Consider the following 55579-nt stretch of genomic DNA (forward strand, 5'->3'; position numbering starts at 1 on the left):
CACGGGCATTAATATAACGTGGTGGCCATCACATTCCGTAGGAAGTGATACGTAAACTTTTCTCTACGTGCGCGCAGATGACGTATACCTACCAGAGGGGATGATGTCCAAGCGGTACTGGTCTGTGGGGGGAACTGCGATGAAAAGCTATCGACATATTCTGGTACTGATTCATGATGAGCGTGACGGGCTGCCGTTGCTGCGTCAAACGGTGGCGATGGTGCGCGGGCTGCCGATCGCCCTCACCGTCGGCCACCTTAACGCCGACTACGCCGAGCTGGAGTACGGCAGCGATGCGCTGGTCAAAGATCGCCAGGCGCAGGAGGTGATCGCCGCCAAGGCGATGCTGAGCCGGCTGGTGAGCGCCGTCGAGGCGCCGGTTGCGGTCAAGGAAATCGTCACCATCCGGCGCTTTAAGGACGTGAGCGATTTCATTCATCAGGCTGGCATCGATCTGGTGGTGGTCGGGCACCAAAACCGCCTGTTCGGCCTCTATTCCTCATATTCTCTGGAATTTGTGAACCGCCTCGATGTCGATGTATTGGTCAAGCACCTGGCCCGCGAGTAGCGAACGACAAAGCGGACTTTTCCCACGGTTTTGCCCTCCTAAAGGCGATAGCATAGGGGAAACCGGTGCAACCTGTTAAAAATTATTGGGAATATTCCGGTGCTAAACTTAACCAAAGCACAACGGGCGTTGGATAAATTAGATACAGCTTGATCTTGCCTGGGCTATCGGTAAGAATCTGCGGCCGTATTTTTACAGGAGCTTTACGATGTTTCTCAAACGGACTCTTTTGGCATGTTCTCTGGCGTTGATATTTCCTGCACTGCCTTCTTACGCTGAGGTTGGTACAGAAAGTGGCAATACCGCACAGGCTGAAAAACCGGGTCTATGGCAGCGTTTTACCGATAACGTGGCGGAGACCTGGAACAACTCGCCTAACCACGATCTCTATATCCCGGCCATCACCTGGCACAACCGTTGGACTTACGATGATGAACATATCGATAAGTACAACGAGCGCCCGTGGGGCGCCGGTTACGGCATCTCCCGCTACGACAGCGACGGTGACTGGCACGGCATCTACATCATGGCGTTCAAGGACTCCTTCAACAAATGGGAGCCGATCGGTGGTTACGCCTACGAGAAGATCTGGCGCCCGCTGGATGACAAGGATTTCCGCCTGGGGCTGGGCTTCACCGCCAGCGTCACCGCGCGCGACAACTGGAAATACATCCCTATTCCGGCGCCGCTGCCGCTGGCCTCTATCGGCTATCAGCGGCTGACGTTCCAGGCGACCTACATTCCCGGTACCTATAACAACGGCAACGTGTTCTTCGCCTGGCTGCGCTGGCAGTTCTAAACTTCCTGAATTCCGAAAAACGGCGCGGTGGCGAGATAAAAGGAACTTGTCGCCGTCGGCGGCGTCGGAAGGGTATCCCGGCGCGCTGCGCCGATCGCATGCCGTTATTACAGGAGTTTCACCACTATGATCACCAAACATCGTTTACTGTTGGCCTTGGCGCTGTCCGCGACCCTGGCCAGCGGCGCCACCCAGGCCGCCGGGCTGATGGATTCTCTCAGCAGCGCGGCGGGCGAACTGAGCAAGTCGGGCGGCGACAGCAGCGGCGGCATGTCGCTCTCCTCGCTGACCGGCCTGCTGAACGGCGGCGACAAGGCGCTGAGCTCCAGCAGCATGACCAATGCCGCCGGTATCCTGCAGTACTGCGTGAAAAACAACGTGCTGTCGGCTAACGGCGCCGAAGGGGTGAAAGATCAGCTGCTCAGCAAGCTGGGCATCACCAGCACCGAAAACGCCAAGAGCCAGGATTATCAGCAGGGTCTGGGCGGCTTGCTGCAGACCGGCGAAGGCAAGAGCCTGGATCTGAACAGCCTGGGCACCTCGCAGATCACCGAGAAGGTGAAGCAAAAAGCCTGCGATCTGGTGCTGAAGCAGGGCAAATCCTTTATTTCATGATGAGCGAACGGCGGAGTGCTCCGCCGTTCGTTTTTGCATAAGCTGGAAAAATGAAAAAAACGTTGATGCTTTCCCTGCTGGCAGGGATGACGATGTTGCAGGGGTGTTCCGTGAAATCCAACGAGGCGCCGCCACCGCCGCAGGTGAAACCGATCGGCATGGCGAACCCGGCCGACGTGTATTGCACCAAAATCGGCGGCAAGCTGAACGCCAAAGAGAATGCGGCAGGCCAGTATTCCACCTGTACCTTGCCGAATGGGCAGGAAATAGAAAGTTGGGAGCTGTTCCGCCGCGATCACCCGGTGAAAAAGTAATCCTCGCGGCGCCGGCTCTTTCTGCCCGGCGCCCGATCAGAATTGGCGATCGCCTATCGACTGCAGCTGCAGACTGCCGTTCTTCTGTAGCGTCAGCGGCATGCGCCAATCGCTCTGTTTATCCAGGTTGAACGGCCGGGAGCGGAACATGCAGCCGGTCTTGATGTTCTTGATTTTCATGACGTGTTCCGCGTCCGCATTGATTTTTACCTCGAAGCTGCCGGCGGGGGGAATAAAGACTTCCGCCAGCTGCTGCGGCGCCGCCGGCGTTTCCAGCTTGACCAGCACCGCGAAATTGTTGCCCTGATTATCCAGCGTCAGCCGATGCAGACCGGTCGCGGGCAGCCTCGTCGGCTGATGCAGATAACCGGCTGAGGCGGGCCACGGCTGTCCGGCATTGTCGTGCAGCGGCCCACCGCACTGTTCGCGCGCCTCGCGCAGCGGCATTTCGCGCTTTATTGCGCGGTTGTAATCGGTGGGGGCGGCGAGGCTGAGGCTGAACTCGTCACCATATTGGTGGGCGCGCAGATAGCGCTTGGCGCCGAGCACCGCGAGGGCGACCAGCATGAAGAACAAAAATATCCTCAGGCGATTTTTGAAAATCAGCCCGAACAGCTTCCCGGGGAGTTGAAACAGCCACCTTGCGATCGTCAATAACATCGTTTTCCCTTTACGCCCAAGCCGTTACGTCTGCGGTAACTTCGCTTGCCACAGTATAGCCAAAGCGTTGCCATCGGGCGGCATACGCCATGAAATTCCCGTTTTTTTACCCCAAACCTTCCTCTAGCAACAACAGCAGCAGGAAGCCGGCAAAGAACATCGCGGTGGCGAACGGTGTCTCTTTCCCGCCCTCATGCGCTTCGACCAGCAACTCCTCGGTCACCAGGTAGAGCAGGGCGATCAGGCCAAAGGCCAAAAAGGCGGTCAGCCAAAATGTGCCCAGCATGGCCACCGGCGCCCCCAGCAGGCCACCGATGGGCAGCAGCAGCGCCAGGCCGACTATCGCCGCCATGGCACGCAGCCGCCTGCCGAGAAAGTCTTTCAAATCGCCGACGATCGATAATCCGAGGAACAGCACTTCCAGCGTTAACGCCAGCGTCAACAGCAGGCCGGCTTTGGCGCCGGCCGCGAAGGCAATGCCCAGCACCAGCCCATCGATAAAGATATCGACGCCGACCGCGGCGATAAAACCGACCGGCCCCTGCGCTTTTTCACCCAGCCGCCGAACCAGCAGCATTAACAGCACCCCCGCAGCGCCGCCCAGCAACACCGCCACAGGCGACTGCTGCTTGAGATCGGGCAGGATTTCGGTGGCGGCGGCGGCGAAAACGATGCCGGCGGTAAAGTGATGGATGACGCGCATTGCGGCGTCACCGGGGCGGCGATAGAGCGCCACCGCTGCGCCGACGACGGTGGCTGCGGCGGGAAACAGCGTATAAAGCACGGCGGAGGTCATCGCGTCATAATCCCTTAATGGTGATGTCGCTTTGAGTCTAGACGAGTGCCACCGCTTAGGCGTGGCGAAAAAAGTGATTGTTCGATTATGTACGTTTGTGTACATTCATGATCACTTTAGCATCGCCGGATTGACATGATGTCCAAACTGTTACCGAATGAGCGCCATCAGGCCATTCTCGACACGCTTCGCCAACAGGGGCGGGTGCTGGCCCTGGAGATGGCGCAGCGGCTGAATACCACCGAAGCGACCATCCGCCGCGATCTGCGCCAGTTGGCGGCGCAGAACCTGTGCAAACGCATCTATGGCGGTGCGCTGGCGCCGACCCCGGCCGAAGGCCCCATGACGGCGCGCATTGCCCTCAGCGGCGATGAGAAGCTGGCGTTGGCGCAGACCGCGCTGGGGGTGATCGGCGAAGAACAGCTGATCTTCCTCGATGCCGGCAGCTCCCACCTGTATCTGGCAGAGCTGTTGCCACGCGATCGGCGTTTGACGGTGGTAACTAATGCGTTGAGCATCGCCGGCAAAATGCTGGAACGGCCGGGGATCCGCACCATCCTGATCGGCGGCGAACTGGATGCGCAGGTCGGCGGCTGCGTGGACGCCAAGGCGGCGGAAGAGATAGACGGGTTCCATTTCGATCTGGTGTTCACCGGCATCTGCGCATACGACCCGGCCGGTGGCTTTTCCGCATTGAGCTATCAGGACGCCACGTTCAAAAAGCGCTTGCTGACGCGCGCCGGCAGCGTGGCGGTGCTGTGCACCCGCGACAAACTCAATACCTATGCCCCTTACCCCTTCCTGCCCGCCGGGCGGGTAGATCATCTGGTGACGGCGCGCGGCGCGCACCCGCAGCTTGAGTTGCAGGTGGCGCAAGGCGGCGGCCAGATCTGGCACAGCGATTTATCGATCGGAGAATGATGATGAAAATAGCCCATGTTGCCCTGTGGACCCATGACATCGACGCGCAGCTGGCGTTCTGGCAGCGCTATTTCAACGGTGAAGCGGGGGAGGAGTATGTCAGCCGCAACCGGCCGGGGTTCGTTTCCCGCTTCGTCAGCTTGGCGGCCGGGCCGTCGCTGGAGATCATGTGCGTGCCGACGTTGCTGCCGGCGCAGGCGCAGGAGGAGCGGGTCGGTTGGGCGCACATCGCGCTGTCGCTGGGGGATGAGCGGCAGGTCGATCGGTTGGCGCAGCGCGCACAGCAGGAGGGCATTTTGCTGTCTGCGCCGCGCTGGACCGGCGACGGCTTCTACGAGGCCGTCATTCGCGATCCGGATGGCAACGCGATCGAAATCACCGCCTGATCACTCTTCTTCAATGCTGGCGAACTGCTCCCCCAGATAGTCGAGCAGCAGCCGCACTGCCGGCAGCAGGCCGCGGCGCGATGGGTAGACTGCGTGCACCACGCCGCCCTGTGGCTGCCAGCCCGGCAACAGTTGCACCAGCTCGCCGCGCAGCATGTCGTCGCGCATCATCATCGCCGGTAGCTGAACGATGCCGGCGCCGGCGATGGCGGCGGTACGCAGCATCAGCATGTCGTCGGTGACCAGCCGCGGCGTGTGTTCCCACTCCACCCGTTCACCCTGCGGGCCGGTCAGCCGCCATTGGTGCTGAGCACGCGCCGGGCCGAGATCGAGCGTCGGGTATTTACGCAGGTCTTCCGGCGTTTGCGCCGGCCCGAGGGTGCGCACCAGCGCCGGGCTGGCGGCGACGCACCAGGTGCGCTGCGCGAGGATCTTCAGCACCAGATCGCTGTCCTCCAGCGGCGGCGGCCGTACGCGGATCGCCAGATCCAACCCTTCCCCCACCACGTCCACCCGGCGGTTGGTGGCCTCCAGATGCACCGTCACCTTGGGGTAATCGGCCATAAAAGCTGCCACCATGCTGCCGACGCGGGTGTGCAAGATCGCCACCGGGCAGGACATGCGCACTGTGCCGCAGGGTTCGGCGCGGGTCTGCTCGATCGCTTGCTGCGCCGCTTCCGCTTCCACCAGCATCGCCTTGCAGTGCGCGTAATAGGTTTGGCCGAGCTCGGTCACCGAGAAGCGCCGCGTCGAGCGCTGGATAAGGCGCACGCCCAACCGCTCTTCCAGCAGCGCCACGCGGCGGCTGAGCTTGGATTTGGGAATGCCCAGCGCCCGGCCGGCGGGGGCGAATCCCTGGTGATCGACCACGCTGGCGAAGAAAAACAGGTCGTTCAGATCGGTCAGCATCGCATCCCTTATCGTTCTATCAGTAGAACGCTGAGTGTACATCTTGCCTACTACTGCAGCAAACCCCGGCGGATTAAACTTCTGACATCAACTTAAGGCCGTGAGGTCTGAAACGGGAGTTCAAGATGAAAAAAATCCTCGGTATTCACAACAGCCCGGAAGCACATTGGGTCGGTAACGGTTTCCTGGTGAATTCGCTGTTCTCTTATAACGATTTGGGGGCGGAAATGAGCCCGTTCTTGCTGCTGGATCACGCAGCGCCAACCAAATTCCGCTCCGCCTCCGGCACTCGTGGCGTGGGTCAGCACCCGCATCGCGGGTTTGAAACGGTGACCATCGTCTATCAGGGCGAAGTGGAACACCGCGACTCGACCGGCAGCGGTGGGGTGATTGGCCCCGGCGACGTCCAGTGGATGACCGCCGCCTCTGGCATTCTGCACGAAGAGTTCCATTCTCGGGACTTCTCGCGCAAGGGCGGCACCATGGAAATGGTGCAGCTGTGGGTTAACCTGCCGGCCAAGGACAAAATGGCCGAGCCGGGTTACCAGACGCTGCTGAACGCCGATATTCCTGTGGTTCCGCTGGCGGACGGCGCCGGGCAGGTGCGGGTGATTGCCGGTGACTTTGGCGGCCACGCCGGCCCGGCACGCACTTTCAGCCCGCTCAACGTGTGGGACATGAAGCTGAATGCCGGCCATACCACCACGCTGACGGTGAAAGAAGGCCATACGCTGGCGCTGGTGATGTTGCACGGTGCGATCCTGGTCAACGGCGAAGACGTGGTGCGCGAAACCCAAATGGTGCGTTTCGACCGGGCGGGGGATTCGATCACCATCGAAGCCAACAACGACGTCGCACTGCTGGTGCTGAGCGGCGAACCGATCGATGAGCCTATCGTCGGCTACGGCCCGTTCGTCATGAACAGCGACGCGGAAATCCAGCAGGCGTTCCGCGATTTCAACAGCGGCAAGTTCGGCAGCATGAACGCCGAAGCGAGCGCCGGTTGAACTTTGGCGCCTGGGGCGGGCCGTGTTCCCCGGCTCAGGCGCTACACTTAAACCTCAACGCCCCGCCGCAAGGCGGGGCGTTTCATCCGCAACATCAACCCCACAGGAGTAAAACCATGACTGCAAACTACAAGCGCCTCGACAAAGACCAGGCCGCCGTATTGCTGGTGGATCATCAGGCAGGGCTGCTTTCGCTGGTGCGTGATATCGATCCCGATCGGTTTAAAAACAACGTTCTGGCGCTGGGTGATTTAGCGAAATACTTCAACCTGCCGACCATTCTTACCACCAGTTTCGAAAACGGTCCCAACGGCCCGCTGGTGCCGGAACTGAAAGCCCAATTCCCCGATGCTCCCTTCATTCCTCGCCCTGGCCAGATCAACGCCTGGGACAACGACGACTTCGTCAAGGCGGTAAAAGCCACCGGCCGCAAGCAACTGATCATCGCCGGCGTAGTAACCGAAGTGTGCGTGGCATTCCCGGCGCTGTCGGCGCTCAATGAAGGTTTCGAGGTCTTTGTGGTGACCGACGCCTCCGGCACCTTCAATGAGTTGACGCGTCAGTCGGCCTGGAGCCGCATGGAGGCCGCCGGCGCGCAGTTGATGACCTGGTTCGGCGTCGCCTGCGAGCTGCACCGCGACTGGCGCAATGACATCGAAGGGCTGGGCGCGCTGTTCTCCAACCATATCCCGGACTACCGCAATCTGATGACCAGCTACAACACGCTGACGAACGGCAAGTAACGCGACGGCCCTTTACCCAACCTTTCGCCTTTCATCACGTTAGACGCGGGATGTAAGCAAAGCGCAGCGGGGCGAAAAGGTAGCGAAAAGCGGCTTTCTCATGGGCCGGGGGCGGGGTAGCGTAATCCCGAACCCGGCAAATGAGGCTAATTCAATGAAACAAGCAATCAAGATCCTGGCGCTGCCCTGCATGGGCATGGCGCTGTTATTCAGCGCGAGCGCGATGTCTGCCCCCGAGGCGCCTGCGGCCAAAGCGTTGCCGCCTGTGGCGGGTGAACCGATGCGCATGCCGCCTTTCCCGGGCGGGCACCCGCCCAAGCCGGGGTTCTGCCACGGCGGCGAGCTGTTCTGCGCCACCGCGGCCAGCGACAATCCGGTGGAAACCATCAACAAACTGACGGCGGTGATCCCGGCGGGCAGCGCCAAACATTACGAGGTACGCGTCGCGGTAGTGGCGGTGCCTGACGCACCGCCCGCGCCTTAACACGCCCTGTCATCCCGCTCTGGCCTGGGCGCGCTAGGCGCGTTAGGCTAAGGCGAGCGTTTTTCGGGAGGCGGGATGACCCCTTTATCACATCTGCCTTATCTCCAGCCCGGCGATCGCGCGCTGTTGTTCGACGGCGAATGTAATCTGTGTCACGGGCTGGTGAGGTATCTTATTCGCGCCGATCGGCAGCGGCGCATTCTGTTGGCGACGGTGCAATCCGCCGAAGGGCAGGCGATCCTGCAGGCGCTGGGATTGCCTACCGATCGTTTCGATTCCGTGGTCTATGTTGAGCAGGGGCGCTGTTGGCTACGTTCGGCGGCGTTGTTTCAGGCGCTGCGTCAAGTGGGATGGCCGTACCGCGTACTGGCGCTGGCGCGTTACCTGCCGCCGCGACTGGCGGACAAGGTCTATGATGCGGTCGCCGGCAATCGCTACCGGCTGTTTGGCCGCAACGACGGCACCGGCCTGCCGGGCACCGATCAGCCCGGGCGTTATCTGCCCCGGCGGCAGGAACCGCCGGCCTGAGCTTTACGCTTCTTTACCATCCAACCGCTTGAAATATCAACACTCCAGCTCCATATAATGGAACGTTCAGCCAACAAGGAGCGCGTATGGGAATCAGTGAAGAAGAGCACATCCGCCGTTTGACCCAGGAGAAGAACGACATGGGCAATACGGCGAAATGGGTGGCGATCGTTTCCGCCGTGTACTTTGCCTTGATGGTGTTTTACGGCCACCCGACCGGCGTGTTGGCGATGTCGGGCGCGGTGTTCATCGTGTCTACCACCACCTGGTTGAAAAAGCGTCAGAAGGTCAAATCTTACCGCATGGCGTTGGCCAAAATCAGCGACGATCAACCCTGATAGTCGCCGCGCTTTAGCGTATACACCAGGCTCGGCGCTGCGCCGGGCACGTCATCCAGCGTATCCACCCGCCGTAAACCGACCTTTTCCAATACTCGCCACGAGGCCTGATTCTCCGCACGTACAATGGCGGAAATCTCCTCCAGCGCCAATCCGACAAAACCGTATTGCAGCGAAGCCCGCGCCATCTCGGTGGCCAATCCCATGCCCCAGACGCGAGTATCGAAGCGATAGCCGAGGTTCACGGTGCGCTGCGCCCCGAGCGGTTTCCGGGACAATCCGCCAAAGCCGATAATCCAATCCGGCCGTTCGCGCAGAGCGATCGCCCAGGAACCGTAACCGTGTTGTTGCCACCCGGCAATCCTCTCGTGCAGCGCCGATGCGGCCTGCGCTTCGCTGGTGAGTGGGCCGGCGGGATTGAAACGCTGCGTTTGCGGATCGCCAAAGATGGCGTAGAAACGTGCGAGGTCCGCCATTACCGGTGGGCGCATCTGCAGGCGTTCGCTGAAGAAAGGGGTGGAAGGATTAAAGCTTGTCATCGTTTCTCTCCGCTGGATAAATGAACAGTGTTCACTGTAGACCAGATTGGCGAAACGGGAAATCCCCCTCTGCGGGTGAGAGGGGGAGAGGGCATTACAGGAAGGAGTCGTCGTCGTCGCTGTAATCGTCGTCGGCGTAGTCCGTGTCGTCCTGATAGTTGGCGTTCTGGAAGCCGTTGTCCTGGTTCAGGAAGCTGCCACCGTCGCCGTTGTTGAAGGTATCAAGGTTGTTGGAGGCGTCGAAATTGCGCATCGCGCTGTCGTCCAGCGGCGCCGGGGTTTCTTCGATAATATTCACGATTTCCTGCGGCTGCGAATGGCGGAACATGCCGGTCAGCATGTCGGCCAATACCACGCCGCCGGCGACGCCCGCCGCCGTTTGCAAGGCGCCGCCCAGGAAGCCGCCGGCACGTGAAGGCGCCGCCTGTTGCGGTTGGGCATAGGCCGGTTGCTGAGGCTGTTGCTGCGCGTTGTTCCAGGCCGCCGTATTTTGCTGCTGCGCCTGATACTGTTCGCGCGGGCTTGGCGTGCGGCTGCCGCCGCCAAACAGACCGGCCAGGAAACCGCCGCTGCTTTGCTGGCCGTGGGCAGTTTGCTGCAGCTGCGCGACCTGGGCTTCCAGATCTTTGACCCGCTGGTCCATCTGCTTGAGCGCTGCTTCCTGAATGATCATCGCCTGCGCCATGTAATAAGGGGCGGAAGGCTGCTCGCGAATATGCTGGTTGATTTGCTGCTCTGCCTGGAGATCCCGTGGGCCCGTCTTGGTCTCGGCTTCTTTCAGGCGGCCAAACAGACCATCGATAAGGCGTTGTTCTTCGGATTGCATAGGCGTACCTCGGGAGATAAATAACGTTGCTGGATGATGACTATCATCGGTAACAATCACCCTAGCGCGTTTACATGAACCAATAAATAAATGGCGGGTAAACCTGCCTATGAATTTGTTACCAATTGCGGCAGCGGGATCAGCATCACCAGCTTCAGACCGGCGTGCTCCGCCGGATGGAAGGTGAGTTGGCGATAGCGCAGTGCGCCTTGCTGAGGATGTTCGAACGCTCTTTCGCCGCCTTCGCGCGCCATCACGTCATGTTGCTTCCACCAGTGATTAAAGTCCGCGCTGTTGTGCGTCATGTTGCGCACGAAGGCGCGCATCTCTTCGGTATTTTGATGATGGCTGGTCTCGGCGCGAAACTCGGCCACCACGCGGCGAGCGCGTTCCTCCCAATCGCTGACCAGCGTTTTCGCCAACGGGTGGAAGAACATGAAGTGCAGCAGGTTGGGGCTGTTGGCCACATCCAGCCAGCCGCGGAACAGCGCCGCCGCCTGCGGGTTCCAGGCGACGACGTTCCAGGTCACGTCCAGCAGATAGCAGGGCACCGTCATCTGATGCACGCTTTGCAGCACCGCGTCGTTGGCGGTTTCGCGGTGCGCTTCCTGCTCGGGATCGGCGATGCGCGCCAGGGTAAACAGGTAGTGGCGTTCGGCCGGGCCGAGCCGCAGCGCTTTGGCGATGCGTGCCAGCGTATAGGGGGAAATAGACACCTCGCGGCCCTGTTCGATCCAGGTATACCAGGTGGCGCTGATGCCGCTGATTTGCGCCAGTTCTTCGCGGCGCAGGCCGCTGGTGCGGCGGCGCGAAGAGCTAGGCAGGCCGATCATTTCCGGCGTGATGCGTTCGCGGTGCGCGCGCAGAAATGCGCCGAGGGCTTTTGGCCCGGATAAGGCTTCTGATGACATAGCGTGGTACCTATTTATACCAGGATAACTGCTCATATTGTACCCGTATAGTAGCCTGATTATAGTAGCCGAAAAGCCTTCAGGCACAGGCGCAAGCCGGATAATAACAGGAGCAAACATGAGCAACAGCAACAGCCATAAAAACGCGGTAGACCGGCAGTTCGGCGAGCAGGCCAACGCCTACTTAACCAGCGCGGTACATGCGCAGGGCAAGGATTTGCAACGCCTCGCGCAGTTACTGGCGCCGCATGCCGACGCGCGTCTGCTCGATTTGGGCTGCGGCGCCGGGCATGCCAGCTTCACCGCGGCGGCCAGGGTGGCGCAGGTGGTGGCCTACGATCTGTCGGCGCAAATGCTGGCGGTGGTGAAGCAGGCGGCGGCGGAAAAAGGCCTGGGTAACATTCAGCTGCAGCAAGGCGTGGCGGAGTCTTTGCCGTTTGAGGACGCCAGCTTCGATCTGGTCATCAGCCGCTATTCGGCGCACCACTGGCACGATGTCGGCCAGGCGCTGCGTGAGGTCAGGCGGGTGCTCAAACCGGGCGGCAGCGCGATCTTTATGGACGTGGTCTCGCCGGGGCATCCGCTGCTGGATATCTACCTGCAAACCGTGGAAGTGCTGCGTGATACCTCGCATGTGCGCAACTATGCGCCAGGCGAGTGGCTGGCGTTATTGACCGAAGCCGGGCTGGTGGTGCGTGAGGTGACGTCGGATCGATTGATGCTGGAGTTCGACAGCTGGGTGGCGCGCATGCGCACCCCGGCGCATTTCGTCACCGCGATCCGCGCGCTGCAGCAAAGCGTGTCGCAAGAGGTGGCGGAGCATTTCGCGATTCAGCTGGATGGCTCCTTTACCAGCGATATCATGATGTTTGAAGTGACGAAGGGCTGAAAGCAACGGGGCAGCCGATGAAGGCTGCCCCGTGAAACGCGATCGACTGCGATACGCTTATTTTTTGTCTTCCAGCAGGCAGCGGTAGATCAGGCCGCCGATAATGCCGCCGACCAGCGGCACCAGCCAGAACACCCACAGCTGCTGCAGCGCCCAGGTGCCCTGGAAGATCGCTACGCCGGTGCTGCGCGCCGGGTTGACGGAGGTGTTGGTCACCGGGATGCTGATCAGGTGGATCAGCGTCAGCGTCAGGCCGATCGCCAGCGGGGCAAAGCCTGCCGGCGCGCGCTTGTCGGTTACGCCATGAATAACGATCAGGAAGAAGGCCGTCAGCACCAGCTCAATCACGATGGCTGATTGCAGAGAATAACCGCCCGGTGAGTGTTCGCCGTAACCGTTGGAGGCGAAACCGCCCGCGGTGGCGTCGAAACCGGCGTTGCCGCTGGCGATCAGATACAGCACCGCCGCTGCGGCGATACCGCCGATCACCTGTGCGATCACGTAAGGGATCACGTCTTTCGCCGCGAAACGGCCGCCGGCGAATAAGCCGACGGTGATCGCCGGGTTAAAGTGCCCGCCGGAAATATGGCCGACGGCATAGGCCATCGTCACCACGGTCAGACCGAAAGCGAGCGCGACGCCGAGGAAACCAATACCCAGTTGTGGGAATGCCGCTGCTAATACTGCGCTACCACAACCACCAAACACCAACCAAAATGTGCCAAAAAATTCAGCAAAAAGTCGCTTTGACATAGATTCCATCCTGCGGAATTGACTAACGGGCGTTAGCACTAAAAACTATAGAACAGCTTTTTCAGTTCATGCAGATATTCTATAGAATTTTCTTAATGCACCTTGAATAACGGCGGTATTAAATCCCTGGTATTTTATTTTGTCTATGAGAAAAACACCGTTTTTCGCCGTGTTGACGCGCGTTTGCCGATTTTTTTATCTTTGTTATCAGAATTTACCCTAAGCAAAATGACGGGTTATTTCCGGGCGGTTTTTTCCAGCGGTTTTCTCCATTCAATACGCTCAGGTTAATTGCTAATTTCTATTTGCCAGCCAACCTTATTGCCTGATGTGCATTTGACGAATTGCCTATTGTCATCTAAGTGTCATGCTAAATTAATATCGTCTTCTGCCTGACAACGCTTCATTTAACCTCGGGTAACAAATATGAAAATAAAATCGCTCTCCCTGCTGTTGGCTTCACTGTTTCCTGTATTGGCCCACGCTGCCGACATTGAGGTGGCGCGTTATGTGGTCGGCTTCCCCGGTGGGGAACGCGTCGCCTATCAGGGGGCGTTCGCCAAGCATTTCCCGCAGGGGTTGCCGGTGGGGATCGGCTCCGGGTTGATGTTCAACAAGAAGCAGGGCGACGATTTGGTGCTGACGACGCTGACCGATCGCGGCCCGAATGCCGATGCCCCGGCGGTAGGCAAGCAAGAGGCCAAGATTTTCGCCAATCCGCAATTCACGCCTCTGTTGATGGACATTCGTATCGGCGGCGGCAAGGCCGTGGCCGAGAATGCGCGGCCCTTGCATGACGAAAAAGGGCCGATTAGCGGGCTGCCGCTGCCGAGTGAGCTGATTGGTTCCACGAACGAAGTGGCGTTGAACGACGCGCTGCAACCGCTGTCCGGCGATCGCCGCGGGTTGGATACCGAAGGCATCATCGGTGACGGTAACGGCGGTTATTGGCTGTGCGATGAGTACGGCCCGTTTCTGATCCATGTCGACGGCAAAGGTAAAATCCTCGCCAAATATGGCCCAACGCCGCAGGCCGGCGAGCAGGCGGTGGCGAGCGGGTTACCGAACATCCTGAAGTGGCGCCAGCCTAACCGCGGTTTTGAGGGGCTGACCCGGATGCCGGATGGGCGCATTCTGGCGGCGGTGCAGAGCACGCTGGATGTCGACGGCAAAAGCAAAAACAAGGCGCAGTTTACCCGGCTGGTGAGCTTCGATCCGCGCAGTGGCAAAACCGCGATGTACGGCTATCCCATCGATATCGACAGCTATAAAAAAGCCAAAGACGCCAAAATTGGCGATGTCGTGGCGTTGGACAACCAGCGCATCCTGTTGATTGAACAGGGAACCGGTAAAGAAAAGACGATGATCAACAAGATCTATCTGGTGGATCTCGCGCAGGCCAGCGATCTGAGCGCGTTTGACGGCCAGGGTAAAGCGCTGGAGTTCGATGATGCGAAAGATCTGGCTAAACGCGGCGTGAAGCTGGCGCAGAAACGGGAAGTGGCAGATCTGCGTCAGTTGGGTTGGCGCCAGGAGAAAGCGGAAGGGTTGGCGCTGATCGACGATCGCACGCTGGCGGTGATCAATGACAACGATTTCGGCTTGCAGGCCAAGCTGGTGGATGCGTCGCCAAAGAGCAAGAAAATCGGTGACTATCAGCTGGAGAAAGGAGGGCGGTTGAGCCTCGAAGGCGACAAAACCGACGCCCGCATCGAATTGCGCCCTCTGGAGCAGCCGGAATCGCTGAGTGAGCTTTGGGTGCTCACCTTGCCGCAACCCTTGAAGTGACCGAGATAGGGGGGCGATAGCGCCCCCTTCAGACCGTTGACAAAGGAGGAAAAAACGTGGTTTTTCCTCCTTTGTGGCCATCAGCCGAAAATCAATAAATTGATTTTCCTTGTTTTTTATCCGCTGCTCTTTGCAAACCCGGCAATGGCATGAGGTTTGTCATCAATCTCACAGCGGGGGCGATAGCGCCCCCGTTTGTGTCAGGCTTCCGCATGCTGCTGCGGCGCTCTGCCGCGCGAGATGCTCTCCCACACCGCCACCATCACCATGATCAGCGTCGTCAGGCCATTGACCATCAGCAGATCGGTTAAATAGGCGATAGGGGCCAATACCGCCAGCGCCAGCAGCCCAACCAGGTGCGACAGCGGAAAACGGTGATACACCAGCCGTTTGTACAGCGCGTTGGCGAACAGGTAAATCGCCGGGCCGAGCAGCAGCACCGCCGCCGTGGCGTGTTGGATGCGGCCGTCGGGATGGGCGATCACCAGCTCGTTGGCCACGGCGCAGACGATGATCGCCCCCACCAGCGCGACGTGCACATAATGGAAATAAGCGCCCAGTTGGCCGGGGTTTTCCGCCTGGCTGATGGCGTGGCTGCCGGCTTTGCTGCTGGTGTCGAAGTAAACCCACCACATCGCCAGGCTGCCGAGAAAGGCCACCAGCGAGGCGATGAGCACCGGCAGACTCCAGCTTTCCATCTCGCTCAGGGTAGCGCCGGTGATCAGAATGGTTTCTCCCAGCGCCACGATCACGAACAGCTGGCAACGTTCTGCCAGATGGTGGCCTTCGATGGTCCATTCGCTGCTGCTGTCCGAGCGCCCCAGGACCGGTAAACGGAAGCCGAACATCGGCGAGACGTATTCGCACAAGACGGCGATCGCCCACAGCGCCAGGCGGGCATTGCCTTCTGCCAGCCCACCGACGATCCAGAAGACGGCGGAGATGCACAGCCAACCGAGAATGCGGCGAAAGTTTTGTTTTAACGGATGATCGGGCGCCAGCAGGCGTAGCACCGTGACGGAGCGGCCAACCTGAATGGCGACGTAGAACAGCGCGAAGATCAGACCGCGTTCGCCAAACGCCTGTGGCAGCGCGGCGGCGGCGAACAGCCCTAGCAGCATGATCGCGAACAGCAGCAGGCGGATCTGACGGGTATCGGGATTGAACCAGTTGGTGACCCAGGCGGTGTATTGCCAGGCCAGCCAGACGGCGAACCACAGCAGCAGGGTTTCCAGCGCGCCGGTCAGCGTCAGGTGATGCAACAGATAGTGGGAAAGTTGGGTCACGGCGAAAACGTAGATCAGATCGAACAGCAGTTCGGAGAATGAGACCGAAGCGCCCTGACCGTCACGCACGCGCAGCAGGTTTTGCGACATAAGCGTTCTTCCTTAAAAGGGTAAGCCACAAAATCAGCGTAGCTCAGCGCGCCTCGGCGGGTAAAAAATCTTAAATAGCGGCGGCGTGCGTTCTTTCTTTCGCCCTGTCTTTAATTGTTCATCAAATAGGGGTAAGGTGAACTCAATAAAGTCATTCCTGCCTGAAAATACACACTCGCACTCATATCCTCCTTATTCTCCTCACAATGATTGATGTTCTTTACGTTGCATGACGTCCGTTTTCATTGGCTAGCGGATAATTAACATCACTGACAACGAGCTAATAAACAAGAACACCTGGAGTCAATCATGAAACTTATCCCAAGCATCGCAGCCGTATTGATCGCCGCCGCTTCCTTCTCCACTTTCGCCGCGCCGCTGTCGTCGGTGAAACAGGTCAACAGCGAGCAGGCCGCCAATCTGCAAAGCATCGGCGTCGTGTCGGTTTCCGGCATTAGCGGCTCACCGCATGACGCCATCACCGCCCTGAAAGAAAAAGCCGCGGCGGACGGCGCCAGCCATTACCGCATTATCGGCCTGGACACCCCCGGGGACTCCAGTAACTGGCGCGGCAATGCGGAAATTTATCGCTAAGCGTTGATTGTTACTCTCTGGCCACGGCAACGTGGCCAATAAAATAAACGGTCGTAATAATTATCTGAACAGTCGGCGCATAAACGGCTTATTTTCAGGTCATTATTACGACCGTTTTTCTTTGTGCCGTCGTGGCTGAGGTCGCATTTTATTACAACTGTGTCTGCCGCTTTCGGAATCATGTTAATGATTACTTAAGAAATTCGGCTCACATTGGGGGCTTAACCCAAGGAGGCCTCAATGTTAAATGCGACCCGGCTGCAACTGATGAATCACTTCGCTTACTTGCAGCAATTTATGGCTTCACCGCGCACCGTCGGTACGCTGGCGCCTTCTTCCCCGTGGCTGTGCCAGGCGATGCTGAACCAGATTGAATGGACCCGTGCGCTGTCGATCGCGGAGCTGGGCGCGGCGGACGGCGTACTGACCAAACGCATCCTGGGGCGGATGCGCGCCGATGCGGCGCTGGAGGCTTTCGAAATTCAACCGCATTTCGTGCATCGGCTGCGGGGGATAGACGATCGGCGGCTGCAGGTGATGCCCCATTCGGCGACCCAAATGGCCACGGATTACGACGTGGTGTTTTCCTGCCTGCCGCTGCTGTCGATCCCGGTCAGGATCAGCGTGCGCATTCTTCAGCAGGCCCGGCAGCGGCTGCTGGCGCGCAACGGCACGCTGGTGTTGTTTCAATACAGCCACCTGTCGGAAAAATTGCTGTCCCGCTATTTTCACTGGAAGCGCCTGCGGGTGGTGCGCAACTTCCCGCCGGCGCTGGTGTATGTTTGTACGCCGCGTTAGCTACAGCGTTTTCGCCATTACTACCACTTCTTCGTCATGCTGCCGCCGGCGTTCCACGGGATGCCAACCCCAGCCGGCGTACAGCGCTTCCGATTTGTCGGTGATGAGATGCAAAACCGAGTGATGGCGTTGCCGCGCCGCCTCGACGATGGCCATCTCAAGACGGTGGGCGATGCCCTTGCGGCGGTGATCGGGATGCACGAAGACGCCGGCCAGCCATGGGGTGAGATCCTGGCGCTGATGATCGTCGCTGGGCCACAGGCTGGCCATGCCCACCGGACGATCGCCGTCGATCATCATCAGCGTCAGGTGATCGTCGCTTGGCCGGCTGCAGTGGGCGAAGCGCAACTGGGTGCGCTCCAGCGAACCGCCGCGCTGTGAGCCCCATTGGCCGAAGGCCCAGGCGGCGCACACATCGGCAAACTGCGGGCACTCCGACAGCGGAATGATGCGTTGAGTCATGGAGGTCTCCCGGTTTTTAGCTGTTTCCCCGTTCTATTTAACCGATTTCCCCGCCATTTTTTTAACTTTTTAAAGCCGTTATTTTAGCGGTTTCGCCGTGTTTGCCGCGCGCCCGGCGCCGTTTCCCGGATTTCTTTTGGCAATCGCGGCGTGGGATTGCAAGTGTTAATGAGAGTGATTATCATGCGCACATTATTTCCCCCGTTTCGGCTCAATCATGCGCAATTCCCTCATTTTACTGCTGCTTTCTCTGTGGTTCGGCGTGTTCTCCGCCCAGGCGAAGACGGTGACCGATATCACCGGCCGTCAGGTTGTGGTGCCGGACAATCCGCAGCGCATCGTGGTGGGGGAGAGCCGCATGCTGTATACGCTGGCGCTGCTGGAGCCGGGCAACCCGGCGCAGCGCATCGTCGGCTGGCCGGCGGATCTGGCGCGTTTCGATGCGCAAAGCTGGCAACGCTATACGCAGAAGTTCCCGCAGATCGCCGCGATCCCCATTATCAGCGGCAATAATTTCCGCCAGGTCAACATCGAAAGCCTGCTGCAGCTGAAGCCGGATCTGGTGATCCTGGCGCGCTACGCGCGTGAAGACGGTGACAACGATCTGCTGGTTTCCGCGCTGAACAAGGCCGGTGTGGCGGTGATCTACGTCGATCTGCGTATCGATCTGCTGAACAACACCGTGCCGAGTGTGCGGCTGCTGGGCGAAGTGCTCAATCGCCAGCAGCGCGCCGAGCAGTTCATCGCGTTTTATCAGCAGCATATGGCGGTGATTCAGCAACGCCTGGCGGGCTATCAGGGGGCGAAGCCCAAAGTGATGCTGCACCTGCATCTGGGGCGGCGCGATACCTGTTGCACCACCGCCGCACACGGCAACCTTGGCGATCTGCTGACCTTCGCCGGCGGCGACAACATCGCCAACGCCAGCGTCAAAGGGGTGTATGGCGAACTGAACCCGGAAACCATTCTGAGCGCCAATCCCGACGTATACCTCGCCACCGGCATGGCCGGCCCGCAAGGCAAACGGCTGTCCGATCTGAGCCTCGGGCCGCAGGTCAGCCCACAGGAGGCCGCCGACAGCTTCCGCCGGCTGATCGCCAAACAGCCGATGCTGACCAACCTGCAGGCGGTGAAAAACCACCGCGCCTGGAGCGTCTGGCACAACTTTTACCTCAGCCCGTACCACGTGGTGCTGGTCGAGGTATTCGCCAAAGCGTTTTACCCGGATCTGTTCGCCGACATCAATCCGCAGCAGACCTTCCAACAGCTGTATCAGCAGTTTTTGCCGTTACCTTTTTCAGGGACCTATTGGAGTCAGTTAGATAATGAATAACAACAAGCGCGGCTGGTGGTGCGCATTGCCTTTGGCGGCCTGCGCAACATTGCCGACGTGGGCGGCGGAAAAAGTCGCGTCGAAAGAAGAAAGCCTGACGGTGATTGGCCGCAAAGACGCCGACGGTGTGCAGAGCTATCAGCCGTTGACGAGCGTCACCGGCACCCGCAGCGAAGCCAACCTGCTGAATGTGCCGCAGGCGATCGACGTGGTGCCGCAGCAGGTGATTACCGATCAGGCGGTCAGCAGCCTGGACGAAGCGCTGTACAACGTCAGTGGCATTACCCAGGCCAACACGCTGGGCGGCACTCAGGACGCGGTCATGAAACGCGGCTTTGGCGATAACCGCGACGGCTCTATTCTGCGCGATGGCGTGCGCTCGGTGCAGGCGCGCAACTTTACGCCGACCACCGAGCGGGTGGAGGTGCTCAAGGGGCCGGCCTCGATGCTGTATGGCATGGGCGAGCCGGGCGGGATGATCAATATGATCACCAAAAAGCCCCAGCTGCAGCAACATACCCACGTGGAAGGCTGGGGCAGCAGCTTCAACGGCGGCGGCGGCCAGCTCGACGTTACCGGGCCGCTCGGCACGTCGGGATTCGCCTATCGCATGATCGTCGATCACGATGAAACCGACTACTGGCGCAACTTTGGCCGCAACCGCCAGACGGTGATCGCGCCCTCGCTGATGTGGTACGGCGAGAACACCACCGTGCGCTTGGCCTACGAGCATATGGAATATCTGGTGCCGTTCGATCGCGGCACCATTATCGATTCGCGCACCGGCAAACCGGTGAATACGCCGCGCGATCGCCGTTTCGACGAAGCCTATAATGCTACCCGCGGCGATCAGGACAGCATTACCCTGCAGATCGATCAAACGCTCAACGAGCGCTGGAAAAGCTCGCTGACCTACGCCTACAGCCGCAACAGCTACAGTGACAACCAGGCGCGCGCCACGGCGCTGAACCCGGTGACCGGCGTGTTGAGCCGCCAGGCCGACTCGACCGCCAACGCCGTCAGCCACGCCAACGCGGTGCAGCTGACGCTCAATGGCGACGTGGACTGGGGCAGCATCAACCACCAGATGCTGTTCGGCTTCGATTTTGAAGATAACCGTACCTACCGCGGCGACATGATCCGCGGTAAAAAGAACAGCGATTTCAATATCTATCATCCGGTATACGGCCTGATGCCGCCGTCGACCGCGGTCAGCGCCAAAGACAGCGACCAGCGGGAAAACCTCACCAGCTACGGTTGGTTTATGCAGGATTCTATCCAATTGACTGATAAATGGCTGGTGATGGGCGGGCTGCGTTACGACGCTTTCGACGTCTATGCCGGCAAGGGGCGGCCGTTCCAGACCAACACCGACAGCTCGGATGGCAAGCTGGTGCCGCGCGCCGGGGTGGTCTACAAGCTGACGCCTTACGTGTCGCTGTACAGCAGCTATACCGAGTCGTTCAAGCCGAACTCTTCCATCGCCACCCAAATTGATTCGCTGCCGCCGGAGCAGGGCAAGTCGTGGGAAGTCGGCGGCAAGCTGGCGTTGCCGAACGGCGTTACCGGCACGCTGGCGCTGTTCGACATCACCAAGCGTAACGTCATGGTCAATGAGCTGGTGGAGGGCGAAACCGTGACGCGCACCGCCGGGCGCGTGCGTTCGCAGGGCGTGGAGCTGGACGTGGCCGGCAATCTCACCGACTCGCTGAGCCTGATCGGTTCCTATGCGTATACCGACGCCCGCGTGGTGGACGATCCGGACAACAAGGGGAAAGAGATGACCAACGTGGCGCGCCATACCGCCTCGCTGTTCCTGACCCAGAACCTCGGCAGCCTGGGCCTGTACAGCGGAGATGAGGTGCGTATCGGCGCCGGCGCGCGCTACGTGGGCCGCCGCCCGGGTGACGCCGCCAACAGCTTCTACCTGGATAACTACACCGTTGCTGATGCGTTCGCCGCTTACACCATGCCGATCAACGGCTATCGGGTGAAATGGCAGCTGAACGTGAAGAACCTGTTCGATAAAACCTACTATCCGTCCAGCGGTGGCAATCTGCGCGTGGCGGTGGGAGAGCCGCGTGAGGTGGTGCTGCGCGGCAGTATCGATTTCTGAGCCACGGGCGGTGGAATTTGTTTAAATAACCGCCCCAACGTTAAGGAGAACTCATGAGCCTGCAGATCCGTTTGGCGCAGCAGCGAGATATCGCGCATCTGATGGCGGTTGAACGTTCGGCGGCGCAGCTGTTTCGCCAGCAGCCGGAATGGCGCTTTATCGCCGAAGGCGAGGTGATGGCCCCGAAACAGCACGCCGCGTTTATCGCCGAGCGCCGTGAATGGCTGGCGGAAAGCGACAACGGTGAGTGCGCCGGTTTTATCGCCGTGTTGGCTCAGGGGGAAGACTGGCATGTCGCCGAATTATCGGTCGCCGCTGCCTGGCAACGGCAGGGCGTCGGCCGCCGCCTGATCGGCGCGGTGGTGGAAGAAGCCAAACGGCAGGGCGTCACTCGCCTGACGCTCACCACCTTCATTGATGTGCCGTGGAATGCGCCCTACTACCGGCGGCTGGGATTCCGGCCGCTCGACGACGCGCGGCTCACGGTCGCCCTGCGGCGGCACCTGGATGAGGATCTGGCGCACGGCTTTGCCGTCGGCAGTCGCTGTGCCATGGAATTTACACTATCGTAAATATTGAAATACAGAGCGGGCAGGGTATGATGCAGCCACCACGCCATCGCACCCGCTCGGTATTTTGGTATGCAATGCACTCAAGTCACCGCATAAGGGACAACCCGTAATGACACAAACCCTGTTCATGATAGGCGCTCGCGGAGCCGGCAAGACCACGGTAGGCAGCGCATTGGCGCTGGCGTTGGGCTATCAGTTTGTCGATACCGATCTGTTTATGCAGCAAGCGGCGCAGATGAGCGTGGCGGAAATGGTCGAGCGCGAGGGCTGGCTGGGGTTTCGTCGCCGAGAGACCATCGCGTTGCAAGCTGTGACCAAGCCGTCAACTGTAGTTGCCACCGGCGGCGGGGCGATCCTGGCGGAGGAGAACCGTCAGTTTATGCGCCAGCATGGCACCGTTATCTACCTGCGCGCGCCGGCCAACGTGTTGGCGCAGCGGTTGGAAGAGTACCCGGAAGATGCGCAGCGCCCGACGCTCACCGGCAGGCCGATCGCCGAAGAGATGCTCGAGGTGCTGGCGGCGCGTGAAGCGCTGTATCAGGACGCCGCGCATTACGTGATGGACGGCGCCGCCGATCCGCAGCGGGTGGTGGAGCAAATCCTCGCGGTGCTGCCGCGTGAGACGGTGAAATAACCCTTTCTTCTCTTCGGGCGCTGGGCGCCCGTTTTCCTATTCCGTTTGCCGAGCGGCCGCAAAGTACGCCCCGGGCGTGACGCCGAAGCGGCGGCGAAAGGCGGCGATGTAGGCGCTGACGTTGTCGTAGCCACAGGTGTCGGCCACTTCGGCGACCGCTGCGCCGCGTGATAATCCCTCCAGTGAACGCAATACCCGCGCCTGCTGGCGCCACAGCGCGAAGCTGATGCCGGTTTCCTGCACAAAGCGGCGGCTCAGGGTGCGCGGGCTGAGCCCGGCCCAGTCGGCCCAGTCGCGCTGGCTGCGCAGGCTGGCGGGATCGTTCAGCAGCGCCCGGGCGATGTTCAGCAACCGGGCGTCCTGCGGCAGCGGCAATTGCAACGGCGCGCGGCTTGCCGCGTGCATTTCATCCAGCAGCACCTGCAGCAGCCGCCGTTGCGGCGCACTCAGTGGGCCGGCGGGGAACTGCGCGATACGCTCCACCAGGGCCTGCAACAGCGCAGAGGCCGTGAACAGCTGCGGCTGCGGCGGCATCTCCGGCACGCTTTCCCCCGGCAGATACAGACTCCAGCCCGCCACGTCGCCGCAGGCCAGCGCCTGATGGGCGCATCCCGGCGGCAGCCAGCCCAGCGTACCGCCGGTGATCGCCCATTGCCGGCCCGGGAGTTCCATTGCCAGCATGCCACGCGTCAAGAGATAGATCTGGCCGCCTTCGTGCCGGTGCCAGGGCGTCAGGTGCTTTTTTTCATGCTGAAGGCGTTGGCTGCGGATCTGCGTCATGTTGGCCGTTTAACGTTATTGAAAGTCTTGATGTGGTTATTATGCCATCGCCTGGCCGGGATAGGATCGCCGTTCACCCTATTTCGGAGAAACGTGATGACTCAAGTTACCCCACTGAACCTGGTGCTCGATACGCTGCAGCAGGTCGTCGCCAGCCCGGAGCATCGGCCGACGCAGCTCGCTGCCCGTTTCAGCGCAGACTACCGCCAGCAGGTGGATGGCAAGGTGCTGAACTTCGAGCAGTTTGAGCAACATATGGCGCTGCTGAAACGGCAAACCCGCCGCATGACGCTGAGCGTGATCGCGGCGGCGGAGCAGGGCGAGGCAGTGCTGACCCACCATCTGGTCGAGGTGGAAAAGCGCGACGGTACCCGCAGCCGCGTGCGGGTGCTGGCGCACTTCACCGTGCGTGAAGGCCGGATTTGCGCCTGCGACGAACTGACCGAGCTGTTGGCGGGCGCCCCCGGCGATCGCGATCTTGGCTCGCGCGTGCCGGAATGAGGGCGGCTGCTATACTTGCTACTGTGTGAAACACACGGGAGAACGGCATGCGCGAAAATGATCAACCTGCTTATCCACGGAGCGCCCGCGTCGTTGAGGTGTTTCGGGGCGACCCGAACCTGCATCTGCGCCGTTTTGAAGTGCGCACCGACGACATTGAGCCGAATACGCTGCTCAGTGAACATGAAACCGAGCAGGAAGCGCTCGACGCCAAGCACCGCTATGAAGACGAGGCGCTAGAGCTCTGACCTGCTGCACAGCGGAAACCGGCGCCAGGCCGGTTTCCTGTTTATCCCCCCGCGTTAGCATATATTTCCCAGAACAATATTGATAATGATAATCATTTATGTGATTTTTATCGCCCCTATTGGGTGTTTCACTTCTGGGAAAAGAGATGTCCAATTCCGAGTTGCAGGCGCTGTTTCTGCGCCATATGCGGCCGCTGCAAGCCTATTTGAACGCCAAACTGCGCGACCCTCAGTTGGCCGCGGATTTGGCGCAGGAAAGTTTTACCCGCCTTACCGAGCAATATCCGCAGGGTAACATTCTCGATATCGAAGCCTACCTGTACAAAACCGCCAAAAACCTGATGCTCGACCATCTGCGGCAGCAGCAGCGGCGGCAGACCGAAGCGGTCGAAGACGACATTCTGGCGCAGTATCCCTCCGGTGAACCGGCGCTTGAACAACGGGCGATCGATAGCCAATTGCTGCAGCTGTTGCAGCAGGCGCTAGCGGACATGCCGCCGCGCACGCAGCAAATTTTCCGCCTTAACCGGCTCGATGGCCTGACCCAGGCGCAGGTGGCGGCGCAGCTGGGCGTGTCGCTCAGTACGGTGGAAAAACACCTGGCCAGCGCGCTCGAGCGGCTGATGGCGCGGATGGAAGAACAATAATGGCAATTTTTTTACGGGTTTATCCGCGCTCAGACGTCTTAACCTATAACCAGAAAAAACAGAGGTCTATGCCATTATGAAACCGCTAACCGCACAGGCGCGACAGCAGGCGGCCGCCTGGGCCGTGAGTCTGGCCGAAGGGGCGCTGCCGGCCGATCGGCGGCGAGCGTTGGACGCCTGGCTGGCCGCCGATCCGCAGCATCCGGCGGCGCTGCGTCAGGCTCGCCTGCTGTGGACGACGCTTGGGCAACTGCCGCCTGAGCAGCGGCAGGCGTTACAACCGCAGGTGGCGGCGCTGAAAACGCCCTCTCGCCATCGATGGCCCCGCTGGGCGGTGGCAGCGGCGGTGGCGCTCGCCGTTTCGTTCGGCGTTTATCGCGGGCCGGATCTGTGGATCGGCCTGCAGGCCGATTATCAAACCGTTCGCGGTGAGGTGCGCGAAGTTGCTTTGCCGGACGGCAGCCGGGTGGCGCTGGACAGCGGCAGCGCGATCGCGCTGGCGTATTCCGCAGATGAGCGCAAGGTGCGGCTGCTGAGCGGCGCCGCCTATTTTATCGTCGCGCCGTTGGGCGGGGCGGAAAGCCGTCCGTTCAGGGTGGAAGCGAAAAACGGCGTCACCCAGGCGCTGGGCACCGAGTTCAGCGTGGCGTGCACTGAACAGGGCGTGGACGTCAGCGTGCATCAGCACAGCGTGCGGGTGACGCTTGAGCGCGGCGAGCGCTCGCTGGTGGTCGCGCAACGCCAGGCGGCGCATTACCGCAACGGGCAGCTGCAGCTGACGCGGCAAACGGCCGGTGATGACGCTTGGCGACGCGGCTGGCTGGTGATCGACCGCCAACCGCTGACGCAGGCGCTCGTGCAGCTCAATCGCTATCGCGAAACCCGCATCGTGGCGGTCAATCCCGCGCTAAGAGCGCGCACGGTGAGCGGCGTGTTCGCGCTCAATAAACTCGACGACGGCGTCGGCGCCATTCGTCAGGAACTCTCCGCCCGCCAACTGAATCTCCCCGGCATCACATTGCTTTACTGAGCGGCTAAAGGCGGGCCGGGATGCCCGCTTCGCCGCTATTTTCACTTTCTGTAAAAAATCTTTACGGGTTTTTGCCTCCCGGAACGTCCTTATGTTTAAACGAGATTGATTTCCATTATCACTTAGTTTGGCATTCTTTCGGGTGGAACACACACGCATGTTTATTCACAAGGGAACCACGCCGGCCGGCCGATTGGCCACGGCGGTACGCGCCGCGCTGGCGGCGATGATGTTGACTCAGCCGGCGGTAGCGCTCGCCGCCCAGGCTGATGCGAGCAGCGCGCAGGCCGCACAGCAAAAGAATTTCAACATTGCGGCGCAACCGCTGCAGAGCGCCATGTTGCGCTTCGCCGAGCAGGCCGATATGCAGGTATTTTTCGACGAGGTGAAGCTCGACGGCATGCAGGCGGCGGCGCTGAACGGCAGCATGAGCGTTGAACAGGGCCTGCGGCGCTTGATTGGCGACAATCCGGTGGCTTTCCGCCTGCAGCCGCAGGGGCAGATCGTATTGAGCCGGTTGCCAGCGGCAAACGGCGACGGTGGCGCGCTGGCGCTGGACAGCCTGACGGTGCTGGGCGCCGGCGGCATCAACGCCAACGATTGGGTTTACGACGAACCGCGCTCGGTCAGCGTCATCAGCCGCGAACAGATGGATAACCGCCCGGCGCGGCACGCGGCCGATATTCTGGAGCAGACTACGGGGGCCTATTCCAGCGTCAGCCAGCAAGATCCGGCGCTGTCGGTCAACATCCGCGGCATACAAGACTATGGCCGGGTGAACATGAACATCGACGGCATGCGGCAGAATTTTCAAAAGAGCGGCCATGGCCAGCGTAATGGCACCATGTACATCGATTCCGAACTGCTGTCCGGCGTGACCATCGACAAGGGCACCACCGGCGGCATGGGCAGCGCCGGCACGCTCGGCGGCATCGCCACCTTCAATACCGTCAGCGCGAGCGATTTCCTGGCGCCGGGCAAAGAGCTGGGCGGCAAGCTGCACGCCAGCACCGGCGATAACGGCACCCACTTCATCGGCAGCGGCATACTGGCATTGGGCAACGAAACCGGCGATATCCTGCTGGCCGCCAGCGAACGCCACCTCGGCGACTATTGGCCCGGCAACAAGGGCGATATCGGTAACATTCGTATCAATAATGACACCGGCAATTACGATCGCTACGCCGAGAGCATCAAGAACAACAAAATCCCCGACACAAATTACCGCATGCACTCGCGGCTGGCCAAGGTGGGCTGGAATCTGCCCGCCAATCAGCGCCTGCAGCTGAGCTATCTGCAGACCCAGACTGCGTCGCCGATCGCCGGCACGCTGACCAACCTGGGCACTCGCCCACCCTATGAACTGGGCTGGAAGCGCACCGGTTACAGTGACGTGATGGCGCGCAACGCGGCGTTTGATTACAGCCTGGCGCCGGAAGGCGTCGACTGGCTCGATTTTCAGGCCAAGCTGTATTACGTCGATACTCAGGACGACAGCGACACCTACAGCACCAGCTCGCTGCTGGACAACGGCTACGCGACGCGTACCCGGCTGCGTACCTATGGCGCGCAGGCGCAAAACACCTCGCGCTTCAGCCTGGCGCCGGGGCATGACTTCCGCGCCAACTACGGGCTGGAGTTTTATTACGACAAGGCGACCAGCGACTCTTCTCGTCAGGGCATGGAAGGGGTGACGCCGGCCGGCAACCGTTCGGTCGCCAGCCTGTTCGCCAACCTGACCTACGACTACGACGGCTGGCTGACGTTGGAGGGCGGGCTGCGTTACGACCGCTATCGCCTGCGCGGCCAGACCGGCCTGAGCTATCCGGATTTGGCCAAGGATGGGCAACGCTACACGATTGACAATCCTTGCAAAGCGCTGCGTCTGACCGGTTGTTCAACCACCACCCGCGAAGATTGGGCGGTTGACCGCGATCAGGGCAAGCTGTCGCCGACGCTGGCGGTGGCGGTGCGTCCCGGCGTGGAGTGGCTGGAGCTGTATTCCACCTACGGCAAATCCTGGCGGCCGCCGGCGATCACCGAAACGCTGACCAACGGCAGTGCGCACGGCTCCTCCACGCAATACCCCAACCCGTTTCTGCAGGCCGAGCGCTCGCGCGCCTGGGAAGTCGGGTTCAACGTGCAGCAGCCGGATCTGTGGTTTGAGGGCGATCGGCTGGTGGCCAAGGTGGCCTACTTCGACACCAAAGTGGATAACTACATCAACCTGGCGATAGACCGCAATAAACCGGGGCTGGTGCAGCCGAGCATCGGCAATGCCGCTTACGTCAACAACCTGTCGAAAACCCGCTTCCGCGGGCTGGAGTACCAGCTCAACTATGACGCCGGGGTGTTCTACGCCGACCTGACCTACACCCACATGATCGGCAAAAACGAGTTCTGCTCGAACAAGGCCTGGTTGGGAGGGCGTCTGCGCTATGGCGACGGATCGCGCCGCGGCAACTTCTATGTTGAACCGGATGCCGCGTCCAATGATGCCGTCACGTGCGACGGGGGTTCGCAGTTCGGCACGGCAGCCTATCTGCCGGGCGATCGCGGCTCGGTCACGCTGGGCGGCCGCGCTTTCGATCGCAAGCTGGACGCCGGGGTGACCGTGCGCTTCGCGCTGGGCTATCAGGACAGTTCGGTGCCGTCCAACTACCCGTACCTGGCCGACTGGCCGAAGTACACCCTGTTCGATCTGTATGCCAGCTACAAGCTGACCGACAGCCTGACGCTGCGCGGCTCGGTGGAGAACCTGACCAACCGCGCCTACGTCGTCAGCTACGGCGAGACGCTGGCCAACACGCTGGGGCGCGGCCGCACCGTGCAGGGCGGGGTGGAATATCGTTTTTAAGCAGTAAAAGGGCGTTGCTCATTCTTGAGCACAAGGGCGGCCTCGCAAGGGGCGCCATTCATCAATGGAGATAGAGAAATGGCATTTTCAGTCAACTATGACAGCAGCTTCGGCAGCTACAGCATCCATAACTATCTGAACGAGTGGGCGTCGTCATTTGGCGATATCAACCACACCAACGGTAACGTCACCGACTCCAACAGCGGCGGCTTCTATGGCGGCAGCCTGTCCGGCAGCCAATACGCCGTGACCAGCACCGCCAACAACGTTACCTCGTTCGTGGCGGGCGGCAACCTGACCTACACCTTGTTCAATGCCCCGGCGCACACCCTGTACGGCCAGCTGGATTCGCTGTCGTTCGGCGACGGCCTGAACGGCGGCGGCTCCACGCCGTACAACATCCAGGTGCCTGACGTCAGCTTCGGCGGCCTGAACCTCAGCAGCCTGCAGGCGCAGGGCCACGATGGCGTGGTGCACCAGGTAGTGTACGGCCTGATGTCCGGCGATACCGGCGCGCTGGAAACCGCGCTGAACGGCATCCTCGACGACTACGGCCTGAGCGTCAATTCCACCTTCGATCAGGTGGCGGCGGCGACGGCGGTGGGCGTGCAGCACGCCGACAGCCCGGAACTGCTGGCGGCCTGATCGCGGCCGTTTGCCCGCCGGCGCCGCGCGCCCCGGCGGGCGTTTTCTCGTTTTTAGCCGATGGAAAACGCCATGAAAAACGCCGTCAGGCGCGGAGAAGTGATGAGCGTGCTGGCCGCATACCGGCGCGGATTTTGGGGCATCGCGCTGTTTACCGCGGTGATCAATCTGCTGATGCTGGCCCCGGCGCTGTACATGCTGCAGGTCTACGATCGCGTGTTGCCGTCGGGCAACCGCATGACGCTGGCGATGCTGACCCTGATGGTGGTCGGCCTTTACCTGTTTATGGGGCTGCTGGAGTGGGTGCGCAGCCAGGTGGTGATCCGCCTCGGCGCCCAGATGGATATGCGCCTCAATCAGCGAGTCTACGACGCCGCCTTCGAAACCAATCTGAAAACCGGCAACCCGCTGGCAGGGCAGGCGCTGAACGATCTGACCAACCTGCGCCAATTTGCCACCGGCAATGCGCTGTTCGCCTTTTTCGATGCCCCCTGGTTCCCGGTTTATCTGCTGGTGGTGTTTCTGCTCCACCCCTGGCTTGGCGCGTTGGCCAGCGCCGGAATGATCGTGCTGGTGCTGCTGGCCTGGCTCAACCAGCGGGTGTCGCAGGCGCCGCTCGCGGAGGCCGGCCGGGTCGCGCTGAGCGCCACGCAGCAGGCCAACGGCAACCTGCGCAACGCCGAAGCCATTGCCGCCATGGGGATGCTGACCGACTTGCGCCTGCGCTGGCTGCGGCAGCATCAGCAGTTCCTGCTGTTGCAGAACCGCGCCAGCGAGAAAATCGCCGCCGTCACCGCCTGGTCGAAAACCGTGCGGCTGGCATTGCAGTCGCTGATGTTGGGCTGCGGCGCGCTGCTGGCGGTGAACGGCGACATTACGCCGGGCATGATGATCGCCGGATCGATCCTGATCGGCAGGGTGCTGGGGCCGATCGATCAGCTGATCGGCGCCTGGAAACAGTGGTCGTCGGCGCGCCAGTCCCTGCAACGGCTGGAGGTGATGTTGGCCGCTAATCCGCCGCGGGCGGCGAGCCTGCCGCTGCCGGCGCCCAACGGGACATTGACCGTGAATCAGCTGGCCGCCAGCGCGCCCGGCGGGAGCGCACCGGTATTGCACGGCGTCAGTTTTCGTCTGGAGGGCGGCGAGGTGCTGGGCGTCATTGGCGCATCCGGCTCCGGCAAAACGCTGCTGATGCGCCAACTGGTCGGCGCGCTGACGCCGCTCAGCGGCGACGTGAGGCTGGACGGTGCAGATATCCGGCAGTGGGATAAACAGCAGCTGGGGCCGCATATCGGCTACTTGCCGCAGGATATCCAGCTGTTCGCTGGCACCCTGACGGAAAACATCGCCCGCTTTGGCCAGGTTGACGCCGAGAAGGTGGTGGCCGCCGCCGCGCTGGCCGGCGTGCACCAATTGATCCTGCATTTACCCAAAGGGTATGAAACCGAGCTGGGCGAGGGCGGCAGCGGCCTGTCCGGCGGCCAGCGTCAGCGGGTGGCGCTAGCGCGCGCGCTGTATGGCTCTCCGGCGTTGGTGGTGTTGGACGAACCGAATGCCAACCTCGATCGTGAAGGGGAAGAGGCGCTGCAGCGGGCGATCGAAGCGTTGAAGGCGCGCGGTACCACCATCGTGTTGGTGACCCACAAACCGGCGATCCTGGCGACCACCGACAAATTGCTGGTGCTGGCCGCCGGCCAGGTGCAGCACTTCGGCCCCAGCGACGCCATCCTGAAGAAACTGCCTGGTTTTGCGCCTGCAGCCGTACCGGCCAACGTCGGCCGCAGCAGCGGCGGCTTCAACGTCAACTACGCCAACTTTGCCAAAACGGCCAGCGGTGAACGAAAAGTATGAGCAATCAGAGTGTGATCCCCGGCGATATCGACGCCCTTTCCCGACAGTTCGACGAAGGGCGCCATCTGCGGCTCGGCGGCTGGCTGGTGCTGTTGGGGTTTGGCGGCTTCCTGCTGTGGGGGCTGTTGGCGCCGCTGGACAAAGGCGTGCCGGTTTCCGGCAGCGTGGTGGTGGCCGGCAACCGTAAGGCGGTGCAGCACCCGAGCGGCGGCGTAGTGTCGCAAATTCAAGTGCATGAAGGCGACCGGGTTCGCGCCGGGCAGGTGCTGTTGCTGATGGATACCGTCGACAGCCGCACCCAGCGCGATGCGCTGCGCAGCCAGCAGTTGAGCAACGCCGCGCAGCGGGCGCGGCTGCAGGCCGAACGCGACGGCCTGCAGGCGATCGCTTTCCCGGCATTGCTGCAGGCGCGGCGGGAGGAGCCAGAGGTGATGTCGTTGATGCTGCTGCAGCAGCAGCTGTTCACCAGCCGCCGAGCGGCGCTGCAGAGTGAGCTGGCGGCGATCGCGGAGAGCATTGCCGGATCGCAGGCGATGCTGGAAGGGATCCGTCAGTCTTACGCCAGCAAGCAACGGCAAAAGGCCATGTTGCAGGAGCAACTGAGCGGTATGCGCAAGCTGGCTGCGCAGGGGTATGTGGCGCGCAATCGGCTGCTGGATCTGGAAGGGCAGTATGCGCAGATTGATGGCCAGGCGTCCGAGGACACCGGCAATATCGGCCGCCTGGGCCGCCAAATACTGGAGCTGAAGCTGCGGGCGATCCAGCGGCGGGAAGAGTATCAGAAAGAGGTCAGTAGCCAGCTGGCCGAGGTGCGGATGAAGCTGGACGAACTGGATAACCGCCTGGCCAAGGCGGAGGCCGATCTGGGTCATACGCAGGTGAAAGCGCCGGTGGCGGGCACCGTGGTGGGGCTGAGCGTGTTCACCGAAGGTGGCGTGATCGGCGCCGGTCAGCAACTGATGGAGATCGTGCCCAGCGATCGGGGGCTGCAGGTGGAGGCGCGTATCCCGGTCGAACTGATCGACAAGGTGCAGGTAGGGCTGCCGGTCGAACTGTTGTTCTCGGCGTTCAACCAAAGCACCACGCCGCGCGTCGAGGGCGAGGTGACGCTGGTCGGGGCCGATCGCCTGACCGACGAGAAAAGCGGCGCGCCCTATTACAGCGTGCGCGTCAAGGTCAGCGAAGAAGGGTTGCAACGTTTGAACGGGTTGGAAATCCGCCCGGGGATGCCGGTCGAAGGCTTCATCCGTACCGGCGAGCGTTCGATGATGAACTACCTGTTCAAACCGCTGACCGATCGCCTTCATCTGGCGCTGACGGAAGAGTGAGCATGTCGGTTTCGCCGCTGCCTTTCGCCGCACCCGGTGCCGTCATGCCCTGGCGCCGTTGCCTGGTGCTGGTGCTGGCACTGCACCTGCTGGTCGTGGCGCTGTTCTGGCCCTGGCGGGACCAGGCCGCGCCGGCGTGGGTGCCGCCGCCGGCGGTCATGGTGGTGATGGCCGCCGCACCGCAGGCCCCGGCTGAGGTAAAACAACCGCCGGGGCAAATGACGCCGCCACCTCAGGTTGAACCGCCGTCGCCGCCGGAACCCTTGCCGACGGTGAAGGTGCCTGAAGCCGTGCGGCCGAACATCGCCGTACCGCCGAAGCAGAAAAAACCGCCCAAGCCGGTGAAGACTCCCCCCCTGCCGCGCACACCGCCGCAGGAGAAAACGATCGCGCCGCCGAAGGTTCAGGAGCAAAGCGTCGGTGCGCCACCGCCGGGCCGGGCGGATAAAACGGCCGCGCCGCAAACTCGCCTGACGCCCTATGCTCAGGCGGGGGTGGACAACTGGCGCAGCCGCATCAGCGGCCGCCTGAATCGTTTTAAACGTTACCCCAAAGACGCATTGCGGCTAAAGCGCCAGGGCGTCGGGCAGGTGCGTTTCACGTTGGACAGGCAGGGCCATGTGCTGGCGGTGACGCTGGTCAGCAGCGCCGGGTTGCCGTCGCTGGATCGCGAAATCCAGGCGCTGGTCAAACGCGCTTCGCCGCTGCCCACGCCGCCGGCGGACGCCTACGTCAACGGCACGGTGGAATTGACGTTGCCGATCGATTTCAGTTTGCGCGGCGCGGGTTTCTGAGCCGCGGCAATATCTCCTCCTGAGAAAATCATTTTTCAGCAGCTTGTCCTGCTGTTCATTATTTTCAGAGCGTATCGTTATTTTATTCGACGCGGATAAGTCGGCGTTCTACGCAATATTTTCATTTGAAAAGCACGAATGCCTTTTATTTTTCGGCTGACAAAAAATAAACAGCTTGACGCTGCGGAGTTCGGGTTTTAGTTTTTAATTATAAAACAGGAACTGAGTTCCATATAGTGGAACAAGGCGGATCATGACAACGCTGGAAAATGCCGCTGCGGTATTAAAACTCTTTTCTCAACAACGTGTGATGCATGGCCAACCGGGTATTGCATTCAGCGACGTGGTTGAGCAATTGGTGCTGCCGAAAAGCACGGTATCGCGCCTGCTGCAGACCATGGAAAATCAGGGCATGCTGGAGCGCGATCCCGATAGCCGGCGTTATCACATCGGCGCGCTGTTGCTGGCGGCATCCAGCCACTATCTGTCGATGCCGCTGGTGGACAACCTGGCGGCCAGTATGGCGCAGCTATGCCGCCAGACAGCGTGTACCGGCTACCTTTCGATATTGGAAGGGCAGGAGATCATGGTGATGCGCATGTTCCCCGGCCGCCACTTTTTGCAGGTGGTCACCCCGGCGGGTTACCGTTCGCCGGCGGCGGAAACCTCGGTCGGCCGGGCGATACTGGCGCGTGAAAGCGACGAGCAGGTTCGGGCGCGTTACGCCGGCGGTTACCGGGCGACTTCGCCCAATGCGCCGCAAACGTTGGATGCGCTGTTGCAGACGTTGCAGCAGGTGAGGCGTCAGGGATGGTCGTTGGCGCGCAATGAAACCTTGAACAGCATCAGTTCGCTGGCGACCGCGCTGGTGAACAAGCACGGCAGCGAGACGGTGGGGTTGTGCCTGTCCTTTCCCTCGCAGGGCGAGGAGCAGCCGTTTGTACCGGAAGTCTTGGCCGAATTAACCGCAGTCAGCCGCCAACTGGCGGAAAAATATGGCGATGATTATTGGCAGCAGATCAAATAACGCGCCTGAGCTATCGTGTTGCATCATAATTAACGAGCGCCGACACCAGGGAACTCATTAATTATATTTCACCGTATTTTATTGGTAAGAAATAGACAGGCTGAATAAGAAAATAATCACGTTGTGACACCGGTAGTTCCAAATAATGGAACTGCCGCGGCGAGCTATCGTTTGGCGTTATTTCCGCCACGCAGCAGGAAATATTCAGGGAAACCAAGCATGAAATCAAATAATCCGCTAAAAGAGGCCGGCACGCTGTTGGTCATGGCGTTACTTTCGGTGGTGGGGGCGATCATCGGCGTTCAGCTGATCACCACGCTGGGCGTGACGCCCAACACCTCGATCATCGGTGCGCTGATTGCCATGCTGTTGGCACGCATTCCGCTGAAAATGTTCCAACGCTACCGCTCGGTGCACACTCAGAACCTGGCGCAGACGGTGATCTCCTCTGCCACCTTCGGCGCGGCCAATTGTCTGCTGATGCCGATTGCGGTGCCTTACGTGATGGGGCAACCGCAGCTTATTTTACCGATGTTCTGCGGCGTGGCGGCGGCGATGTTGCTTGACGCCTATCTGCTTTATCGCCTGTTCGATACCAAAGTGTTCCCTGCCGCCAATGCCTGGCCGCCCGGCGTCGCCGCCGCGGAAGCGATTAAAGCCGGCGATCGCGGCGGCAAGCAGGCCTGGCTTTTGGTGGTGGGCGTAGGGGTAGGTATCGCCGGATCAATGCTCAAGATCCCCATGGCGGCCTTCGGCACCGCCTTTATCGGCAATATCTGGGCGCTGAGCATGTTTGGCGTCGGGTTATTGTTGCGGGCTTACGCCGATCCGGTGGCCGATTTCGATATTAATGCCCATTTTATTCCGCATGGCGTGATGGTCGGCGCCGGCCTGGTGGCGCTGATCCAGGTTGCGCAGGTGATCCGCAGCCGCCGCGCCGATAGCGCCGGTTATACCCAACCGGACAGTGCGGTAAGCAAAGCGCTCGGCCTGGGCGCGGTCGGCTACATCGCCATCGCCGCGTTTTTGGCTCTGATCGGCGGGCTGTTCAGCGAGATGTCGCTGCCGATGTTGGCGCTGTTCGTGATATACGCGGCGTTCGCCGCTTTCGTTCATGAGCTGATCGTCGGTATCGCCGCCATGCACTCCGGCTGGTTTCCTGCGTTCGCGGTGGCGTTGATCACCCTGATCGTCGGTATCCTGATCGGTTTCCCACCGCTGGCGCTGTGCATCCTGACCGGTTTTACCGCCGCCACCGGGCCGGCCTTCGCCGACATGGGCTTTGATTTGAAAGCCGGCTTCATCCTGCGTGGCTACGGCGAGGATCTGCGGCAGGAGCTGCTGGGGCGCCGCATTCAGCTGTTTGCGGCGCTGATTGCCTTCCTCATCGCCATTCCGGTGGTTTACCTCTCTTATCACAGCTATTTCCTGCAGGACCTGATCCCGCCGGTCGCGCGCGTTTACGCGAAGACCATCGAGGCCGGTGCGCAGCCGGGTATCGCCTGGAGCCTTTTGATCTGGGCGATCCCCGGCGCCGTGGTACAGCTGATCGGCGGCCCTAAGCGCCAGCTCGGCGTGTTGCTGGCAACCGGTCTGCTGATCAATAACGCCTTGGCCGGGTGGGCGGTGCTGGTGGGTATCGCGCTGCGCGTGGCGATCCTGCGCCGTTGGGGCGATCGAGGCCGCACGCCGATGGAGATCATGGCGGCCGGGTTTATCGCCGGCGACGCGCTCTACAACTTCTTCAGCTCGATTTTTTCCAGCAAGGGCAAATAGCCCCTGCCGATGACATTGGTGAGGTAAAACGACCATGAGTTTGCAACAAACGCTGCAGGTTTTTGAATTGATTGATAGCGCATTCGTCAGCGGCCAGGACGTCGTCGATCTGTTTGCGCCTTACCCGGCGATCCGGGCCAGCACCTTGCGCGCCGACGGGCCGAAGGGCGGTACCGATTTCGTGCGCATCGAGATCCCCGGTAGCGCAGGACAATTCGCTGGCGGTGCGGCGCCGACGCTGGGCATTATCGGCCGCCTGGGCGGCATCGGCGCGCGGCCGACGCGTATCGGGCTGGTATCTGACGGCGACGGCGCGATCGCCGCCATTGCCGCCGCGCTGAAGCTGGCAGAGATGCAGCGTAAGGGCGACACGCTGCCGGGCGATGTGATCGTCACCACTCATATTTGCCCGAACGCGCCGACCCGGCCGCACGATCCGGTCGATTTTATGGATTCGCCGATCGATGACGTGACGATGAACGATAATGAAGTGGTGCCGGAGGCTGACGCCATCCTGTCGATCGATACCACCAAGGGCAATCGCATCATCAACCACAAAGGCTATGCGCTGTCGCCGACGGTGAAAGAGGGCTACATCCTGCGGGTGGCGGAAGATCTGCTGCGCATCATGGAGATGACCAGCGGCCGCCCGGCGGTGACCTTCCCGATCACCACGCAGGATATCACCCCTTATGGCAACGGCGTGCATCACCTCAACAGCATCCTGCAGCCCTCGACCGCTACTGCGGCGCCGGTGGTCGGCGTGGCGATTTGCAGCGAATCGGTGGTGCCGGGCTGCGGCACCGGCGCCAGCCACGAAACGGACATCGCGCTGGTGGTCAAATTCGCGGTGGAGGTCGCCAAAGAATTTGGCCGCGGCACTTGCCGGTTCTACGATGCTGCCGAATTCGGCCAGCTGCTGGCGCTGTACGGCAGTCTGAGCCACCTGCAAAAAAGGAGATAGACCCATGACGGCTTCATTCGCCACGCTGACCCTCGGTCAGGCGCCGCGCAGCGATATCATGCCGCTGCTGTCTGCTTATCTGCCGGCGGAGCGGGTGAGGCACGTCGGTTTGCTGGACGGCCTGGATGCCGGGCAGATCGCCGAGCGTTATGCGCCGCAACAGGGCGATAAGCTGCTGGTGTCGCGCCTGTTGGACGGCACGCAGGTGACGCTCTGTGCCGCTCGCGTTGAAAGCGGGTTGCAGCAGAAGATCCGCGAGTTGGAGGCGGCGGGGTGCCAGGTGATCCTGCTGCTGTGCACCGGCGAATTCGGCGAATTGCAGGCGGAACAGGCGCTGTTGCTGGAGCCGGATCGCATTATTCCGCCGTTGATCTCCGCGATCGTCGGCGCACACCGCGTCGGCATCGTGGTGCCGATGGCGGAACAGGTTGAGCAGCAGGCGCGTAAATGGCGGCAGCTGGCGACGCCGCCGAGCTATGCCGTCGCCAGCCCCTATCTGGCAGATGATGCCGCGCTGGAGCAGGCGGCTTGCGCACTGCTGCGGCAGGGGGCGGAGGTGGTGGTGCTAGACTGCATCGGTTATCACCAGCGTCACCGCGCCTTTTTGCAGGCGCGTCTGTCGGTGCCAGTGTTGTTGTCGAACGTACTGGTCGCCAAGCTGGCTGCAGAGTTAGTCGACTGATTCAAATAGCGAAAAGTTACCGCTCGACGCGCTCTCAGGCGCTTTGCGCCCGTGGATCTCCCCGGGGTTCAGCAGCCCTGACTGCCGGTGAGAAGCCCGGCAGCGTTTTACTCTGCGCCGCGATCGCATTTCGCGCGAAAAACCAGTGACAGATCAACCGCAATCCCCCAATATGGATTTTCCATCAAGATGATTACGCGGGTGCCAGTCTATGCTGAAAGTGAATGAGTATTTTGCCGGAAAAGTGAAGTCTATCGGTTTTGACAGTAGCAGCATCGGTCTTACCAGCGTGGGCGTGATGGAAGAGGGCGAATACACCTTCTCCACCGCGCAACCGGAAGAAATGACGGTGATCACCGGGGCGCTGAAAGTGCTGCTGCCAGGGGCGCCGGACTGGCAGGTGTTTACGCCGGGTGAGAAGTTCTTCGTGCCGGGGCACAGCGAGTTCAACCTGCAGGTGGCCGACGCGACCGCCTATCTGTGCCGCTATCTGAGCAAATAAACGTTGCTCGTTAGGGGAACGCAGGGCTCAGCGAAGGCTGGGCCCTGGTCGTTTCTGCGGCGGGATTAACGCTGGGCTTCGCCGCCGAGCGCTTCGATGGTGTTTTTGATCAACGCCGCCAGCTCGCTGGTCATCAGGATAAAGTCGGCGTCAAAGCGCTGGGCGAAGTCGTCGCGATCGATGTCGTCGTTCTGCTCGCGCAGCGTGTCGGCGAACTTCAGGCGCTTGAGCGAGCCGTCGTCCGACAGCATCAGCTGAATGCGCTCCTGCCAATCCACCGCCAGCTTGGTCACCAGCTTGCCGGCTTCGATATGCACCGCGATTTCGTCACTGATCAGATTCTGTTTCTTGCAGCGGATCACGCCGCCTTCTTCCAGAATCGCTTTCAATTCCGCTTCATCCTGAATGGCGAAGCCGGCCGGCATCTCGCCGGAACGCACCCATTCGGTCAGCGTCAGTTCGATCGGGCTTTCCATCGTCAGCGGCACCACCGGCAGCGAGCCGAGGCTCTTGCGCAGCAGCGCCAGCGTATCTTCGGCGCGTTTGGCACTGGCGGCATCGACCATGATCAGATCGTTGACGGTGTCGATCCACATGAAGGTCTGGTTGAAGCGGCTGAACGCGCGCGGCAGCAGGCTGTGCAGCACTTCGTCCTTCAGCGCGTCTTTCTCGGTTTTCTTCAGTTTGCGGTGTTGTTCCGCCTCCAGGCGCTCAATCTTGGCCTGCAGCTCTTGCTTGATGACCGGCGACGGCAGGATTTTCTCTTCCTTGCGCGCGCAGATGACGATCTGGCCGTTGACCGCGTGCGTCAGCGCATCGCTGTGCGAGCCCATCGGGGAGACCCAGCCAGTCTTCGCCATGTCCTGGCTACCGCACGGCGTGAAGGCGAACGCGCTGAGTTGTTTTTCCATTTCATCCGCGTTTAACGCCACTTCGCGGCTCAAACGGTAAACCATCAAATTCTTAAACCACAGCATAATGTTATCCCTGGCTGGGCGTGCGCTCGGCACGCTGATTCGTCAAAAGCAGGGCGGCATGATAACGAATTGACGCTGAAAAATCGCCCCATTCTCTCCGAATTGCGTTGCTTTACGCACCGAGAAAGGGCGGGGTGGAGGGTGGGAAACAGGTGATTCATCTGCGCGCTTACATTAGGCTGTGGCAACGCTACGTGGCATCGAGGAGAAAAATACGTGCGCATTGGCATCGACTTGGGTGGGACGAAAATTGAAGTGATTGCGTTGGCGGACGACGGGCGGGAGCTGTTTCGCCATCGCATCGCCACGCCGCGCCATGACTATGGGCAAACCCTGGCGGCGATCGCCGGGCTGGTGAAGCTGGCGGAAGATCATACCGGCGAATTGGGATCGGTCGGGATCGGCATTCCCGGCACGCTGTCGCCGTTTACCGGGCGGGTGAAGAACGCCAACTCGGTATGGCTCAACGGCCAACCGCTGGACAAGGATCTGTCGGCGCTGCTGGCGCGCGAGGTGCGTATCGCCAACGACGCCAACTGCCTGGCGGTGTCGGAAGCTACCGACGGCGCAGGCGCTGGCGCGAAAACGGTGTTCGCGGTCATTATCGGCACCGGCTGCGGCGCCGGCGTGGCGCTGAGCGGCCAGGCGCATTCTGGCGGCAATGGCATCGCCGGCGAGTGGGGCCACAACCCGCTGCCGTGGCAGGATGACGATGAGCTGCGTTACGCTCGCGACGTGCCGTGTTACTGCGGCAAGCCGGGCTGCATCGAAACCTTTATTTCCGGCACCGGTTTCGCTACCGACTATGCGCGCCTGAGCGGCAACGCGCTGCAAGGGCATGAGATCATGGCGCTGAGCGAGCGGGGCGATGCGCTGGCGGAGCAGGCGATCGTTCGCTACGAAATGCGGTTGGCGAAATCGCTGGCGCACGTGATCAACATGCTGGATCCGGACGTGGTGGTGCTCGGCGGCGGCATGAGCAACGTGGATCGCCTGTACCGCACGGTGCCGCAGCGGGTGAAAAGTTGGGTATTTGGCGGCGAGTGTGAAACGCCGATCCGCAAGGCGGTTCACGGCGACTCCAGCGGCGTACGCGGTGCGGCCTGGCTGTGGCCGCAACAGCAGCGCTAAACGTTGCAGCAAAGCGCGAGGCTGCTCGCGCTTTAAACCCTTCCCTGTACAAAAACTGGACGGCGTTTTATGATTTAGCTAACTTAGCTAAGGAGGACGCGTATGCCGATTCAGGCCAATATGCACGAAGCCAAATCCAATCTGAGCCAGTTGGCGGACAGAGCCGCGGAGGGAGAAACCGTGATTATTGCAAAAGCAGGGAAGCCGTACGTACAGCTGGTCGCCATCAAGGGGGAAGCGCGCCGCCCTGGCGCCGCCAAGGGCAAGTTCACCGTGCCGGCGGATTTCAACGCCGAGGATGCGGCCATTGCGGCGTTGTTTGAGGGCGATGCATGAAGCGCCTGTTGCTGGATACCCACGCGTTGCTGTGGTGGCTGATCGATGACGCCTGCCTGGGCGCGAACGCCAAAAGGCAGATCGCCGATCCGGGCAATGCGGTGTACGTCAGCGCGGCCAGCATTTGGGAGATCTCGATCAAGCAGGCGCTGGGCAAACTGGCGCTGCCGGAAGATATCTTTGCGATCATCGAGGCCGAAGATTTTCTGTCGCTGCCGATGGACGCCTTTCACTGCCAACAGGCCGGGCAGTTGCCGCCCTATCATCAGGATCCTTTCGATCGCATGCTGATCGCACAGGCGCAGGCCGAAGGGCTGACGCTGGTCTCCGCCGACGCGGTGTTTCCGCAGTACGGCGTGCGGGTAGCCGACGCTCGCCGTTAAGCCGGCTTTTCCTCGCTTTCGCTGCGCACCCGTTCGATATGAATGGTCAGAAACATCATCTCTTCCGTGGTGAGCTGATGCTGATAGTGCTTTTCGATGTGGCGGTTGATCTTACCGGCGCAGGCGAATGACTCGCGGTACTTCTCTTTCACCACCTGATAGAGCGAGTCGTCGTCGCTGTCGACGTAGTTTTTCCCCAGCAGGCGCTGGGCGAAGAATTTCAAATGGGTGACGAAACGGTGGTAGCTCAGGGATTCCTCGTTGTAATCAAAGCGGAAATGGTATTTGACCAGGTTGAGGATCTCTTGCATCACGCGGGTAATATGCAGCGTGTTGTGCATCTCGTCGTTAAGCTGGGCGTTGACCAGGTGTAGGGCGATAAATCCGGCTTCGTCCTCCGGCAACGCGGTGTCCAGCCGTTGGGCGATCAGGGCCAGCGCCTCCAGCCCGACGGCGAACTCGGCCGGATAGAGCTTTTTAATCTCCCACAGCAACGCATTTTTGATATCCAGCCCTTGCGCATGGCGCTGCAGGGCGAAGTGGATGTGATCGGTCAGCGTGATGTAGACGATGTTATGCAACTTGCCCGGCAGGCGTTCGCGGGCGAGAGTAATGATCTTGTCGGCGGTGGTGACGCAGGCTAATGGGATCTCGGCGAGCAGCTCTTTATAGCGCTCGGCGGTTTCTCCGCCGTTATGGGTGAATACCTTTTCGATCAGGCTTTCGTCCAGCGTATCGCCGGGCTTCTTTTTAAAGCCGATTCCTTTTCCCATCACCACCGTCTCTTCCTGACGGTCGTCCAGCGTAATCACCACGTTATTATTGAGTATTTTAGCGATTTTCATGGTTTTTCCCGGTGTTTCAGCATCCTGAAAACGAAAAAACCTGACGCCCGGGAGCGATCCCGGGTGTCAGGTTTTGCCTGTATTTTATGTTTCTTCCCTGCGGCCCTGAGCGGCGGAGGGGATACAGTAACAATCCTATTATGTTGGCATAATAACCCGTGCCCGCCGCGGCTCAACGCTTTTCACTGCGGAGTGCCGCCGCGGTCACACTTCTGCGCCGCGCGCCGCGGGATCATTCCAGCCTGAAATGCGCCTCCAGCCGGCTGACGCCGAGCCCGTTGACCTTTTTCACCTTGATCTGCACCGGAATACGTTCTTTCATCGCCTCGACGTGGCTGATCACGCCGATGGTTTTGCCGGAGGCATTCAGGCTGTCCAGCGCGTCCAGCGCGGTATCGAGGGTTTCGGCGTCTAGCGTGCCGAAGCCTTCGTCGAGGAACAGCGAGTCGATGCTGGTTTTGTGGCTGACCAGATCGGACAACGCCAGCGCCAGCGCCAGGCTGACCAGGAAGCTCTCACCGCCGGACAGGGTGCGGGTATCGCGCAGCGCGTCCGCCTGCCAGGTGTCCACCACCTGCAGCTCCAGCGCATCGCTGGTTTTGCGCTGAAGCAGGTAGCGCCCATGCAGCCGGCCGAGTTGCTGGTTAGCCAGATAGACCAGATGATCGAGCGTTAACCCCTGAGCGAAGCGGCGGAACTTGTCGCCTTCTTTCGAGCCGATCAGCTGGTTGAGGTAGCTCCAGTCGTCGTAGTCTTGCTGACTGCGGGCGATCTGCTCGAACAGCGCCTGCTGATTAAGGCGACGGGCGGCGTCGCTTTCCAATTGGTTGCGCAGTTCACCCTGGCGCAGCTGCAACGTTTTCAACTGCTGTGCCAACTCGGCCAGCGATTGGGTGAGCGCGTCGAGATCCGTGTTGGCTTCATCCACCCCCTCAGGGCGGCTCAGCCGATGCTGCTCCAGCGTTTGCGTCGCCTGCGTCAGCAGGGCCGCGGCCTCTACCTGCCGCTGTTGCAGTTGCTCTCTACGCTGCTGCAATTCGCGGCGCAGTGTGTCGTCCAGCAGCGCGGCGGTGAAGGCGGTTTCATCAGCGAATTCGCTGTCGGCCAGCGCCTGCTGCCACTGCTGCTGCGCCTGCTGCAGCCGCTCCTGCATCTGGGTGTGTTGTTGTTGTAACCCGGCCTGCTGGCCGGTCAGGCGCTCGCGCAGTTCCTGCGCCTTTTGCCACTGCTCGGCGGCCTGTAAGCTGGCCTGTTCACAGGCGGTTTGTTTGGCGCGCAGCTGTTCCCGTACCTCGGCGACCCGCTGTTCGCCGAACAGCGCCAGCCGCTGCGCGCGCCGCTCTGCGAGAGTTTTCTCGCCTTCCTGCCAGCGTTGTTGCAGGTCTTGCTGCTGTTGCAGGCTGTCGGCATAGGTTTTCTGCAGCAGCGTAAAGCGCTCTTCGAGCAGCGCCAGCTGTTGCTGCGCCTGCTGCTGCTGCGTTTGCAGAGCGGCGAGCGCGTCTTTTGCCTGTTGTACTGCCTGCGCCGCCTGTTCATGCTGCTGCAGCGCGTGCTGCCCGCGCCGCTCTTCATCGTCGCAACCGCTCAGCCAGGCGCTGAGTCGCTCGCTCTCCGCCAGCGTAAAGTCGAACGCCAGCGGTGCGCTGAGCTGCTGCCACTGCTGCTGTTGGGCAGCCAACTGCTGTTCATCCTGCGCGATGGTTTGCTGCTGGCGTTGTTGCTGTTCCTGCAGGCCTTCGCAGCGGGTACGCAACTCGGTGCCCTGGGTTTGCAGTTTCTCGGCGAGAGTACGCATCTCAACCAAACGCTGTTCCGTGGCCGAAGGCTGTACAGCCTGATACTGCTCTACTGCTGGATGGCTGGTGGAACCGCACAGTGGGCAGGGGGCACCGCTTTGCAGCAGGGCGCGCTCCGCTTCCAGACTGACGATGCGTTTTTCCAGTTCGTGGATCTGCTCCACTTCCTGCAGCTGCGCCTTGTGCTGTTTGAATTGCTGACGCGCGCTCTCCAACTGCTGTTGCAGCCCGGCGAGCTGCGTTTGCCGCTCGGCGTGCTCCGCCTGTTGCCTAGCCAGACGCTCGCGGGTCTGACGGTTAAGGGACGCCAGAGTAAACAGCTGCTGGCGTGTTGGGCGCAGATCCGCCAGGGCGCTCAGGCGTTGGCGCAGCGGGGCCAACGGCGTTTGCGCCTCCAGCGCCTGTTGCTGCTGTTGTTGAACGGCCAGCGCTTCGTTCAGCGCGTTCAACTGCTGCTGATGTAGTGCGCCCTGTGCCGTCAGCTGGCTGCGCTGAGCGGTGAGCTGCTCCAGCGTAGTTTGCTGCTGGGCGCACTGCTGCGTGGTGGCATCGGCGGCCTGTCGTCGCTCGGCCTGTGTCGACTGCAGTTGGGCTATTTGGTGGTCGAGCGGAGCGACTTGCTCATCGATCAGCTGTTGCTGCTGCTGCATATACTCGGCATGGGTTTGCTGCGCCAGGCGGGCTTTTTCCACCGCCTGCTGCAGCGGCGCCAGCTGCGCCGAGTGCTGTTCCTGTTGCTGCGTCAGCTGGGCTGCCTGCTGTTGTATCGTCTGCAGTTCGGCGCGGCAGCGATCGCGTTCGCCGCGCAGCGGCCGCAATTTCTCGGCCGGTTCGCTGAGCGCCAGCTGCTGCAGCTGCGGGGCGGCCTCTGCCTGCTCGCGCTGGGCGGTTTCCAGCCGCCGTTGACCCTCGCCTTGCTGTTGCCGGAGGCGTTGCCATTGCTGCAGCCAGCTCAGCGCCTGTTGCTGTCGCTGGGTTTGCTCGCCGAGGGCGATTTCCTGCGCGCTCAGCGCCGTCAGCTGTTCGGTCAGAGACTGGCGCTGCTCGTCGTTCAGCAGTTCGATGCCGCTGGCGCGTTGATGCAACGCATCCAGGTCGGTTTTGGCCTGCTTGTGCGACTCGAACACCTGTTCGGACAGTCGCCCATAGATTTCGGTGCCGGTCAGCTCTTCCAGCAGTTCGGCGCGATCGTTGGCATCGGCATTGAGGAAGGCGGCGAACTGCCCCTGAGACAGCATCATCGATTTGGTGAAGCGGCCAAAGTCCAGCCCGGTGATGGTTGCGGTAAGCTCCAGCTTGTCGCGCACCTTGTCCGCCAGGATCTTGCCGTCCTCGCGGCGCGCCAATTCGACCTTCGGCGCCTGCAGATTGCCGTCCGGCGCATTCTTGGCGCGGCGCTGGCTCCAGAAGGCGCGATAGCCGACGCCCTTGACCTCGAATTCGACCTCCGCCAGCGATTCGGCGGTGTGGCGGGTCATCAGTTCATTCTGGCTCGGCGTGACGTTGAGGCGCGGCGTCTGGTGGTACAGCGCCAGGCAAATGGCGTCCAGCAGGGTGGTTTTGCCCGCGCCGGTCGGGCCGGTAATGGCGAACAGGCCGTTGCTGGCGAACGGCTCGGCGGTGAAGTCAATTTTCCATTCGCCCTGCAGCGAGTTGAGGTTTTTTAACCGCAGGCTGAGGATCTTCATGGGTTGGTCTCCTCAGGATTGTGCTGCACCGCATCGACCACCTGGCGGAACAGTTGGTGCATCCGCCGTTGGCGTGCTTCGGGCATGTCGGCCTCCTGCGCCAGGCGCCGTTCGAACACCTCGTTGACGCTCAGTTCGTTCAGCGTTTCCTTATCCTGCTGCGCGATTGCCTGGCGGCGCTGCTCTTTGCTGCGCCGCAACAGCACCACTTCCACCGGCAGCTCATCCGCCATCAGTTGGATGCGGCGCTGAATATCGCTGAGGTAGTCCTGCGTCGCCACTTCGATATCCAGCCACACCGGCAGCTCGCCGGCATAGTCGGCAAATTGCTGCAGTTGCCGTTCGATCTCGGCCAGATCCCCTTTGATCAGCTGCATGGGCTGGAACTGCGGGATCGTTAACGCATCTACCTGCTGGAGGGCTCCGTCGGCGAAATCGACCAGGAAGATGCTTTTGGCTTTGCCCAGCTCATCGAAGCTGAGCGGGATCGGTGAGCCGCTATAGCGAATATGCTCTGACTTGGCGACGTTCTGCGCGCGGTGAATGTGGCCGAGCGCGATGTAATCGGCGGGCGGGAAGGCCTGCGCCGGGAAGGCGTCCAGAGTGCCGATATAGATGTCGCGCACCGAGTCGGAGGTGGTGACGCCGACGGTGGTCAGGTGGCCGGTGGCGACGATCGGCAGCGGCAAGCCCAGCTGGTCGCGGCGCTCGCAGGCCGCCTGATACAGCGTCTGATAATGTTCGGCGATGGCTTCCTGCAGCGCCTGCTGTTTCTGCGCGCCGGATTCGCCGGCGCGGCTGGTAAGCAGATCGCGCGGCCGTAGGAACGGGATGGCGCACAGCACCGCGCCCGGCTGGCCGTCGCGCCGGTTAAGCACCACGATCTGCTGTTCGGGCGCGCCTTGCGCGCTCGCGATCACCGTGGTGTTCAGGCAGGAGAGCAGTTCCCGCGATTCGTTCAGCGTCGCCACCGAATCGTGGTTGCCGCCCAACACGACCAACTGGCAGCCGGTGCGCTGCAGTTCCACCACGAAGCGGTTGTACAGCTCGCGGGCATAGCTGGGCGGTGAGCCGGTATCGAACAGATCCCCGGCGACGATCAGCGCATCCACCTGTTGCTGTTCGATCTGTTCGATCAGCCAGTTCAGAAAAGCCTGGTGCTCGGCGGCGCGGCTTTTGGTGAAAAAGTACTGGCCAAGGTGCCAGTCAGAGGTGTGGATCAGGCGCATGACACTCCCGGATGCAAAGATAATGGCGATGATTATAAAGGCCGCGGCGGCGGCTGTCCCGGCGCAATGATGATGACAACCGGATGATTTTTCTTTACTGCGGGAAATAATCGCTATGCTTACTGCCTATAACAGCCGGTTTTTTTCATAAAAGTGTCACAAAACTGACGCATAATGGCGCCCGAAAAGTCGCTAACACATTGGCAGGATTGACGATGGCAAGACGCATACTGGTGGTGGAAGACGAAGCGCCGATCCGTGAGATGGTGTGCTTTGTGTTGGAACAAAATGGTTACCAACCGTTGGAAGCCGAGGATTATGACAGCGCCGTGACGCGTCTGTCTGAGCCGTTCCCTGATTTGGTGTTGCTTGACTGGATGTTGCCCGGCGGTTCCGGCATTCAGTTTATCAAACATATGAAGCGCGAAGCGCTGACCCGCGATATTCCGGTCATGATGCTGACCGCGCGCGGGGAAGAGGAAGACCGCGTGCGCGGCCTGGAAGTGGGGGCGGATGATTACATTACCAAGCCGTTCTCGCCCAAGGAGCTGGTGGCGCGCATCAAGGCGGTCATGCGCCGCATTTCACCGATGGCGGTGGAAGAAGTGATTGAAATGCAAGGCCTGAGCCTGGACCCGTCCTCCCACCGCGTGATGGCGAACGATCAGGCGTTGGACATGGGGCCGACCGAGTTCAAGCTGCTGCACTTCTTTATGACCCACCCGGAGCGGGTTTATAGCCGTGAGCAGTTGCTTAATCACGTCTGGGGCACTAACGTTTATGTGGAAGACCGTACCGTTGACGTGCATATCCGTCGGCTCCGCAAAGCGTTAGAAACCAGTGGGCATGATAAAATGGTTCAAACCGTTCGGGGCACCGGCTACCGGTTCTCAACGCGCTACTGATCGCGCTGCGCTGGAGAATATGCCGTGTTAGAACGTCTGTCGTGGAAGAGGCTGGCTCTGGAGCTGGCTCTTTTTTGTTTGCCCGCCTTACTGCTGGGGCTGATTTTCGGTTATCTGCCCTGGTTTCTGCTGGCCTCCGCGCTGGCTGCGCTGGTGTGGAATTTCTACAACCAGCTCAAACTCTCCCATTGGCTGTGGATTGACCGCAGCATGACGCCGCCGCCCGGCCGCTGGAGCTGGGAGCCGCTGTTCTATGGCCTGTATCAGATGCAGCAGCGCAATCGCCGCCGCCGGCGCGAGCTGGCGCTGCTGATCAAGCGCTTTCGCAGCGGGGCCGAATCGTTGCCTGACGCGGTGGTGATGACCACCGTCGAGGGCAATATCTTCTGGTGCAACGGGCTGGCGCAGCATCTGCTCGGCTTCCGCTGGCCGGAAGACAACGGCCAGCACATCCTCAACCTGCTGCGCTATCCGGAATTCAGCCACTATCTGCAACAGCAGGAGTTTTCACGTCCGCTGACGCTGCAGTTGAACAACGAACACTACGTCGAATTCCGCGTGATGCCGTATTCCGAAGGGCAGTTGCTGATGGTGGCGCGCGACGTCACCCAGATGCGCCAACTGGAGGGCGCACGGCGCAACTTCTTCGCCAACGTCAGCCATGAGCTGCGCACGCCGCTGACGGTGCTGCAGGGCTACCTGGAGATGATGGGCGACGAAGAGCAGGACGGCTCGCTGCGCAGCAAGGCACTGAGCACCATGCAAGAGCAGACCCGCCGCATGGACGGGCTGGTCAAGCAGCTGCTGACGCTGTCGCGCATCGAGGCGGCGCCCAATGTCGACATGAACGAGCGGGTGGATATCCCGCTGATGCTGCGGGTGTTGCAGCGCGAGGCGCAGTCGCTGAGCGGCGGCAATCACGAGATCACCTTCCGGGTGAACGAACAGCTCAACGTGTTCGGTAATGAAGACCAGTTGCGCAGCGCGGTGTCTAACCTGGTGTACAACGCGGTCAATCACACGCCGAAGGGCACCCACATTGAAGTGAGCTGGCAGCAGACGGCGCACGGCGCGCAGTTCCAGGTCAGCGACAACGGGCCGGGTATCGCCGCCGAACACCTGCCGCGGCTGACCGAGCGTTTTTACCGCGTCGACAAGGCCCGTTCGCGCCAAACCGGCGGCAGCGGGTTGGGGTTGGCGATCGTCAAACACGCGCTCAGCCATCACGATGCGCGGCTGGAGATCCTCAGCGAGCCGGGGATTGGCACCCGCTTTATCTTTACCTTACCCAATCGGTTGATTGTTCCCGCCGCTTTATCAGAGAATGCGGTGAAAAATTAACGCGAGACACCGGTATGACCCGAATAACCCGAGGGCTGTTGCTTTGCCTGGCGCTGCTGGCCGGGCGCGGCGCGCTGGCGCAGCCCGACGGCATGCTGGCGGGCAACCTGTCCAGCGTCGGTTCCGACACCCTGGCGAATCTGATGGCGCTATGGGCGCAGGATTTCAGCCAGCATTATCCCAACGTTAACCTGCAGATCCAGGCCGCCGGATCGTCGACCGCGCCGACCGCGTTGGCGGCGGGCGCCGCGCAGCTGGGCCCGATGAGCCGGCCGATGAAGGCCGCCGAGGTTTCGGCGTTCGAACATCGTTACGGCTATGCGCCGCTGGCGGTGCCGGTAGCGGTGGATGCGCTGGTGGTGTTGGTGCATCAGGACAACCCGCTGCGCGGCCTCAATCTGCAGCAGCTCGATCGCATTTTCTCCGCCACCCGGCGCTGCGGCGAAAGCAAACCGCTGACGCGCTGGGGCGAGCTGGGGCTGAGTGGCGACTGGGCGACGCGTTCGCTGCAGCGTTTCGGCCGCAACTCGGCGTCCGGCACCTACGGCTATTTCAAACTGCGTGCGCTGTGCGGCGGCGATTTTATGCCGCGCGTCAATGAGTTGCCCGGTTCAGCCTCGGTGGTGCAGGCGGTGGCCGGTTCGCTCAACGGCATCGGCTACGCCAGCATCGGTTTTCGCGCCAGCGGCGTGCGGCTGCTGCCGTTGGCGGAGTCGGGAGAGGACTATGTTGCCCCTACCGCCGCCAACGTGCGCAACGATCGCTACCCGCTGTCGCGCTATCTGTATATCTACATCAACAAAGCCCCCAATCAACCGCTGGAGCCGCTGACCGCCGCGTTCCTCGACCGCGTGCTGTCGACTGCCGGGCAGAGCCTGGTCAATCACGACGGCTATCTGCCGCTGCCGCCGGGCGCCCTGCAGAGGACCCGTCAGGCGCTTGGGTTGCCACCGCTCGCGCCGGCCGTGATGAAATAACCGACAAAATGCGACGTAATTTTCGCCTTTTTTCACGGCCAAACGAAGCTCGTGCCACGCGAAAATCGGGCTTATATTGGCGTTTTCGCGCGGTAAAGTGATATATGCTTCACGTTTCGTGAATCTGCTGTTCAAAAATGATACAAATCATGTAGTGTATATTTATTGATAGCCAATATGATCGACTGGTGGCTAAAGTTTATATGGTCGATAGCTCTGCTTTTCGCCGTGCGTCTTGCCTTGAAGCGCTATAAACGTTTACCTTAGCCCTCGTTGTCGGATTAAACCTCCATTTTTATAACTCCTAAAATTTTGCCCATCTTCATGAGCGGCCACTTTCGAATAGGGACATAAACGCCGGATCGACTGCGTTTAGGGTGCTTATTTGGCGCTGCAACGTTAGGGCATGCCGGCAACCGGGTGGGGCGTTACGCCACCACGCTATCGGACCCTTTTTTTATTTGAACAGGCAACACGACATCGTATGAGTCATCGTTTAACGTCAAAAGATATCCTGGCACTGGGTTTCATGACCTTTGCCTTATTCGTTGGGGCCGGGAACATCATCTTCCCGCCGATGGTCGGCTTGCAGTCCGGTGAACACGTCTGGACCGCAGCGCTGGGCTTCCTGATCACCGCCGTGGGTCTGCCGGTCATCACCGTCATCGCGTTGGCGCGCGTCGGCGGCGGCATCGACGCCCTCAGTTCGCCGATCGGCCGCGGCGCCGGCCTGCTGCTGGCGACCGTCTGCTACCTGGCCGTCGGCCCGCTGTTCGCCACGCCGCGCACCGCCACCGTATCCTTTGAAGTGGGCATTGCCCCGCTGACCGGCGACGGCACCATGCCGCTGTTTATCTATAGCCTGGTGTACTTCGCGCTAGTGATCGGCATCTCCCTGTATCCGGGCCGTCTGCTCGATACCGTCGGCCACGTGCTGGCGCCGCTGAAGATCGTGGCGCTGGCCGTACTGGGCATCGCCGCACTGCTGTGGCCTGCCGGCGCGCCGATCCCGGCGACGGCGGCTTACCAGAGCGTGCCTTTCTCCTCCGGCTTCGTTAACGGCTATCTGACCATGGATACGCTGGGGGCGCTGGTATTCGGCATCGTTATCGTCAACGCGGCGCGTTCACGCGGCGTGAAAGACGCCGGTCTGTTGACTCGTTACACCATTCTGGCCGGTTTGATCGCCGGCGTGGGCCTGACGCTGGTTTACCTGAGCCTGTTCAAGCTGGGCTCCGGCAGCGGCGCGCTGGTGCCTGACGCCACCAACGGCGCGGTGATCCTGCACGCTTACGTTCAGAACACCTTCGGCGGTTTGGGCAGCTTCTTCCTGGCGGCGCTGATCTTCATCGCCTGCATGGTGACCGCGGTAGGCCTGACCTGCGCCTGCGCCGAGTTCTTCGCGCAATATCTGCCGTTCTCGTACAAGACGCTGGTGTTTATCCTGGGCCTGTTCTCGATGGTGGTGTCCAACCTCGGCCTGAGCCACCTGATCCAGATCTCCATTCCGGTGCTGACCGCGATTTACCCGCCGTGCATCGTGCTGGTGGTGCTGAGCTTCACCCTGCGTTGGTGGCACAGCGCGCCGCGCATCATCGCGCCGGTGATGCTTGTCAGCCTGTTGTTTGGTATCCTTGACGCGGTGAAAGCCTCCAGCTTCCAGCAACTGCTGCCGGCCTGGACGACTCACCTGCCGCTGGCGGAGCAGGGGTTGGCATGGTTGCCGCCTTCGCTGCTGATGCTGGTGCTGGTCGCGATTTATGATCGGGTGTGTACGCGTTCCCAAGTGACCGCGCACTGATAATCCCCCGGCTTAATCCAGGGCCACGGACATGTCCGTGGCTTTTTTTCGTTTAAAACTATGGGTCATTTTCATGCAACAACAGTCACCCACCTCTGCCCCCGACAATAAGCTGAAACGCGGCCTCAGCACGCGTCATATCCGCTTTATGGCGTTGGGGTCAGCCATCGGCACCGGGTTGTTCTACGGCTCGGCGGATGCCATCAAAATGGCCGGCCCGAGCGTGCTGCTGGCTTACCTGATCGGCGGCATCGTGGCCTTTATCATCATGCGCGCCCTGGGGGAGATGTCGGTCAACAACCCGCAGGCCAGCTCATTTTCCCGCTATGCGCAGGACTACCTCGGCCCGATGGCGGGTTACATCACCGGCTGGACTTACTGCTTTGAAATCCTGATTGTCGCCATCGCCGACGTGACCGCCTTCGGCATCTATATGGGGGTCTGGTTCCCGGAAGTGCCGCACTGGATCTGGGTGCTGAGCGTGGTGCTGATCATCGGCGCCATCAACCTGATGAGCGTCAAGGTGTTCGGCGAGCTGGAATTCTGGTTCTCGTTCTTCAAGGTCGCCACCATCATCATCATGATCGCGGCCGGTATCGGCATCATCATCTGGGGCATCGGCAACGGCGGGCAACCGACCGGTATACATAACCTGTGGTCGAACGGCGGCTTCTTCAGCAACGGCTTTATCGGCATGATCCTGTCGCTGCAGCTGGTGATGTTCGCTTATGGTGGCATTGAAATTATCGGCATCACCGCCGGCGAAGCCAAAGATCCGAAAAAATCGATTCCGAAGGCCATCAACTCGGTGCCGTGGCGCATTCTGGTGTTCTACGTCGGTACGCTGTTCGTCATTATGTCTATCTACCCGTGGAACCAGGTGGGTACCAACGGCAGCCCGTTCGTGCTGACTTTCCAGCATATGGGCATCACCGTGGCGGCGGGCATCCTCAACTTCGTGGTGATTACCGCGTCGCTGTCGGCGATTAACAGCGACGTGTTCGGCGTCGGCCGCATGCTGCACGGCATGGCCGAACAGGGCCACGCGCCGAAGATGTTCAGCAAGGTGTCGAAGCGCGGCATTCCTTGGGTGACGGTAGTGGTGATGATGTTGGCGCTGCTGCTGGCGGTATACCTCAACTACATCATGCCGGAGAGCGTGTTCCTGGTGATCGCCTCCCTGGCGACCTTCGCCACCGTGTGGGTGTGGATCATGATCCTGTTCTCGCAAATTGCCTTCCGCCGCAGCCTGAGCAAAGAGCAGGTGAAACAGCTGGCGTTCCCACTGCGCGGTGGGGTATTCACCTCGGTGGTGGCGATCGTGTTCCTGGTGTTCATCATCGGTCTGATCGGTTACTTCCCGACCACGCGTGTCTCGTTGTACGCCGGCCTGGTTTGGGTGGTGTTGCTGTTGGCGGGGTACTGGTTCAAGGTCAACCATCAGAAAAAACGCGCGCCGTTGGCGACGCAGCAAGACTAAATGGAAAAACACCGGCTGAGGCCGGTGTTTTTTTAGCGTTGGTCTTCCACTTCATCCTCCCCGGCGGCGCGCGCTTCGATACGCATGTCGCCGCCGTTAAGGCGTTCTTCCTCCTCCTCGCCGGCGCAGCGCGCCAGCACTTCGCGAATGTCCTGCATATTGCTGCTGAGTGCACTCAGCGAAGGTTGCAGATTGCGGGGCATGCGGCTTTCATCCAGCGACGCGCTGTGCAGGCAGCCGATAAACAGCAGGGTGGCCAGCAGGGTAAACAGCCGGTGACGTAACCGTTTCAGCAAGGGCTTTCCCTCTCGGTAGTGAAGGTGATGGCACATTAACGCCGTTTTCGCCGGGGAAAAGAAGGGGATGGAGATATCTGCTGGCAATTGAAAGAGAATAATTACCAGCAGACACAGTTACGTCAGCCGACGTCAGGAAGCGTTCGCGCTTTGTCGCAGCATGCCGCGCAGGTCGTTGCCGGTTGGCGTTTGATGCACGCGCAGGCCGAACTCGTCGATCACCGCCAGGAGATGGTCGAAAATATCCGCCTGAATGCTTTCGTACTCCGCCCAGACCGTGGTGTTGGTAAAAGCGTAGATTTCCAGCGGCAGGCCCTCCGGCGTCGGCGCCAGCTGGCGCACCATCAGCGTCATATTCTGGTGAATGCGCGGGTGAGCGCGCAGGTAGGCTTCCAGATAGGCGCGCAGCGTGCCGAGGTTGGTCAGGCGGCGGCCGTTGAGCGGCGAGGCCAGATCGACGGCGATCTCCTGGTTATGCTGGCTCAGCTCCTGGGTCTTGACGTTCAGGTAGCTGTGCAGCAGCGGGTTGCGCTGCAGGCGGCGCTGTTCCTCTTCCGACAGGAAGTGCACGCTGCCGGTGTCGATATTCAGGCTGCGCTTGATGCGGCGCCCGCCGGATTCCGACATCGACCGCCAGTTCTTGAACGAGTCGGAGATCAGCGCGTAGGTAGGAATAGTGGTGACGGTGTTGTCCCAGTTACGCACTTTGACCGTGGTCAGGCCGATGTCGGTGACCGCGCCGTCGGCGCCGTATTTCGGCATTTCCAGCCAGTCGCCGATCTTCAGCATATCGTTGGCGGAGAGCTGAATGCCGGCCACCAGCCCGAGGATCGGATCCTTGAACACCAACATCAAGACCGCGGTCATGGCACCCAGGCCGCTGAGCAGCAGCAGCGGCGATTTGCCCATCAGCAACGAAACGATCATGATGCCGATCAGGATCGCCGCCACCAGTTTCAGGCCCTGGAAAATGCCGCGCAGCGGCAGCTGATTGGCGATCGGACTTTGGCGCAGCAGCGCCAGCAGCGTATCCAGCAGCGAGAACAGCGACAGCAGGGTGAAGGCGAGGATCCACACCTGCGCGGCGGTGACGATCACCGCCTGGGTTTGGCTGCCGCTCTGCAACCACAGCGTCGCCTGGATGCTGATGATCACCCCTTGCAGCAGCAGCGCCACGCGCTGGAACAGTTTGTATTGGGTGATGGCCTGTTGCCAGACGCGCTGCGATTGCTGGCCGCGGCGCTGAAGGGCGGCCAACACCACCCGGTGCAGCACCAGGTGGATCACCACCGAGATCAGGACAATCAACCCCAATACCATCAACAGCGACATCACTCCGCCGAATTCCAAACCAAACTGTTCCAGCCAGCGCGTTATCTGTTGTTGCATTACCGCTCCTTAAAAAATGCGCAAAAAATATCCTGTAAGCTCAAAACGCGTTAGCCTAAGGGGTAACGTGAAGGATTTGTGCCTGTTTACCTTTTTTTACATCGAGTTAGCGTTATTTTTCGGTCTCCGCCCCCCGGCTCATCCCTGGGTTTTGCGGCCAGAGAGGAGGGGGAGTTGCACTTAACGTGGCATTGTTCGCTTCTTGAAGAACGCCGTCGATTTCGTTTGGTACAGCAGGAGAAACAGTATGCTTAACGCCTGGCATCAACCGGTCCCGCCTTTTGTGGTGAAGCAAGGGCAACGTTTGGATATCACGCTGTGGTTACAGGGGGATGAACTGCCGGAACGGGTGTTTTTGCGCGCCGAACCGGACAACGAAGAGTGGCTGCTGGTGATGAAAGCGCAGCGCCACGAGGGGATGCGGCGCTACCAGGCCAGCCTTACGCTGAATGAGGGCGAGCCGACGCGGCGTTACTGCTTCAAGCTGCTGTGGGCCGATCGCCAGCAGTGGTTCGGCCCGCAGGGCTGGTCGCCAACGCCGCCGGGCCAGCTGGCGCAGTTCGCCGTCGACGAGCCCGACCATGGCCCCGAGTGGGTGGCGGATCAGCTGTTCTACCAGATTTTCCCCGATCGCTTCGCCAGCAGCGGCGGCGAGCACGGCATCCAAAGCGGCAGCTACCGCCATCACGCGGCCGGTGCCGAGGTGATTCGGCG

At 61.0% G+C, this 55579-nt stretch carries 58 protein-coding genes (1 of these 58 running past the window's edge); 42 read left to right on the forward strand and 16 right to left on the reverse strand.

Going from position 1 to position 55579, the window contains the following annotated elements:
• Positions 1-139 precede the first annotated feature (139 nt).
• The 4 genes from WA302_RS00665 (at position 140) to WA302_RS00680 (ending at position 2296) form a co-directional block, all read left to right on the forward strand.
• The gene (locus WA302_RS00665; RefSeq protein WP_025301697.1) at positions 140-568 is read left to right on the forward strand and encodes a universal stress protein; all 429 of its coding nucleotides are present in this window, start codon (positions 140-142) and stop codon (positions 566-568) included.
• 208 nt (positions 569-776) lie between these two features.
• Positions 777-1367 (forward strand): lipid IV(A) palmitoyltransferase PagP, encoded by a 591-nt coding sequence (gene pagP, locus WA302_RS00670; protein WP_025301698.1) that lies wholly within the window; start codon positions 777-779, stop codon positions 1365-1367.
• A 126-nt stretch (positions 1368-1493) separates the two neighbouring features.
• The gene (locus WA302_RS00675; RefSeq protein ID WP_015376789.1) at positions 1494-1982 is read left to right on the forward strand and encodes a DUF2501 domain-containing protein; all 489 of its coding nucleotides are present in this window, start codon (positions 1494-1496) and stop codon (positions 1980-1982) included.
• Between the two features lie 50 nt (positions 1983-2032).
• Complete coding sequence (locus WA302_RS00680) at positions 2033-2296, forward strand: putative hemolysin (RefSeq protein WP_197823860.1); 264 nt, start codon at positions 2033-2035, stop codon at positions 2294-2296.
• 36 nt (positions 2297-2332) lie between these two features.
• Here WA302_RS00680 and WA302_RS00685 read toward each other — a convergent pair whose 3' ends face one another.
• Positions 2333-2956: a hypothetical protein gene (locus tag WA302_RS00685; protein ID WP_197827873.1), complete on the reverse strand. Its 624-nt coding sequence runs from the start codon at positions 2954-2956 to the stop codon at positions 2333-2335.
• Positions 2957-3062: 106 nt separating this feature from the next.
• On the reverse strand, positions 3063-3752 hold the full coding sequence (locus WA302_RS00690; protein WP_049206228.1) for a transporter: 690 nt from the start codon (positions 3750-3752) through the stop codon (positions 3063-3065).
• Between the two features lie 138 nt (positions 3753-3890).
• Between WA302_RS00690 and WA302_RS00695 the strand changes: the two genes are divergently transcribed.
• On the forward strand, positions 3891-4673 hold the full coding sequence (locus tag WA302_RS00695; RefSeq protein WP_043135576.1) for a DeoR/GlpR family DNA-binding transcription regulator: 783 nt from the start codon (positions 3891-3893) through the stop codon (positions 4671-4673).
• A 2-nt stretch (positions 4674-4675) separates the two neighbouring features.
• Positions 4676-5059 carry a VOC family protein gene (locus tag WA302_RS00700; RefSeq protein ID WP_025301702.1) on the forward strand — a complete coding sequence of 128 codons (384 nt, stop codon included), beginning with the start codon at positions 4676-4678 and terminating at the stop codon, positions 5057-5059.
• Here the strand turns inward: WA302_RS00700 and WA302_RS00705 are convergent, their stop codons facing one another.
• Positions 5060-5968, reverse strand: a complete 909-nt coding sequence (locus WA302_RS00705; RefSeq protein WP_043135578.1) for a LysR family transcriptional regulator — start codon at positions 5966-5968, stop codon at positions 5060-5062.
• A gap of 125 nt (positions 5969-6093) precedes the next feature.
• Between WA302_RS00705 and WA302_RS00710 the strand changes: the two genes are divergently transcribed.
• The 5 genes from WA302_RS00710 to WA302_RS00730 all read left to right on the forward strand — a co-directional run bounded on the left by WA302_RS00710 (position 6094) and on the right by WA302_RS00730 (position 9068).
• On the forward strand, positions 6094-6975 hold the full coding sequence (locus WA302_RS00710) for a pirin family protein (protein ID WP_016928920.1): 882 nt from the start codon (positions 6094-6096) through the stop codon (positions 6973-6975).
• Between the two features lie 116 nt (positions 6976-7091).
• Positions 7092-7718: an isochorismate family cysteine hydrolase YcaC gene (gene ycaC, locus WA302_RS00715; protein ID WP_025301704.1), complete on the forward strand. Its 627-nt coding sequence runs from the start codon at positions 7092-7094 to the stop codon at positions 7716-7718.
• A 154-nt stretch (positions 7719-7872) separates the two neighbouring features.
• Entirely contained in the window at positions 7873-8202 is a 330-nt protein-coding gene (locus tag WA302_RS00720; protein ID WP_197819366.1) for a hypothetical protein, read from the forward strand.
• A 75-nt stretch (positions 8203-8277) separates the two neighbouring features.
• The gene (locus WA302_RS00725; protein ID WP_025301706.1) at positions 8278-8730 is read left to right on the forward strand and encodes a thiol-disulfide oxidoreductase DCC family protein; all 453 of its coding nucleotides are present in this window, start codon (positions 8278-8280) and stop codon (positions 8728-8730) included.
• A gap of 86 nt (positions 8731-8816) precedes the next feature.
• On the forward strand, positions 8817-9068 hold the full coding sequence (locus tag WA302_RS00730) for a hypothetical protein (RefSeq protein WP_025301707.1): 252 nt from the start codon (positions 8817-8819) through the stop codon (positions 9066-9068).
• On the opposite strand, the gene WA302_RS00735 is transcribed toward WA302_RS00730, so the two are convergent.
• The 3 genes from WA302_RS00735 to WA302_RS00745 all read right to left on the reverse strand — a co-directional run bounded on the left by WA302_RS00735 (position 9059) and on the right by WA302_RS00745 (position 11344).
• Positions 9059-9607 (reverse strand): GNAT family N-acetyltransferase, encoded by a 549-nt coding sequence (locus WA302_RS00735; RefSeq protein ID WP_043135584.1) that lies wholly within the window; start codon positions 9605-9607, stop codon positions 9059-9061. The genes WA302_RS00730 and WA302_RS00735 overlap by 10 nt on opposite strands.
• 94 nt (positions 9608-9701) lie before the next feature.
• Positions 9702-10433, reverse strand: a complete 732-nt coding sequence (locus WA302_RS00740; RefSeq protein WP_025301709.1) for a DUF2076 domain-containing protein — start codon at positions 10431-10433, stop codon at positions 9702-9704.
• Positions 10434-10540: 107 nt separating this feature from the next.
• Positions 10541-11344, reverse strand: a complete 804-nt coding sequence (locus tag WA302_RS00745; protein WP_025301710.1) for a helix-turn-helix transcriptional regulator — start codon at positions 11342-11344, stop codon at positions 10541-10543.
• A gap of 118 nt (positions 11345-11462) precedes the next feature.
• Here WA302_RS00745 and WA302_RS00750 point away from each other — a divergent pair, with 118 nt between their 5' ends.
• Positions 11463-12233 (forward strand): class I SAM-dependent methyltransferase, encoded by a 771-nt coding sequence (locus tag WA302_RS00750; protein WP_025301711.1) that lies wholly within the window; start codon positions 11463-11465, stop codon positions 12231-12233.
• Positions 12234-12290: 57 nt separating this feature from the next.
• On the opposite strand, the gene aqpZ is transcribed toward WA302_RS00750, so the two are convergent.
• Positions 12291-12986 (reverse strand): aquaporin Z, encoded by a 696-nt coding sequence (gene aqpZ / locus WA302_RS00755; RefSeq protein ID WP_197827871.1) that lies wholly within the window; start codon positions 12984-12986, stop codon positions 12291-12293.
• A 426-nt stretch (positions 12987-13412) separates the two neighbouring features.
• Between aqpZ and WA302_RS00760 the strand changes: the two genes are divergently transcribed.
• The gene (locus WA302_RS00760; protein WP_043135586.1) at positions 13413-14774 is read left to right on the forward strand and encodes an esterase-like activity of phytase family protein; all 1362 of its coding nucleotides are present in this window, start codon (positions 13413-13415) and stop codon (positions 14772-14774) included.
• 200 nt (positions 14775-14974) lie between these two features.
• On the opposite strand, the gene WA302_RS00765 is transcribed toward WA302_RS00760, so the two are convergent.
• The gene (locus WA302_RS00765; protein ID WP_043135588.1) at positions 14975-16150 is read right to left on the reverse strand and encodes a low temperature requirement protein A; all 1176 of its coding nucleotides are present in this window, start codon (positions 16148-16150) and stop codon (positions 14975-14977) included.
• A gap of 309 nt (positions 16151-16459) precedes the next feature.
• On the opposite strand from WA302_RS00765, the gene WA302_RS00770 reads away from it, so the two are divergent.
• Together WA302_RS00770 and WA302_RS00775 are read left to right on the forward strand one after the other, a co-directional pair.
• Positions 16460-16744, forward strand: a complete 285-nt coding sequence (locus WA302_RS00770) for a YdgH/BhsA/McbA-like domain containing protein (RefSeq protein ID WP_004940519.1) — start codon at positions 16460-16462, stop codon at positions 16742-16744.
• Positions 16745-16984: 240 nt separating this feature from the next.
• Positions 16985-17542, forward strand: coding sequence for a class I SAM-dependent methyltransferase (locus WA302_RS00775; protein WP_025301715.1), 558 nt, complete (start codon positions 16985-16987; stop codon positions 17540-17542).
• Here the strand turns inward: WA302_RS00775 and WA302_RS00780 are convergent, their stop codons facing one another.
• Entirely contained in the window at positions 17543-18004 is a 462-nt protein-coding gene (locus WA302_RS00780; RefSeq protein WP_025301716.1) for a GNAT family N-acetyltransferase, read from the reverse strand.
• Between the two features lie 217 nt (positions 18005-18221).
• Here WA302_RS00780 and WA302_RS00785 point away from each other — a divergent pair, with 217 nt between their 5' ends.
• From WA302_RS00785 to aroL, 4 genes are all read left to right on the forward strand, one after another.
• Positions 18222-19337 (forward strand): ABC transporter substrate-binding protein, encoded by a 1116-nt coding sequence (locus WA302_RS00785; protein ID WP_313244039.1) that lies wholly within the window; start codon positions 18222-18224, stop codon positions 19335-19337.
• Complete coding sequence (locus WA302_RS00790) at positions 19330-21453, forward strand: TonB-dependent siderophore receptor (protein WP_049209287.1); 2124 nt, start codon at positions 19330-19332, stop codon at positions 21451-21453. Before WA302_RS00785 ends, WA302_RS00790 begins: the two co-directional genes overlap by 8 nt.
• A 53-nt stretch (positions 21454-21506) precedes the next feature.
• A complete protein-coding gene (locus WA302_RS00795; protein WP_025301719.1) occupies positions 21507-22025 on the forward strand; it encodes a GNAT family N-acetyltransferase in 519 nt (172 codons plus the stop codon).
• Positions 22026-22134: 109 nt separating this feature from the next.
• On the forward strand, positions 22135-22659 hold the full coding sequence (gene aroL, locus WA302_RS00800; RefSeq protein ID WP_261456715.1) for a shikimate kinase AroL: 525 nt from the start codon (positions 22135-22137) through the stop codon (positions 22657-22659).
• A 36-nt stretch (positions 22660-22695) separates the two neighbouring features.
• Here aroL and WA302_RS00805 read toward each other — a convergent pair whose 3' ends face one another.
• A complete protein-coding gene (locus WA302_RS00805; RefSeq protein WP_049295126.1) occupies positions 22696-23439 on the reverse strand; it encodes a helix-turn-helix domain-containing protein in 744 nt (247 codons plus the stop codon).
• A 96-nt stretch (positions 23440-23535) separates the two neighbouring features.
• Here WA302_RS00805 and WA302_RS00810 point away from each other — a divergent pair, with 96 nt between their 5' ends.
• The 14 genes from WA302_RS00810 (at position 23536) to ppnP (ending at position 38291) form a co-directional block, all read left to right on the forward strand.
• Positions 23536-23940, forward strand: a complete 405-nt coding sequence (locus tag WA302_RS00810; protein ID WP_043135601.1) for a nuclear transport factor 2 family protein — start codon at positions 23536-23538, stop codon at positions 23938-23940.
• A gap of 47 nt (positions 23941-23987) precedes the next feature.
• Positions 23988-24188, forward strand: coding sequence for a YaiA family protein (locus WA302_RS00815; protein WP_004940491.1), 201 nt, complete (start codon positions 23988-23990; stop codon positions 24186-24188).
• Positions 24189-24334: 146 nt separating this feature from the next.
• Positions 24335-24835, forward strand: a complete 501-nt coding sequence (locus WA302_RS00820; protein WP_025301723.1) for an RNA polymerase sigma factor — start codon at positions 24335-24337, stop codon at positions 24833-24835.
• Between the two features lie 76 nt (positions 24836-24911).
• Positions 24912-25865: a FecR family protein gene (locus WA302_RS00825; protein WP_043135603.1), complete on the forward strand. Its 954-nt coding sequence runs from the start codon at positions 24912-24914 to the stop codon at positions 25863-25865.
• A gap of 157 nt (positions 25866-26022) precedes the next feature.
• Positions 26023-28722, forward strand: a complete 2700-nt coding sequence (locus WA302_RS00830) for a TonB-dependent receptor (protein WP_043135605.1) — start codon at positions 26023-26025, stop codon at positions 28720-28722.
• A 78-nt stretch (positions 28723-28800) separates the two neighbouring features.
• Positions 28801-29367, forward strand: a complete 567-nt coding sequence (locus tag WA302_RS00835; protein ID WP_033642038.1) for a heme acquisition protein HasA — start codon at positions 28801-28803, stop codon at positions 29365-29367.
• Between the two features lie 72 nt (positions 29368-29439).
• Positions 29440-31218 carry a type I secretion system permease/ATPase gene (locus WA302_RS00840; RefSeq protein WP_315903106.1) on the forward strand — a complete coding sequence of 593 codons (1779 nt, stop codon included), beginning with the start codon at positions 29440-29442 and terminating at the stop codon, positions 31216-31218.
• Positions 31215-32546, forward strand: a complete 1332-nt coding sequence (locus tag WA302_RS00845; protein ID WP_049206215.1) for an HlyD family type I secretion periplasmic adaptor subunit — start codon at positions 31215-31217, stop codon at positions 32544-32546. Before WA302_RS00840 ends, WA302_RS00845 begins: the two co-directional genes overlap by 4 nt.
• A 2-nt stretch (positions 32547-32548) precedes the next feature.
• On the forward strand, positions 32549-33340 hold the full coding sequence (locus WA302_RS00850; RefSeq protein WP_043135609.1) for an energy transducer TonB: 792 nt from the start codon (positions 32549-32551) through the stop codon (positions 33338-33340).
• A 253-nt stretch (positions 33341-33593) separates the two neighbouring features.
• Positions 33594-34367 carry an IclR family transcriptional regulator gene (locus WA302_RS00855; RefSeq protein ID WP_049206214.1) on the forward strand — a complete coding sequence of 258 codons (774 nt, stop codon included), beginning with the start codon at positions 33594-33596 and terminating at the stop codon, positions 34365-34367.
• Between the two features lie 219 nt (positions 34368-34586).
• Entirely contained in the window at positions 34587-36143 is a 1557-nt protein-coding gene (locus WA302_RS00860; RefSeq protein WP_025301731.1) for an OPT/YSL family transporter, read from the forward strand.
• Positions 36144-36177: 34 nt separating this feature from the next.
• On the forward strand, positions 36178-37107 hold the full coding sequence (locus WA302_RS00865) for a DUF1177 domain-containing protein (RefSeq protein ID WP_025301732.1): 930 nt from the start codon (positions 36178-36180) through the stop codon (positions 37105-37107).
• A gap of 4 nt (positions 37108-37111) precedes the next feature.
• Positions 37112-37789 carry an AroM family protein gene (locus WA302_RS00870; RefSeq protein ID WP_049206213.1) on the forward strand — a complete coding sequence of 226 codons (678 nt, stop codon included), beginning with the start codon at positions 37112-37114 and terminating at the stop codon, positions 37787-37789.
• Positions 37790-38000: 211 nt separating this feature from the next.
• Positions 38001-38291, forward strand: coding sequence for a pyrimidine/purine nucleoside phosphorylase (gene ppnP / locus WA302_RS00875; RefSeq protein WP_004940463.1), 291 nt, complete (start codon positions 38001-38003; stop codon positions 38289-38291).
• Positions 38292-38356: 65 nt separating this feature from the next.
• Here ppnP and rdgC read toward each other — a convergent pair whose 3' ends face one another.
• Positions 38357-39268 (reverse strand): recombination-associated protein RdgC, encoded by a 912-nt coding sequence (gene rdgC, locus WA302_RS00880; RefSeq protein WP_004940461.1) that lies wholly within the window; start codon positions 39266-39268, stop codon positions 38357-38359.
• A gap of 216 nt (positions 39269-39484) precedes the next feature.
• Here rdgC and mak point away from each other — a divergent pair, with 216 nt between their 5' ends.
• The 3 genes from mak to WA302_RS00895 all read left to right on the forward strand — a co-directional run bounded on the left by mak (position 39485) and on the right by WA302_RS00895 (position 41118).
• Positions 39485-40399 (forward strand): fructokinase, encoded by a 915-nt coding sequence (gene mak / locus WA302_RS00885; RefSeq protein WP_025301734.1) that lies wholly within the window; start codon positions 39485-39487, stop codon positions 40397-40399.
• 102 nt (positions 40400-40501) lie between these two features.
• Positions 40502-40735: a type II toxin-antitoxin system Phd/YefM family antitoxin gene (locus WA302_RS00890; protein ID WP_025301735.1), complete on the forward strand. Its 234-nt coding sequence runs from the start codon at positions 40502-40504 to the stop codon at positions 40733-40735.
• Positions 40732-41118 (forward strand): type II toxin-antitoxin system VapC family toxin, encoded by a 387-nt coding sequence (locus tag WA302_RS00895; RefSeq protein ID WP_049206211.1) that lies wholly within the window; start codon positions 40732-40734, stop codon positions 41116-41118. Before WA302_RS00890 ends, WA302_RS00895 begins: the two co-directional genes overlap by 4 nt.
• Here the strand turns inward: WA302_RS00895 and licT are convergent.
• From licT to sbcD, 3 genes are all read right to left on the reverse strand, one after another.
• Positions 41115-41963, reverse strand: coding sequence for a BglG family transcription antiterminator LicT (gene licT / locus WA302_RS00900; protein WP_043135622.1), 849 nt, complete (start codon positions 41961-41963; stop codon positions 41115-41117). The two genes, WA302_RS00895 and licT, sit on opposite strands and share 4 nt — an antisense overlap.
• 232 nt (positions 41964-42195) lie before the next feature.
• Complete coding sequence (gene sbcC / locus WA302_RS00905) at positions 42196-45447, reverse strand: exonuclease subunit SbcC (RefSeq protein ID WP_261456717.1); 3252 nt, start codon at positions 45445-45447, stop codon at positions 42196-42198.
• A complete protein-coding gene (gene sbcD, locus WA302_RS00910) occupies positions 45444-46676 on the reverse strand; it encodes an exonuclease subunit SbcD (protein WP_261456718.1) in 1233 nt (410 codons plus the stop codon). Before sbcD ends, sbcC begins: the two co-directional genes overlap by 4 nt.
• Positions 46677-46891: 215 nt before the next feature.
• On the opposite strand from sbcD, the gene phoB reads away from it, so the two are divergent.
• The 5 genes from phoB to proY all read left to right on the forward strand — a co-directional run bounded on the left by phoB (position 46892) and on the right by proY (position 53180).
• Complete coding sequence (gene phoB / locus WA302_RS00915; RefSeq protein WP_004940438.1) at positions 46892-47581, forward strand: phosphate response regulator transcription factor PhoB; 690 nt, start codon at positions 46892-46894, stop codon at positions 47579-47581.
• Between the two features lie 24 nt (positions 47582-47605).
• Positions 47606-48922 carry a phosphate regulon sensor histidine kinase PhoR gene (phoR, locus tag WA302_RS00920; RefSeq protein WP_004940434.1) on the forward strand — a complete coding sequence of 439 codons (1317 nt, stop codon included), beginning with the start codon at positions 47606-47608 and terminating at the stop codon, positions 48920-48922.
• Between the two features lie 14 nt (positions 48923-48936).
• Positions 48937-49899 carry a PstS family phosphate ABC transporter substrate-binding protein gene (locus WA302_RS00925; protein ID WP_173889168.1) on the forward strand — a complete coding sequence of 321 codons (963 nt, stop codon included), beginning with the start codon at positions 48937-48939 and terminating at the stop codon, positions 49897-49899.
• Between the two features lie 484 nt (positions 49900-50383).
• Positions 50384-51700, forward strand: a complete 1317-nt coding sequence (gene brnQ, locus WA302_RS00930; protein WP_099817488.1) for a branched-chain amino acid transport system II carrier protein — start codon at positions 50384-50386, stop codon at positions 51698-51700.
• Positions 51701-51773: 73 nt separating this feature from the next.
• Positions 51774-53180: a proline-specific permease ProY gene (proY, locus tag WA302_RS00935; RefSeq protein ID WP_099817509.1), complete on the forward strand. Its 1407-nt coding sequence runs from the start codon at positions 51774-51776 to the stop codon at positions 53178-53180.
• A gap of 32 nt (positions 53181-53212) precedes the next feature.
• Here the strand turns inward: proY and WA302_RS00940 are convergent, their stop codons facing one another.
• Together WA302_RS00940 and WA302_RS00945 are read right to left on the reverse strand one after the other, a co-directional pair.
• Positions 53213-53476 carry a hypothetical protein gene (locus WA302_RS00940; RefSeq protein WP_149570277.1) on the reverse strand — a complete coding sequence of 88 codons (264 nt, stop codon included), beginning with the start codon at positions 53474-53476 and terminating at the stop codon, positions 53213-53215.
• Between the two features lie 132 nt (positions 53477-53608).
• Positions 53609-54865 carry a mechanosensitive ion channel family protein gene (locus WA302_RS00945; RefSeq protein WP_049295136.1) on the reverse strand — a complete coding sequence of 419 codons (1257 nt, stop codon included), beginning with the start codon at positions 54863-54865 and terminating at the stop codon, positions 53609-53611.
• 247 nt (positions 54866-55112) lie between these two features.
• On the opposite strand from WA302_RS00945, the gene malZ reads away from it, so the two are divergent.
• Positions 55113-55579 carry the beginning of a maltodextrin glucosidase gene (gene malZ / locus WA302_RS00950; protein ID WP_142590749.1) on the forward strand. The gene runs 1357 nt beyond the window's last position, so the window shows 467 of its 1824 coding nt (coding positions 1-467); the start codon lies at positions 55113-55115; the stop codon falls past the right edge of the window.

The organism is Serratia sp. 201, assembly GCF_037027545.1.
Lineage (GTDB): Bacteria > Pseudomonadota > Gammaproteobacteria > Enterobacterales > Enterobacteriaceae > Serratia > Serratia bockelmannii.

Coding starts and splice junctions, on each gene's coding strand:
- WA302_RS00665 (WP_025301697.1), top strand. CDS start 140: ATGAAAAGCTATCGACATATTCTGGTACTGATTCATGATGAGCGTGAC.
- pagP (WP_025301698.1), top strand. CDS start 777: ATGTTTCTCAAACGGACTCTTTTGGCATGTTCTCTGGCGTTGATATTT.
- WA302_RS00675 (WP_015376789.1), top strand. CDS start 1,494: ATGATCACCAAACATCGTTTACTGTTGGCCTTGGCGCTGTCCGCGACC.
- WA302_RS00680 (WP_197823860.1), top strand. CDS start 2,033: ATGAAAAAAACGTTGATGCTTTCCCTGCTGGCAGGGATGACGATGTTG.
- WA302_RS00685 (WP_197827873.1), bottom strand. CDS start 2,956: ATGTTATTGACGATCGCAAGGTGGCTGTTTCAACTCCCCGGGAAGCTG.
- WA302_RS00690 (WP_049206228.1), bottom strand. CDS start 3,752: ATGACCTCCGCCGTGCTTTATACGCTGTTTCCCGCCGCAGCCACCGTC.
- WA302_RS00695 (WP_043135576.1), top strand. CDS start 3,891: ATGTCCAAACTGTTACCGAATGAGCGCCATCAGGCCATTCTCGACACG.
- WA302_RS00700 (WP_025301702.1), top strand. CDS start 4,676: ATGAAAATAGCCCATGTTGCCCTGTGGACCCATGACATCGACGCGCAG.
- WA302_RS00705 (WP_043135578.1), bottom strand. CDS start 5,968: ATGCTGACCGATCTGAACGACCTGTTTTTCTTCGCCAGCGTGGTCGAT.
- WA302_RS00710 (WP_016928920.1), top strand. CDS start 6,094: ATGAAAAAAATCCTCGGTATTCACAACAGCCCGGAAGCACATTGGGTC.
- ycaC (WP_025301704.1), top strand. CDS start 7,092: ATGACTGCAAACTACAAGCGCCTCGACAAAGACCAGGCCGCCGTATTG.
- WA302_RS00720 (WP_197819366.1), top strand. CDS start 7,873: ATGAAACAAGCAATCAAGATCCTGGCGCTGCCCTGCATGGGCATGGCG.
- WA302_RS00725 (WP_025301706.1), top strand. CDS start 8,278: ATGACCCCTTTATCACATCTGCCTTATCTCCAGCCCGGCGATCGCGCG.
- WA302_RS00730 (WP_025301707.1), top strand. CDS start 8,817: ATGGGAATCAGTGAAGAAGAGCACATCCGCCGTTTGACCCAGGAGAAG.
- WA302_RS00735 (WP_043135584.1), bottom strand. CDS start 9,607: ATGACAAGCTTTAATCCTTCCACCCCTTTCTTCAGCGAACGCCTGCAG.
- WA302_RS00740 (WP_025301709.1), bottom strand. CDS start 10,433: ATGCAATCCGAAGAACAACGCCTTATCGATGGTCTGTTTGGCCGCCTG.
- WA302_RS00745 (WP_025301710.1), bottom strand. CDS start 11,344: ATGTCATCAGAAGCCTTATCCGGGCCAAAAGCCCTCGGCGCATTTCTG.
- WA302_RS00750 (WP_025301711.1), top strand. CDS start 11,463: ATGAGCAACAGCAACAGCCATAAAAACGCGGTAGACCGGCAGTTCGGC.
- aqpZ (WP_197827871.1), bottom strand. CDS start 12,986: ATGTCAAAGCGACTTTTTGCTGAATTTTTTGGCACATTTTGGTTGGTG.
- WA302_RS00760 (WP_043135586.1), top strand. CDS start 13,413: ATGAAAATAAAATCGCTCTCCCTGCTGTTGGCTTCACTGTTTCCTGTA.
- WA302_RS00765 (WP_043135588.1), bottom strand. CDS start 16,150: ATGTCGCAAAACCTGCTGCGCGTGCGTGACGGTCAGGGCGCTTCGGTC.
- WA302_RS00770 (WP_004940519.1), top strand. CDS start 16,460: ATGAAACTTATCCCAAGCATCGCAGCCGTATTGATCGCCGCCGCTTCC.
- WA302_RS00775 (WP_025301715.1), top strand. CDS start 16,985: ATGTTAAATGCGACCCGGCTGCAACTGATGAATCACTTCGCTTACTTG.
- WA302_RS00780 (WP_025301716.1), bottom strand. CDS start 18,004: ATGACTCAACGCATCATTCCGCTGTCGGAGTGCCCGCAGTTTGCCGAT.
- WA302_RS00785 (WP_313244039.1), top strand. CDS start 18,222: ATGCGCAATTCCCTCATTTTACTGCTGCTTTCTCTGTGGTTCGGCGTG.
- WA302_RS00790 (WP_049209287.1), top strand. CDS start 19,330: ATGAATAACAACAAGCGCGGCTGGTGGTGCGCATTGCCTTTGGCGGCC.
- WA302_RS00795 (WP_025301719.1), top strand. CDS start 21,507: ATGAGCCTGCAGATCCGTTTGGCGCAGCAGCGAGATATCGCGCATCTG.
- aroL (WP_261456715.1), top strand. CDS start 22,135: ATGACACAAACCCTGTTCATGATAGGCGCTCGCGGAGCCGGCAAGACC.
- WA302_RS00805 (WP_049295126.1), bottom strand. CDS start 23,439: ATGACGCAGATCCGCAGCCAACGCCTTCAGCATGAAAAAAAGCACCTG.
- WA302_RS00810 (WP_043135601.1), top strand. CDS start 23,536: ATGACTCAAGTTACCCCACTGAACCTGGTGCTCGATACGCTGCAGCAG.
- WA302_RS00815 (WP_004940491.1), top strand. CDS start 23,988: ATGCGCGAAAATGATCAACCTGCTTATCCACGGAGCGCCCGCGTCGTT.
- WA302_RS00820 (WP_025301723.1), top strand. CDS start 24,335: ATGTCCAATTCCGAGTTGCAGGCGCTGTTTCTGCGCCATATGCGGCCG.
- WA302_RS00825 (WP_043135603.1), top strand. CDS start 24,912: ATGAAACCGCTAACCGCACAGGCGCGACAGCAGGCGGCCGCCTGGGCC.
- WA302_RS00830 (WP_043135605.1), top strand. CDS start 26,023: ATGTTTATTCACAAGGGAACCACGCCGGCCGGCCGATTGGCCACGGCG.
- WA302_RS00835 (WP_033642038.1), top strand. CDS start 28,801: ATGGCATTTTCAGTCAACTATGACAGCAGCTTCGGCAGCTACAGCATC.
- WA302_RS00840 (WP_315903106.1), top strand. CDS start 29,440: ATGAAAAACGCCGTCAGGCGCGGAGAAGTGATGAGCGTGCTGGCCGCA.
- WA302_RS00845 (WP_049206215.1), top strand. CDS start 31,215: ATGAGCAATCAGAGTGTGATCCCCGGCGATATCGACGCCCTTTCCCGA.
- WA302_RS00850 (WP_043135609.1), top strand. CDS start 32,549: ATGTCGGTTTCGCCGCTGCCTTTCGCCGCACCCGGTGCCGTCATGCCC.
- WA302_RS00855 (WP_049206214.1), top strand. CDS start 33,594: ATGACAACGCTGGAAAATGCCGCTGCGGTATTAAAACTCTTTTCTCAA.
- WA302_RS00860 (WP_025301731.1), top strand. CDS start 34,587: ATGAAATCAAATAATCCGCTAAAAGAGGCCGGCACGCTGTTGGTCATG.
- WA302_RS00865 (WP_025301732.1), top strand. CDS start 36,178: ATGAGTTTGCAACAAACGCTGCAGGTTTTTGAATTGATTGATAGCGCA.
- WA302_RS00870 (WP_049206213.1), top strand. CDS start 37,112: ATGACGGCTTCATTCGCCACGCTGACCCTCGGTCAGGCGCCGCGCAGC.
- ppnP (WP_004940463.1), top strand. CDS start 38,001: ATGCTGAAAGTGAATGAGTATTTTGCCGGAAAAGTGAAGTCTATCGGT.
- rdgC (WP_004940461.1), bottom strand. CDS start 39,268: ATGCTGTGGTTTAAGAATTTGATGGTTTACCGTTTGAGCCGCGAAGTG.
- WA302_RS00890 (WP_025301735.1), top strand. CDS start 40,502: ATGCCGATTCAGGCCAATATGCACGAAGCCAAATCCAATCTGAGCCAG.
- WA302_RS00895 (WP_049206211.1), top strand. CDS start 40,732: ATGAAGCGCCTGTTGCTGGATACCCACGCGTTGCTGTGGTGGCTGATC.
- licT (WP_043135622.1), bottom strand. CDS start 41,963: ATGAAAATCGCTAAAATACTCAATAATAACGTGGTGATTACGCTGGAC.
- sbcC (WP_261456717.1), bottom strand. CDS start 45,447: ATGAAGATCCTCAGCCTGCGGTTAAAAAACCTCAACTCGCTGCAGGGC.
- sbcD (WP_261456718.1), bottom strand. CDS start 46,676: ATGCGCCTGATCCACACCTCTGACTGGCACCTTGGCCAGTACTTTTTC.
- phoB (WP_004940438.1), top strand. CDS start 46,892: ATGGCAAGACGCATACTGGTGGTGGAAGACGAAGCGCCGATCCGTGAG.
- WA302_RS00925 (WP_173889168.1), top strand. CDS start 48,937: ATGACCCGAATAACCCGAGGGCTGTTGCTTTGCCTGGCGCTGCTGGCC.
- brnQ (WP_099817488.1), top strand. CDS start 50,384: ATGAGTCATCGTTTAACGTCAAAAGATATCCTGGCACTGGGTTTCATG.
- proY (WP_099817509.1), top strand. CDS start 51,774: ATGCAACAACAGTCACCCACCTCTGCCCCCGACAATAAGCTGAAACGC.
- WA302_RS00945 (WP_049295136.1), bottom strand. CDS start 54,865: ATGCAACAACAGATAACGCGCTGGCTGGAACAGTTTGGTTTGGAATTC.